Source organism: Thermoflexus sp., from assembly GCF_034432235.1.
Taxonomy (GTDB): domain Bacteria; phylum Chloroflexota; class Anaerolineae; order Thermoflexales; family Thermoflexaceae; genus Thermoflexus.
This window is the reverse complement of the sequence record NZ_DAOUCJ010000087.1, coordinates 1-51,597: the sequence shown is the minus strand read 5'-3', so window position 1 is coordinate 51,597 and position 51,597 is coordinate 1. Positions and strand designations below refer to the sequence as shown.

Sequence of the window (51,597 nt, the reverse complement as noted above, 5' to 3'; positions counted from 1 at the left end):
CCCTGAACCCCCGTCAGCAAGAGTTCGTGGAAAAGGTGGAACGGGCAATGCAGACTATCGTGGAGCTATTGAACAACCTGCTGGATCTCTCCCGGCTGGAGTCCGGGTATGCCCTCTCCATGGAGATCTGCTCGCTGGCCAGGATCCTGGATGGAGCTGTCCAGATCATCCGTCCTCAGGCCGAAGGAAAGCAGCACACCCTGATCCTGGATCTCCCGGCCGATCTCCCGCCCATTCAGGGGGACCCCCGGCGTCTGGAGCAGGTGTTCCTCAACCTGCTGAGCAATGCGGTGAAATATACGCCTCCGGGCGGACGGATCACCGTGCGGGCTCGGGAACAGGAGGGCCACATCACGGTGCAGGTCAGCGACACTGGAGTAGGGATCCCGCCGGCCGATCTCCCCCATATTTTCAGCAAGTTCTACCGTGTCCGACGCGAGGGCGAAGCCGCGGAAGGGACGGGCCTGGGCCTGGCCATTGTGAAATCGATCGTGGAGCGCCATGGCGGGCGGGTATGGGCGGAAAGCGAAGTCGGGAAAGGGAGCACGTTCACCGTTCTACTCCCCTGCCGCTCGACCCGTCCCACGCTTCCTGCCATGCCGCGCCTTCGAGAGGATTCAACGCAGGATCCCCAGCCATCGCCATATGAGCAACATCCCCAGCCAGACCCCATATCCTCCCAGCAGGCTCCATCCAAAGGGAACGCGACGGGCGAGCAGTAGCCAGGTGGCAAGGACGAACCCCAGCGAGGGGATCAGGGCCAGAAAGACGGACCGGGTGAACTGGGCGGTCTGTCCCAGATCCCGGGTTTCCGCATAGACGATCCACATGGCCAGGGGGATGCTCAACGGCATAGCCGCCAGGATCCCTGCCAGAACCCGGGAGCGCTCCTGGATAAGGGCCACCGCCGCGATGATCAACCACGCGATGCCGATGTTTATCCAGCGCTCCATCTACAGCCTCCGATAGCGGATCGGCGCCTCGGGATCCCGCTCCAGCTGGTCCAGATTCGCCACCTGCAGATAACCCCGGTCGTAGAGATACTCCACATGCGCCCCTGCCTCCAGGAGGGCCAGGAGCACTCCATAGCCATACTGTCGGCCGAAGAGCGCCTTGGAGATCTCCAGAATGGTGCGGGGCTCTTGACAGATCTCCAGAACTCGCTCCAGGCGCTGGCGATGAAACGCCTCGATCGCCGCAATCCGCTCATAGAGATCCAGGATGGGGTCCTCATGCCCACCGAACGCCAGAGCGATGTCCGGGATCGCCGCCACTCGACGCAGGGACTCCAGGTAATGCCCCAGGCCCGTATAACGGGTGATGCGCTCCGGGGCCTGGTGAGGGGTGGTATGCGCCAGGATATGGTCGGAGGTCAGCAACACCTCATCGATCTGGAGGCAGACCTGGCCCGGGCAATGCCCGGGGGTGTGATACACCCGGAGGATCCCGAAGAGCAGCTCGCCATCCGTCAACCAGCCCTCTACGGAGGTGGACTGGAACATCGTTTTCATGCTGAGATAGAGGTCAAGAAGAGCGGTCCGTCGTTCCGCCGAGACACCGGCCTGGCTCAGGAAATGCCGCAGCTCCCGCGCCACAGTGATCAGCCGTTCGGGATAGTTTACCAGCACCCGACGATCCAGCTCATGCACAAACACCGGCGCTGCGCTCTGCTGGCGAACGAAGGTCACCCCCCCGAAATGGTCGATATGGCCGTGGGTGATCAGGATCGCGGTCAGGTCAGGAAGATCCACCGGGCATCCATAGCGGGCCCGCACGATTTCCAGGCCTCGCTGAAGATCCTCCCGACTTTCCGGCAACCCCGAGCCTGCATCCACCAGAATGCGATGGCGGTCGGTCAGAATGAGATAAACATACCCATCCAGCTCCGGGAAAAGACGCGTCGGGAGGCGATAGAGCTCCGCCCCGCTTCGCGTCCGGTAGCGCAATACCCCGTCCCGCTCTTCCCACGGTCCTCGCATCCATGACCTCCATTCCTCACGACTTCGCGGCATCGCGGAGACGTTTCATGGTATGGGGCTCGGCGCCTTCCCCGCAACCCCCCGAGACGGCCTCGCCTCCGGCTATGGCAACAAATCCCGGATCACCCGCAGGATCCCCTGATCCCACGCCACCCGATGGGTGACGCCCACCTTGCCCGCCAGCTCCGTTTTGTGGGCCAGATACCATTCGTAAGTTCGGATCAGGGATTCCGCATTGCTGTAGCGAGGGCGCCATCCCAGCTTCGCTTTCGCCCGCTCAATGCTCACAAAAGAATCTTTATCGGCTGTCCCATAAACCCATCGATACAGCGGAGAGAGGCGCAACATCTCAAAGAGAGCAAGGGCCGCCTTCACCGGCCGGGCGGGCAGCGGCCAGACCCGCGCCCCGGTGCCCGCGTGATCGCAAAGGGCCTGCACGTCCTCTCGAACCGTTCCGAATCGCTCGGCGCCGATATTGAACGTGTCATTTGCCTGACCGGCATCCACGGTAAGGGCCAGCACAATGGCGTCGGTCAGATCATCCACATCCAGCAGCTGGTAGCGGTTTCTGCCGCTGCCGATGATCGGGATCGGCTTCCCACGCTCCACCCAGTCAAACAGGATCTGGAACACACCCAGTCGGCCGGGCCCGATGAAGGTCTTGGGGCGGATGATGGTCACCACCAGCCCGCGTTCCCGGAAAGACTGACAGACCCGCTCGGCCAGGATCTTGCTCTGGCCGTAAGGCCCAACGCCATGGAGCGGATCGTCCTCCACGATCGGATGTTTCCTGGGGATGCCATAGACAGCGGTGGAGGAGATAAACACCACGCGCCGGACGCCGTGGGCCAGGGCGCTCTCCAGCACCGTTCGAGTGCCCTCCACATTCACCGAGAAGATCTCCCGGCGGGGCCACAAGGGCAAGGCCGCCGCGGCGTGGATCACCGCATCCACGCCGCGCATGACCCGATCCACCGTTTCGCGGTCGCGCACATCCCCCTTATGGAACGAAACCGGCCCAATGTAATCCTCCTCAATGTAATCCGCGATATCCAGCAGGATCACTTCATGGCCATGCTGGAGCAGCTTGTTGGCCATATGGAAGCCAAAGAACCCCGCTCCGCCTGTGATCAGAACCCGCATAGCACCTCCTCCGGACACGGGAGCCTGGGGCTGAGCTGGCCGGCCCAGCCCCAGCCCTGAAGGATGGAAGGACCTTTCAAGCCCCAGCGCAGGCCACGATCTGGCCAAGAATGAACCCCGGGAGCGAGAAGCCATTCGCCCTCTCCGGGATCCGGGCCGGCCTGCGCCATGAGTTCGCGACGGGGCAGAGCAAAACCCAGAACAGGAATCAGTAAACCTTCAGTTTCACGAGCCGGCAACTGAGGATCGGGGATCTCCTCCAGGAGATTTCCGGGCCTGGGGCCCCTCGGATTTCTCCACGCCCCACTCCCCAAGAGATCGAGAGGAAGCCCTCCCTCCTATGGGTTTGAGCAGTTTGAGCCCAGCCGCGTAAGCTTGGAAGGGAAAAGGCAAGCAGCGGCCACCCGGGCGGATGCAAAGTCCTATGGAGGACGACCGAAGACGCATGGCTTTCCCTCCTCGATCGCATCCGGGCAAGCTGAGCTAAAATGTAGAGCGCATTCGAGGCCGGAGGCCACCATATGGGAGGGATCGGCCAGCGAAAACCGCATGAAGAACAGGTTCGGCTTCACGCCATTGTGCATGGGATCGTCCAGGGCGTGAATTTCCGATACTACACCCGGCTGCGAGCGGAGGCCCTCGGTCTAACGGGCTGGGTGGCCAATCGCTCGGATGGCACGGTGGAGGTGGTGGCGGAAGGGCCACGATCGGCGGTGGAAGCCCTCCTCGCCTTCCTTCAGCAGGGCCCGCCAGCGGCCCGCGTGGATTACGTGGAAACCTACTGGGAGAAGCCGAGCGGTGAATTCCGGGGATTTCGCATCCGCTACGAGGTGGACTGAGGCGCAGGTGCAGCGCCTGGCCTGGATCACCCTCCTGCTGTCCTTCGCCATCTGTATCGGGCTCAGCGTCCTGATCCCGTGGCGGATCATGACTTATTTTCGCACTGCCTATATCGGCACGCCCGCTCGGGTATCCGCCCTGTCCGGGATCCTCCGCCTGGAGCATCCAGAGAGAGAGCCCGTGGCGATCACCCCTGGCGCTGCCTATTCCCGGCTGACGGAAGGCGATCTTCTGATCACAGATGCCCAATCCCAGGGCCTGGTGATCTTCTCCGAACCATTGCTTCCCACGCCTCCAGACCTGGCAGCGATCCAGATCTATCCGAACACCCAGGTGGAAGTGCGATACGCCCGTTACCCGCGGTTCGGGATCAGCCCGGAACCGGCGCGCCTCACCCTCTACGTCCGCGCCGGCCGGATCCGGGTCATCCGCCTCGAAGGCCGGCGGGCCCTCGAGCTGGTCATCCAGACCCCCTATGGACAGGCAGAAGTGCTATCCGGGGCCCTGGCCGTGGAAGTCCAGAATGACCGGACGGATTTCACCGTGCGTTCTGGGGAGGCCCGGGTGGGAAACTCGACCGGGATCCGGATCGTGCGGAGCGATCAACGGGCACGCATTGGACTGGACGGCCGGGTGGAGGGACCGTTGGGAGCGGGGCGGAATCTGCTGCCGAGCCTTTTCCAGGCCCCCCTGCCGGAGCGAAGTGTGGAGGATCCGGTTCCCCCCGGCCAATGGGCGATCTTCCGGTTTGTCAAGCAACCCGGCGAAAGCCTGGGGGCAGTGGCCCAAATTTCGGAGGCTGGCCGTCGCGTGCTGGCGATCTCACGCTTCGGGTTCGATCACGCCCAAACCGGAGTTTTCCTTGTCCTCAACCAGGATGTGCGGGATTTCCGCTCGCTCCAGTTGCACATCAGTCTGAAGATCCTCTCCCAGGATGTCGCAGTATGTGGGGTCGTGGGGACCGAATGTCCGCTGATGATCCGCCTGGAATATAAAGACATCAACGGCAGCGATCGCCAGTGGCTACAAGGCTTCTATGCCATCGGCGAAGTGAGTCCTCAAACGCCGGAAAGCTGCCTCCCCCAGGTTTGCCCGCCCCCTTATAACGTTCATATTCGAGTCCCCCTGGGGGAATGGTATACCTTCGACTCGGGGAACCTGATGGAATCGCTGCGGGCCATCGGGGCGCCCCCCGCTACCCTCACCCGTCTGCGGATTTATGCCTCCGGCCACAGTTATTCGGTGATGTTCTCGGAATTGGAGCTGATCGGGGAGGAGTGACGCCATGCCGGATGTCGACCGTGGAACCGAAGCGGCAATGGCGCTCAGGCTCCATCCACGCCCTCCGCCCGGATGATGCCCCGGCGCGCCAGGTCCTCCAGGTCAGCGGCTTCCACTCCTATGCCCCTCAGGATCTCCACCGTGTGTTCCCCCAGACGAGGAGGAGGGCCCATCGCCGCAAGCCGTTTCCCATCCAGGGTGAACGGCAGGCATGGGTGCTCATCCTGGAATGCAGGGGCAAGATCCCTCAGCAACTGGATGGCTTCCGCCGGCTCCAGCACCGGTTCCAGGCAGGCATCGAGGGTCTCCCGGAGGGCTTCCCATTCCCTCCGGGCCCGGCTCCGAAACAGCGCGGCCACCTCCGGGATGAGCGCCGGATCGAAGGCGCGGGGGATCCACTCCGGATGTCCCACCGCTTCGCAGAAAGAACGCCAAAAGGCCGGCTCCAGGGCCGCCAGCGCCATCGCCCCCCCATCCGCCGTGACATACACCCGGTAACATGGAAGAGCCCCGTTGAGGGGCATCCCCTCCCGGGCTGCCGGGAGCCCTGCCCGATGGGCCCGCCAGAAGGGTTGCATCCAGGTCACCACGACCTCAAAGATCGACGCGTCCAGGACGACCCCCCGGCCGGTCCGCTCGCGATAGAAGAGGCCGGCCAGCACCGCGATCACCAACGCCATCGCCCCGCCGAAATCGGCGACCGGCACAGCCGGCGGCATCGGAGGTCCCTCCCGCGGCCCGTTGAGCCCCAGAAAGCCGGCCAGGGCAAGGTAGTTCAGATCATGCCCGGCCCGTTCCCGCCAGCGGCTGCCGGCCCCATAGCCGGTGAGGGAGGCATAAATCAGACGGGGTTGCTGGCGGAGGAGGAGCTCAGGGGCCAGGCCCAGCCGGGCCATCACGCCCGGCCGAAAGCCCTCCACCACCCCATCGGCCGATCGAACCAGGCGGAGGAAGAGCTCCCGCCCCTCAGGCTGTTTGAGGTCGATGGCCACGCTCTTCTTGCCCCGATTCGCCGCGGTAAACCATGCGCCCATCCCCTCTACAAAGGGGGGCATCTCGCGAAGCCAGTCACCCCCGTTCGGCGGCTCCACGCGGATGACCTCCGCGCCCATCGCCACCAGCCACTGCGTGGCGAAAGGTCCCGGCAGCAATCGGGTGAGATCCAGAATGCGGATCCCCGACAGGATCATCGCCTTCGCTCCTTTGGGGATCAGGCTTTGCCTGCTGGTCAGCGGAACAGATCATCCGCTCGCCCCCGTACCAGCTCGCGGGCGGAGCTCTCCCGGGGGGTGAAGGGAACGCCTCGGATCAGAACGGCGGGGATGCCCTCGGCCGCCTGGCCCAGCAACAGGGTCGCCGCCGAGGCCAGCAGATCCCCCAGCGCGACCTCCGTGTGCTGCAGGACGTAGCCGAAGAGATCCGGACGCCCTCGCCAGTCTTCCAGCGCCGGGAGGCCGCTGACCCCGATGGCCACACCGATCACCCCCTTTCGGTGCGCCCGGCCATGGCTATCCGCGATCACCACGCCGATATCCACGCCGAACCGGCGCTGGATCCCCTCCCGGATCCGCCGGGCGGAGCCGTCCGGATCCTCCGGCAGGCGGAGGACGATCTCTTCCCCCTCGGGGGCCACATTCGAGCGATCCACGCCGGCGTTGGCGCAGATGAACCCCAGGCGGTGCTCGACGATGATCAATCCCGGCCGCGCCCGGAGCACCTCAGCGGTGTCCCAGAGGATGACTTCCAGCAGGCGGGGATCCTTGCCCGTGATCCGGGCCAGCTCCAGCGCGCGCGGAGAGGGGGTCACTTCGGAGAGGCGAACGAACCGGCCTTCCGCTTTCGAAACGATTTTCTGCGCCACCACCAGCACATCTCCCGCCTGCGGCCCTCCCCAGCGGCGCAACGCCTCTGCCAGCAGAGCGACCAGATCATCGCCAGGACGGATGATGGGCAGTCCTTCCAGGGGAAACAGGGTAATCGGTTTCCCTTCGGACGAAATCATCCGCTCTTCCTCGAAATCCCTGTGATCCGGATCCCTGCGCCCTTCCCTTTATAGCGGATGTTGAGCCCGATCAGCACGGCGGTGAGCCCTTCGATGATGGGCGCGTTCGCCAGGGGACCTGCGTCGTAGGCGGTGAGCCCGATGGCTTCGGCGAGGGCGATGGCCCGGGCTTTGGCCTCCCGATGATCCCCCACCACCAGCACATCGCATTCCGGGACCTCATCCAGATCGTGCAGGTGGAAATGAGAAATATTATGAAAGGCCCCTACCACGGGGGTTTCAGGGCCCAGGATCCGCTGGGCTTCGGCGGTGGCCGAGCCATCCGGCGGTGGAGCATAACGGCGAGGATTGCCGGGATCCAGCGGGACCACCACATCGATGATCAGCTTGCGGGCCAGGATATCCCGAAGAGCCTGGAGGATCGACGCGTGGCCTTCATAAGGGACGGCGATCACCACGACCTCGCCCCAGGCCGCCGCATCCGCGTTCGCGAGGCCGATCAGTTCCGCGAGCGGAACGATCGCCCGCAGGCGCTCCGCGGCGTGACGGGCCCGTTCGGGATCCCGGGAGCCGATGGCCACCGGGAAACCCGCCCGGGCCCAGCGGAGCGCCAATCCGGAGCCCTCCTTGCCCGTCCCCCCCAAGACCGCAATGCGTGGACGGAAATCCATTCGATAGCCCTCCCGCGTCGTGAGCTGGAAGCTGCACCGCTGGTCTCCCTGTGGGGAGCGAAGCGTCGAAGATGGCCCGCCCGGCTCCCCAAGCTCGTTGTATATTATAGAGGCGCGCGCTTTCCCATAGAGGCGAGGAGCATCGCCTCGCTCGAAGCCGAGCGGGACGGCATCGCTCTGGATATCATGTATATAGAACCCGAACCGGAGGTGCCCGCATGGCACAGGACAAAGACCTGGAAGATCTGGAAGCCTTCTTCCGTCGTCTGGAATCTGATCCGGAATCGATCGATGCGGAAACCCTGATCGGGGCCTTTCGAGCGATCCGCCGCTGGATGCTGGTCTCCTCCATGCGCCTCCAGGTGCTGGAAGAACGGATGGCGGAGCTGGAGGCGGCACGCCGTCGGCTGGAGGAACGGATGGCGCAGCTGGAGGCGGCGATGGAAGCTTTACAGCGACGCCACGAGGAGAGCGAGGCGCTCCTTCGACAGATCCTGACCCATAACCTCTGGTGGGACCTCGCGCGGGGGGCCATGCCCCTGTTTTCCCCGAACTGATAGCACCACGCCATGGCGTGGGAAGATAGGAGGATCGCTTTGAGGGATGGGCGGGCACGCTGAACCCGCGCCCGCCCACCTGAATCGATGGAGGCTTCGCCGGATGCCGGCGAGGAAGAGGCTGAAAACTTTCCCCGCTCCCCCGGCCTCAACCTGGCATCCCCTGCTCTGGATCCGGCGCGAGGGCGGCCTGGGCCTCCAGCACGGCGGCTCGGAAGTCCGCGAAGCGTTCCTCTATGATCGCCTGGCGCATTTCCTCCATGAACCGGAACATCGTATACAAGTTATGCAGCGTGGTCAGATACATCGCCAGGGGCTCCCCCACGTTGAACAGGTGCCGCAGGTAGGCGCGGGAGAACCGCCTGCAGGTCGGGCATCCGCATGCCTCATCGATCGGACGAGGATCCTCCGCATAGATGGCGTTCCGCAGGTTCAGACGCCCATCCCGCGTGATCGCTGTCCCATGCCGGGCCACCCGGGTGGGCATCACGCAATCGAAGAGATCCACCCCCCGCGCTACCGCTTCGACAAAATCCACCAGGGTCCCCACGCCCATGAGATACCGGGGCTTCTCCTCCGGCAGCAGGGCGTCCATGAGCTCCAGCGTGCGGTAGGTGAAAGGCTTGGGCTCGCCCACCGACAACCCTCCGATGGCGTAGCCGGGGAAATCCAGGCCGATCAGGAAGCGCGCGCTCCGGGTCCGCAGATCTTCGAAGACCCCGCCCTGCACAATGCCGAAGAGGGCCTGGTCCCTTCGCGTGTGGGCAGCCCGGCAGCGTTCCGCCCAGCGATGGGTCCGCTCCAGGGCCTTCACGTTGTAATCGTAATCCATCGGTGGGGGGCATTCATCGAGACACATGATCAGATCCGCCCCCAGGTTCTCCTGGATGCGGATGGCCTTCTCCGGGGTGAACCGATGGAGGGATCCATCCAGGTGGGAGCGGAAGGTGACGCCCTCATCGTCCACTTCCCGCAGCCCCTGCAGGCTGAAGATCTGGAAGCCACCGCTGTCGGTGAGGATGGGCCCGTTCCAGCCCATAAAGCGGTGGAGCCCGCCCAGGCGGGCGATCCGCTCATCGCCGGGCCGCAGATACAGATGGTAGGTGTTCGCCAGGATCAGGCGGGCGCCCAGGGCTTCGAGGTCCCATGCGGGCACGGTCTTCACGGCCCCCTGAGTGCCCACCGGGGCGAAACACGGCGTGGGAATGCGCCCATGGGGCGTATCCAGAAACCCCGCCCGCGCCCGTCCGTCGCGGGCCAGCACCACGAACCGAAAGCCCTCCTGCGGCATGCCCCGCTTCCTCCAGCCTGGCGATCTCCATCGAAGCCCATGGGGGTCCAGGAAGCCCCCGCCGCCTTACTCCTCCTCTTCCATCCACTCCCGAAAGCGGCGCGTCGCCATCTCATACAACCGGACCAGGGTTTCAACGGCCCAGTTCCGCACTTCCTCCGGGGCCTTCCAGGCGCTGCCGCCTGTATCCCGCACCGCCTCCATGTAGAAGTGCTTTGGGGTTTCGCGGAGCTCCCATGGTTCGCCCGTTTCCTGTTCGATGTCGCGCACAAACCCTTGCAGTTTCCCCGCCCGCCATGTTCTTCCTTAGAAACGATCAGCACGACCCGCAACCGGGATCGCCCAATCCTCCAGGATACCCGTAGACCTCTTATCCCGGTATTAAAATCAAAATCCCCTGCGGTCGTCGGATTCCGACGATGAGGGATCCGATCCCCCAACCGCCGCAGCATATCCGCCCAGAAGATTCGCCGATGGTCAGCGCCCGGTTGGACGCCCTGCGGCCTGGTCTCCTCTTCCCCCGTTTCCACGGGCATCAAATTCCACGACATAAAGACCTCGAGATCCTGCCAGCGAAAGTAGCTGAACGCGTAACAGTCTATCCGCACGCCGTGTCGCTGAAGCCATCGAGCGATCCGCAGGGCATCATCGCTCTCCCACAGTTCCTCCACAGGCATCTCCGCCAGCTGAGCCGCATAGTCCAGGATCTGCCCGACGGTCTTGCGGGTGATGTCGCCCCTTTTCAATTCGCACAGGGTGAACATCCCCTCGCTGTCGAGCAACAGCAAATCCGCCTCATCGCCGCTGGGGAGCCTGAGCTTGCTGGCCACGACAACCGTCGGCCGCGGTCCGCCCTCCTGCTCCACCGCGATGAATCGGGGCTCCCTCTCGAGGACGTCGTGCAGCTTTTCCTCCGCCCACTCCTGCGGGAAGGCGCTTTCCGGGATGATGTGGAGGTCTCCACCGCGCTGAGGAACGATAAATCCCATGGGATGCCCCCTTCCTTAACAGGCGGTAACGCGATCAGGCTACTTCCGCTCCGGCCCCAAATAGGCCATCGCCTCTTCGTGATCGCCGTCCATCACCAGGTGGAGGTATCGGCCGCCCGTTGCCCCGGGGACATCGATGACCCTCACGCAGGAGGCGTAAGGGGCTTCCTCCGGCAACAGGGCGGTCAGGCAGTTGGGCGCCTGGAGGAAGAAATCGGCCCGGAAGATGGCCCGCTCATCGTCCGGGATGATGGCCAGCGGGTAGATCTGGGCCTCGATCAGATCGCGGAAGAAATGGGTTCCGTAGGACAGCTCAGGGGATCCCTGGGCGCCCCGCAGCCCGATCTCCACCAGGGCGCGGGCGTTGTAGATGTCGGCGTAGCCGACTTTCACCCCCAGGTAAGGGTTCACGCTGCCCCACCGGCCCGGCCCGATCAGGATGAAACGCTCCCCCGCCAGACGCCGGTTCAGCCGCCCGATGACCCGGGCGATCTCCAGCCGCGCGCTCAGCTCCGGGATGCGGGTGTAAGCGATGGGATCCACGTAGATGATATACCGGATGTTATACACCGCCCCATGGGGCACCATATGGTGAGAGGTGAACAGGATGTCCTCTGCCGGGATATCCTGTGGGATCCGCGGGCTGGCGGCCTGCTCGCGATCGGTCTGCGGCCGGCACTGCAGGAGCCGGAGCATGGGCCGGGGCGGCCGCCCGCCCTCCAGGAGGACCGCGAACTCCACATCGATGGGCCGGCCGTAGTAGCGTTCCAGCTTGCGCAACACCGCCCGCATCAGGGGCACGAAATCCGTTTCCTGGAGGAGGCGATCGAAGGTGATGACCAGGGAGCGGGGATCGACATTGCGGCCGATCATGGGCTGGAGGTAATCCCCTTTATGGACCAGGGCCAGGTAGGCCAGGCCAGGGTAATCCGCCTCCAGCACCTCGTGGATCGGCATGGTGCGGAAGGCGTTCTCCTCCAGGTCGATGACATCGATGAAGTGCTGGGCGTAGCGGGCGATCGTCTGAGGATCCTTCTCCGGGCGCAGGCCGGGATGGCTAAGGGCGACCATACGGGGGTAATCGTGGGCCACGCGCTCCACCGCACGGGTGCCCAGCCCGATCACCATCCGCACGAAACCGTCCTCCCGCCGGATCCGCGGGCTCCAGCGGAAGGGGTTCCGGGAGTAAGCCACCCCGGCGATCGGCGGGAAGAAGTAGCGGCCGTAGCGAACGCCCTCCACCTTCTGGAGCAGGACCGCCATCCGCTCATCGTAATCCACCAGCCCGACGTGCCGCCGGTAGATCAGGGGATCGGGATGGAAGACGCTGGCGTAGACCCGCTTGATGGCCGTCAACAGCGTCTCCAGGTTCTCCTCCAGGGAGCCCTGGTTGGGACAGAAATGGCTCTCGTATTTGCCGGCGAAGGAAGCCCCGAAGTTGTCCTCCAGGAGGCTGGAGGAGCGCACGATGAGGGGATGCCGGCCGACCTCCCGGAGCAGCTCCCGCAGCCGCTGAATGAACCAGGCCGGGAATCGCCCTTCCAGGAAGGCGTGCTGCACCTCCGGGAACTCCGCGCGGATCTCTTCCTCGGATTTGTATTTCTGGTTCAGATAAGGGAGCAATCCATTCCGTTCCATGAACTCGTAGAAGACATCAGCCCCGATGAACCAGGATTCGGGGATGCCCACCCGCTCCACCAGCGGGAAGGGATCCTCCGGGTCCGGCGTCTGGAGGATCCGCCAGGCCAGCATCATCCCCGCCGCCTTGCCGCCGATCTTCCCCTGCCCGATCCGCCGCTCGTAGATCCCCCGCAGGTCCGATGAGGTAAAGTGTTCGCGAGCGATCCCCACGAAGGCCAGCTGGTCGCTGATGATGCTCTTGATGAGGACGACGCGGATCTCCTTGAGATGGGGGAGCACCGCTTTGCGTTGCTCCGGGGGGGCGGCCTCGTAAGCCTCCGCCTGGGCGAAGAGGGCCTCCACCGGGGCCAGCTCCGGGTTGAACGTGAGCACCGGACGATGCCCCGGCGCCCGCTCCTCGAGCACCGAGCGGACGATTTCCACGAACAGGCTGTGGGGGAGGTTGTAGGCGAAATAGAACTCCGTCAGCTGGTCCCGGATCTGGGCCAGCCGTTCCTCCCACTCCTCCGCCGATTCCTGGCCGAAAGGATCCGTGAGCCCTTCGAGGCGCTGGGAGATCAGCGCCTTCTCCCGGACCTCCGCCTCGAAGGCCTCGGGGGTGATGATGCCGCGGGCGAACAGCTCCTGACGCATCCGCTCCCGAATCCGGCGGGCCAGGATCGGGTAACGGAGGATCTCCAGGTGCAGGGCCAGCGCCGGCGGCAGATGCCAGGGGTATCCGTGCTCGCCATCCATCCGCCTTCGCCCATCCGTGGAATCCTGGATGCTGAGCATACTGCAAGCCCATGCCGCGGTCAAAATTCCCGGCTCCCCGGGATTTTCCGCGACGCCGCCATCCGGCCCCCTGATCGATTCCTCTGTCGCCCATTCGTATCATATTCACAGGCATCCCTCCTCCTGAACGATCGCGCTAAAATCACAGCAGGAGGATCCCGATGGGCGAACCATGGGTTTTCTGTGACGAAGTGATCATTGAAGTGAAGGCCGGCGACGGCGGAGATGGCTGCGTCTCGTTCCGGCGAGAGAAATATGTGCCCATGGGCGGGCCGGATGGTGGGGATGGGGGCAAAGGGGGGGACGTGATCCTGCGGGTGAACCCCCATTTGAACACCCTGGCATATTATTATCGCCATCGCCACTTCCGGGCGGAGAACGGCCGTCACGGTCGCGGAGGCCGGAAGACCGGGGCCAGCGGAAAGGACCTGATTCTGGAAGTGCCGCCCGGCACCGTCGTCCGGGATGCGGAGACCGGGGAGATCCTGGCGGATCTCACGGAACCGGGACAGACGGTGATCGTCGCCCGGGGAGGACGGGGCGGGCGGGGGAACGCCGCTTTCGTCAGCCCGACGAATCAGGCCCCCCGGATCGCAGAGCGCGGGGAGCCCGGGGAATTCCGCCGCCTCCACCTGGAGCTGCGCCTTCTGGCGGATGTTGGATTGATCGGCAAGCCGAACGCCGGGAAATCTACCCTGCTGGCCGCTGTCACCGCCGCTCGACCGAAGATCGCGGATTATCCCTTCACCACCCTCCATCCGCATCTGGGCGTCGTGGTGCTGGATGATACGGCTTCCTTCGTGCTGGCGGACCTGCCCGGTCTGATCGAGGGGGCTCATCGGGGGGTTGGCCTTGGACTGGCCTTCCTGCGTCACGTCGAGCGCACCCGCGTCCTGATCCATCTGCTGGATGGCCTCTCCCCGGACCCGATCGCGGATTACGAGGCGATCCGGGCGGAGCTCGGCTATTACAATCCGGAATTGCTGAAGCGGCCGGAGATCATCGCGTTCAACAAGATGGATCTGCCGGAAGTTCAGGCCCGATGGCCGGAAGTGGAAGCGGCTTTCGCTGCGCGGGGCCTTGTGGTTCATCCGATCTCCGCCGCGGCGAAACAGGGCACCCGGAACCTGATGTGGGAAGCCTGGAAGCGATTGCAGGAAGCGCCGCCTCCGCCCCCGCTGCAGCCCACCGCGCCCCCCCTTGTCCGGCGCGAGACCCCGATCCAGGTGGTCCGCGAGCGGGATGGATGGCGGGTTCTGGGAACAGCGGCGGAGAAAGCCGTGCGGATGGCCCGCCTGGATTCCGAGGAAGGCCTGTTGCATCTCCACCGCCAGCTGGAACGATTGGGCGTCATCGAGGCCCTGGAGCAGGCCGGGGTCCGGCCAGGGGACACCGTTTATATCGGCGAGGTGGAGCTGGAGTGGGTGGACTGGGCCGATGTGGGAAAGCGGGCATAAGGCTCCATCGGATCTCATGGCGGAATCCGGAGCGTTTCGAATGAACCGCCTCGGCCTTCTGGGAGGAACCTTCGATCCGCCCCATTACGGCCATCTGGTGCTGGCCGAACAGGCCCGGATCCAGCTGGGTCTGGATCGGGTGCTGTTCATCCCGGCAGCGCAACCACCGCACAAGCCGGCCGCGGAGGTCACGCCGATTGAGCATCGTTTGAACATGCTGGCGCTGGCCATCGCGGGTAATCCGTTTTTCGAGATCTCCCGGGCCGACATCGATCGCCCGGGCCCTCATTACACCGTCGACCTGCTGTCCCATCTGCGAACGGCCTATCCGGAAGCCGAGTTCTTTTTTCTGATGGGATCCGATTCGCTGGTGGATCTCCCCCGGTGGCGGGAGCCTCACCGCCTGATCCAGATGACCTGGCTGGCGGTGATGCCCCGACCCGGATATGTGGTGCACATGCCGCTTCTGGAACAGGCGTTGCCGGGGATCAGCAAGCGGCTGATCTGGCTGGACGCGCCCTTCCTGGACATCGCTTCCCATGATCTGCGGCGGCGCGTGAAAAGCGGCGGCTCGATCCGGTATCTGGTCCCCCCGGAGGTGGAGACCTATATCTACACCCACGGTCTGTATCGCAACGCCGCGGCCTTTTCCTCAGGGAAACCCTGATCCCACTCCGGATCCAGATGATGATCCAGCTGATCGCCATCCAGATGCGCTGGTCTCCTCAGGATGGATCTTCCCCTGGGGCTTTTATTGCCCGCATGGATGGGCTGATGGCCCGGGCCGCCGAGCGGCTGGATCCGCGGAAGCCGGCGCTGGTGGCCTTCCCGGAGGATGTGGGGCTGCTGGCCGCGCTGGCGGTTCTCCCTCCAGGGCTGCGAAATCAGCCCACGATGGCGAAGGCCATGGCCTTTGCCCTGCGCCAGCAGTTCCTCCCTGCCCTCTACCATCGTCTCCGCTATCGGGTGAGCTGGGCCCGCGCCCTGCTGCTGGCCATCCAGCCGCGACTTGTTCCGCTTTATCTGAGCGCCTTCTCCACCCTCGCCCGAAAATATCGCGTGGTTCTGGTGGCGGGCTCCGCCCCGCTGGCCGCCCTCCCCCACGCCTCCGGATCCCGCCTGGAGGCCCTGCGCCCTCGGGGGCCTGCTGTCTACAACACCGCCGCGCTCTTCGGGCCGGATGGATCCCTGATCGGCCTTCAGCGGAAAGTCGCGCGGATCGATCTGGAAGGCCCCCAGGGCCTGGATCTCAGCCCGGGATCCCTGGAAGACATCCAGGTGTTCCCGACGGAAGTCGGTCGGGTGGGGATCGCGATCTGCCTGGACGCCTTCGCGCCGGAATCCCCGGTGCGGGAACGGCTGGCCCGCCTGGGGGCGGAGATCCTGGTCCAGCCCTCCGCCAACCCGGGGCCCTGGACGCCGGAGCAGCAGGCGGACTGGCTTCGAGGGGCCTGGGCGGCAACGGTTCAGGAGGGATGTTTCGTTTATGCGGTCAATCCCATGATGACGGGCGCCCTCTTCGATCTGGCCTTTTACGGACAATCCGCCCTCATCGCCCGCGATGCGGATCGGACGCCCGGGGATCAGGGTTACCGGGATATCGGCCCGATGCCCGGCTTCCTCGCCGTCGCCCAAAGGGACGATTCGGAAGAGATCCTGACCGCCCGGGTGCCGCATCCGGAGGAGCGTCTATAGGGGCTGCTGCACCAGCTGGAGCCAGTGGCAATCGCTTTGCCGAAGGCCATATTCTCGAGGACACTCTGGCCGTGCTCAAAGCCATGCTTTGCTGGGCCGGGGAGATCTGGTCTATCTTTCGGACTTTGCGGAAATCCAGGGCATGCCTTATCGAGCCCAGGCGGAGGCGCTGGGGATCCGGCCGCTCGCCCCGGCGAAGCGCCAAGCGCAGGCCGAAGCCATCCGCGCCGGTCTACGGCGCACAGAAGGAGAAAGCCTCTGGGCTGCTCCTTACGCCCTGGAAGCCTTCCTGCCCTTATTAGCCTTCGGGGCAATCCGACCCATAGGCCTTAGGTCTGGGGGCTACCCTCCACGCCCCCAGGCCCCAAACCTCCCCGGACTTCCTCAAGGAGGAGCAGCCGTCTCAATCTCGCTCCTCCGGGGCGCGGGGTTCCCCGCGCAGGCCCCGGTTGACCAGGCCGTGGACCTTCAGGGGCAGCCCGAACAGCCGGATGAAGCCCGCCGCATCCTTGTGATCGTAAGCCCCTACCGTGTCGAAGGAGACGATATCCTCCCGATAAAGGCTGTAAGGCGAGCGCCGGCCCACCACGAAGACGTTCCCCTTATACAGCTTGAGGCGCACCTCTCCCGTGACATGGCGCATGACCGTCCTCACGAAGGCATCCATGGCCTCCCGCAGAGGGCTGAACCACCAGCCGTAATAGACCAGCTCCGCATACCGCAGCGCCAGGCCCTGCTTGAAATGCATGGTCTCGCGATCCAGACACAGCGTCTCCAGCGCCCGCAGGGCCTCCACCAGGATGGTTCCCCCTGGCGTCTCGTAAACCCCGCGGGACTTCATTCCCACCAGCCGGTTCTCCACCAAATCCACCCGCCCGATGCCGTGCTTCGCGCCCAGCGCATTGAGGGCCTCCATTAAGGGAACCAGCCCCATCGGCTGGCCGTTCAGCGCCACGGGAACCCCCTGCTCGAAGGCCAGGGTGATGGTCTCCGGGGCATCCGGGGCCTTCGTGGGATCCACCGTCCACAGATAGACATCATCCTCAGGCTCCCAATCGGGATCCTCCAGTGGTCCGCCCTCGTGGGAGACGTGCCAGAGGTTGCGGTCACGGCTGTAGCGGCTGCTGCTCCACTCGACAGGGACGCCGTGGGCGCGGGCGTATTCATAAGCCTCGCGGCGGGAGGTGATCGACCACTCCCGCCATGGGGCGATCACCCGCAGATGGGGCGCCAGGGCCTGATAGGCCAGCTCGAAGCGGACCTGGTCATTGCCTTTCCCGGTCGCCCCATGGGCCACCGCGTCAGCCCCCTCCTGGAGGGCGATCTCCACCTGATGCCTGGCGATCAGGGGACGCGCCATGGCGGTCCCCAGCAGGTATTTGCCCTCGTAGACCGCGCCGGCCTGCACGGTGGGCAGCACATAATCCCGCAGGAACTCCTCCCGCAGGTCGCGGATGATCACCTTGGAAGCCCCGCCGGCGTAGGCCCGCTCCTCGATCCCCTTCATCTCCTCCGCCCCCTGGCCGATATCCGCACAGAAGGCGATCACCTCGCACCCATAGGTCTCCCGCAGCCACGGGATGATGGTGGAGGTGTCCAGACCGCCGGAATAGGCCAGGACCACCTTGCGAACCATATTCACCTCCTCCTGAAATAAGGGCTTCGAATTCGGGTATGATATCGAGGCGGCGTGATCCCCCCTCATTCCAGCTGAAGCATCACCGCAACCTCATCACACCGTTCCCGGAGCGGACAACGCATGCAATCCCGCCACACCTTCTCCGGGAAGCGGTCGCGCTCGGCAACGGCAAAGCCCAGGCGCTCAAAAAAAGGAACCGCCCGGGTGAGGGCGAACACCGTGCGCGCCCCGGCGGATCGCGCCTGCTCCACCAGCGCCTGCACAATGGCTCCCCCCACCCCGTTGCCCTGATAGGCTTCATCCACGGCCAGAGAGCGAATCTCCACCAGGGTGGGGGACATCCACACCAGCGAACCGCAGCCCACGATCCGGCCCCCCGCTTCCGCCACCACCCAGTCCGGGAGCGTGGCCGCGATCTCCTCCGCGCTCCGTGGGAGAAGCCATCCCCGCCGGGCATAGTCGTTCACCAGAGCGTAGAGGATGGGGATGTCTTCCAGACGGGCAGGCCGGATCCGCATCGGGTTCCCCCTCCTTTCATGGCTTTCGTTCTGTGGCTGGAACAGGCTTCGAAAGCGCCTCGACGCTGTGAACATCATCGGTTCCTGCTCTCTTTTCATGGCTCCCCCGGAGAGCGGAGAGGAAAAACCTGAAGATCCGCTATCCCATGCCCGCCGCCATCGCCTCCTGGAGGATCGCGACAGCCTCATCGATGTGGGATCGCTCGACGATCAGCGGAGGAACCATCCGCACGACATGGTCGCCGGCCGTCGTGAGGAGCAACCCCCGCTCCAGCGCGGCCATCGTGACGGCCCGCGCGTCCCCTTCGATCTCGATCCCCACCAGCAGGCCCCGTCCCCGGATCTCCCGAACACCCGGGAGCTCCGCCGCATGCAGGCGCTCCATCAGATAAGCTCCGGTCTCCCGTACATGGGCCAGGAAGGTCGGGTCCCGAAGGCGCTGGAAGACATGCAAGGCCACCGCGCTCACCAGCGGCCCGCCGGCGAAGGTGCTGCCGTGGTCCCCCGGCTGCAGGACGGCCGCCACCTTCTCCCGCATCAGCACCGCGCCGATGGGCAGCCCGTTGGCCAGGGGCTTGGCCACCGTCAGCAAATCCGGCTCCACCCCATACGCTTCGTAGGCCCACAGCGTCCCCGTGCGCCCCAGGCCGCACTGCACCTCATCGAAAATCAACAGCGCACCCGTCTCATCGCACCGGGCCCGCAGGGTTCGCAGGAACTCCGGCGAGGCGATGTGCACGCCCCCTTCCCCCTGGATCGGCTCCACGATCACGGCGCAGGTTTCCGCCGTGATCGCCGCCCCGGCGGCCTCCCCATCGTTAAAAGGGGCAAAGGTCACGCCGGGGATCAGAGGGGCGAAGGGTTCGCGGTAGGCGGGCTTCTCGGTGACCGAGAGGGCGCCCATCGTGCGGCCGTGGAAGCTGTGGGTGAAGGCGACAAATCCGATCTTGCGGTCATCGTAGTGCGTTCGGGCGAACTTGCGGGCGAACTTGAGGGCCGCCTCGACCGCCTCAGCGCCGGAGTTGCAGAAGAAGACCCGGTCGGCGAAGCTGTGGGCGACCAGGGCCTCCGCCAGGCGGAGATGGGGCTCGGTGTGGTAGAGATTGCTCACATGGATCAGCCGTCGGGCTTGCTCCGCGATCACCTGCGCGACTCCGGGATCCGCATGGCCCAGGGCGCAGACAGCAATCCCGGCCACGAAATCCAGATACCGCCGGCCAGCCGCGTCGTAGACATACACGCCCTCGCCGTGGGTGAAGACGATAGGCGGCCGCCGATAGGTCGGCGCCAGCACCCGCTCCGCAAGCGCCACCAGCGCCCCTGTATCCATGCGCTCATCCCTCCTGGATGATCTCTGTGCCTCCCTCTCGAAGGCCCGCCAGATTGGTGATCCGCGCGCGACGCACCCCGGCCGCCAGGGCCCCCAGCGCGGAGCGCACTTTGGGGATCATGCCGCCGCGGATGACCCCGGCTGCGATGAGGGCCTCGACCTCCCCGGCATGGAGCGAAGATCGGATCGAGTCGCCCACTTGAACCCCCGGCACATCGGTGAGGAGAACGAGCTCATCGGCGGGAAGGGCCGCGGCGACCGCGGCGGCCATCTGGTCGGCGTTCACGTTGTAGAGGCCCTCCGGCCCCAGCCCGATCGGGGCGATCACCGGAAGGAGCCCCTCCGCGACCCAGCGCCGGAGGCGCCCGGCATCCACCTCCACCGGCATTCCCACCCGTCCCAGATGGGGCACCGGGCGCACGCGCACCAGGCCCAGATCGGCCCCGCACAGCCCCAGAGCCGGCAGACCCGCCCGCGCGAGGGCCGCCACCAGGGTTTTGTTGGTCAGCCCCGCCAGGATCATTACGGCCAGCTCCAGGGTCTCCTCATCGGTTACCCGCAATCCCTCGACATACCGGGGGGTGAGGCCGATCCGCTGCTGCCATGCGCTCACCGCCTTCCCGCCGCCATGGACCAGGATGGGCATCGGTGAGAGCTCCTTCAGAGCCGCGATCAAACCCTCCAGGAACGCCGGTTGATCCAGCTCATGGCCTCCGATCTTGATCACCCGCATGGCATCTTTTCACCGCGGAGAGTTCCGTAAATCCGGGAAGGTGTTCCATCATTGCAATCCGGCCGTCTCCTCCAGACCGAACATCACATTGAGGTTCTGCACCGCCTGCCCGGCGGCGCCTTTGATCAGGTTGTCAATGGAAGCGGTGAGAATAACCAGGCCCGCCTCCGGCACGCCCGTCACAGAGAGCACACAGAGATTGGTGCCCACGCTATGGCGCAGCGTCGCCAGAGCCCCCGGCGGCAACACCTTTACAAAGGGCTCCCCGCTGTAGGACTCCACCAGCAGATCCCGAACCATCTCCGCGGTCCATCCCGGGGCCAGGGGAACGTAAATCGTAGCCAGGATCCCCCGGGCCACCGGAAGCAATTGAGGGGAAAACACCAGCGGGCCCAGCGCGCCATTAACGGTGTGAAGCGCCTGCTCGATCTCCGGCAGGTGCCGGTGAGCCCGGCCGATGTTGTAAGGGGAAAGATTCTCGTCCACTTCCACGAAATGGGTCGTCAGGGAGGGTTTGCGCCCCGCCCCGGAGACCCCCGATTTCGCATCCACGATGATCGGGCCCGGGCCGATGGCACCCATCCGGGCCAGCGGGAGCAAGGCCAGCAGGGTCGCCGTGGGGTAGCAGCCGGGGTTAGCGATCAGACGGGCAGAACGAATCGCGGGGCGGTTCCACTCCGTTAGGCCGTAAACGGCCTCCTCCAGGAGATCCGGAGCCGGATGCTCCTCCTTATACCATCGGGCATAGATCGCTGGATCCTTCAGCCGGAAGTCCGCCGAGAGGTCAATCACGCGGATCCCCGCGGCGAGGGCCCGACGGGCGACCGGGGCGGAGACGCCGTGGGGCAGCGCCAGAAACACCGCATCCACCCGATCCAGGGGGGCTTCGGCAAAGCTGACGATCGGGAAGTCCTCGGTCAGGGGGAACAGCTGGGCCAGGGACCCCCCCGCCCCGCTCTCGGAAGCCGCGAAGACGATCTCCACCGCCGGGTGCCGCCGCAGCAGCCGGAAGATCTCAAACCCGGCATATCCGCTCACCCCATAAATCCCGACGCGAATCATCACCACCCCTCCAGAGAAAACGAGCAGGACTTACGCCCTTGCGGATGGGGCGCAGGCCGCCAGGCCTGCACCATTCTCCTTTTGACTCGCCTTGTGGCCTGCATGGACCCCTGGCCGCTTCCGTGGTCCTAAATCGGACATCGCCGCGGATGGGTTCCCGGGAGCGGCACCACCCCCCTTCGAGGCCCTATGGCGCAAAGCTTCATGAAAACAAAACCCCCCGGGCATCGGAGCCCGGGGGGTAGAACATACCGCGGAACTGCCAGAAATCAACGGCCAATCACCCGCCTCCCCGCACCGGACCCGATGCCCGGCAGGGCCTCTGGACGACGGATACGTGGGAAGCGGGCGATGCCGTTCAACATCCTCACCTGATCCCCCATGGTTTGGGATCAATCATAAGCGACTTCCAGAAACTTGTCAAGCAGCGCCGTCGGGGCGAAAGCCCCCACCCCATGGATTGCCGATCGCGTCCCCCAGGGCGTTTCACCGTCCTATCGCGGTCGCTCATAGACCTCCGGGTTCACACAATGGGGAAGCCGCTCGCCCCGCAGGCCGGCCAGGACGTTGAGAGCCGCCAGCTCCGCCATGCGGTTCCGGGTGGTCACCGTCGCGCTGCCGATGTGAGGGACCACGATACAATTCGGCAACTGGAGGAGCGGATGATCGGCAGGGAGGGGCTCCGGATCCGTGACATCCAGAGCGGCGGCGAAGATGCGTCCATCCTTCAGGGCCTCGTAGAGGGCCTCCGTGTCCACAATGGGGCCGCGGGCGGCGTTGATCAGGACAGCGGTGGGCTTCATTTTGGCGAAGGCTTCCCGGTTGATCAGACGGTAGGTCGTGGGGTTGAGATCCGTATGGATCGTGATGAAATCGCTTTCACGAAAAAGAGTATCCAGATCGACGAACGTCGCGCCCAGCTCCGATTCCGCGGCCTCGTTCCGGCGCACGTCGTGATACAGGATGCGCATGTTGAATCCTTTCGCCCGGCGGGCCACCGCCGTCCCGATCCGCCCCATGCCGATGATCCCGATCGTGGCCCCGTAGACATCCTGCCCCAGCAGCAGCAGCGGGCCCCAGGTCACCCACCGCCCCTCCCGCACGTAGTCGACGGCCTCCTTGATCCGTCGGGCGGCGGCCAGCAGCAGGGCCCATGTGAGATCCGCGGTGGCCTCCGTCAGGACCCCCGGCGTGTTCCCCACGGGGATGCCCCGTCGGGTGCATTCCGCCACATCGATGTTATCGAAACCGACGGCCATGTTGCTGACGACCTTCAGACGGGGTGCTGCATCCAGCAGCTCGGCGTTCACCTTCTCCGTCAGCAAGCAGAGCAGGCCGTCCGCATCTGCCACTTCCCGCAGCAGGACCTCCCGGGGAACCGGCAGGTCGCTGTCCCATACCTTCAGCTCCGCGTGCTCCCGCAGGATCTCGAAGGCCCGCTCCGGGATCCGCCGGGTGATGTAGACTTTGGGCTTCGCCATGGGAGGCCTCCGTATTCTGAAGGCTTGTCTGATCCCTCACCCCGTTGTGCAGCAAAGCGGCGCAACGGGATGGAAGAAACAGGGACGACCGCAGCCCCACCGCCCTCATTTATCCGAGACCGCCGCTCTCCAGCGCGTCCACCGCCTGGTCCACCAGCTCCACCAGCTCCTCCCATTCCTCCTCGGTCAGGTGGATCGAGACATTGCCCAGCTCGAGGTGGAAAAGGGACTGGCCGTCATCCCCGGTGCTGCGCCAGAGCGTGAAGTGCTCTGTCTCCGCCAGGGTCTCCATCGTGAACTCGTCTTCCGGATCGTTCGAGAACATGACGTGCTCCTTTCACAAAGATGGTGAGGTTCGAGGCGTGGAGGATCCCTCCTCCTTACGCCAGGCCGCCAGATCCAGGGTGAGGCGGGCGAAGAAGCTGTTCGGTGGCAGCGCTCCGGTGCCGTATTCCATCTCAACTACCCGGGCCTGCAGCCGCAGATCCCGCGTCTCGACTTCGATGATCGCGCCGGGGGTGGCCAGCACCAGATCCCCCTTCTGACGCAGCCGCGCCTGGAGTCCGCTATCCCGGTATGCATATTCGCTGGCCAGCACTTTGGTCACCGTTTTGATATCGTTCTTGTCAAACAGCCAGACCTCGAAGGCCGTGACCTTCACTGGATCCCCGACCCCGATGGTCTCCGAGATGCCCACCCCATATTCCCCGAGGAACTCCCCATTGGGCAGCTCGATGGGGAAGGAGAGATCGAAATGGTCATCCCCCAGCTTATAGGTCACCTGATGCTGGGAAAGGGGCGGCTCCCAGGTTTCCGGATAGGCTTCCCCAGGGGCAGTTCGCTCCAAGGCCGTGGGGGCAACCGATGGGCCGGCGGGGGCCGTTGCGGGGGCTGGGCGTCGGGGAGCGGCCCTCAGAGCAGGGCGACGTCGGAGCCAGAAAGCGCCGATCCCCAACAGCGCCAGTCCGGCCAGTCCGATCAGACAGGGAGCCGGAACACCCCCTCCCCGGGCGGGCGCGGGCGGCGCGGGGACCTGTTCCCAGACATCCGCCAGCCGCTCCATCGTGCTTCGACGGGAGAGATCAGCCTCCTGTTGCGCCAGGCGCCGGATCTCCCTCGCAGCATCCCGGGGAGGCCATCGCTGGCCCAGCCAGCTCACGCTGTCCTCCGGGCGCAGGAATCCGGCCCGGACAGCGTCGGCCAGCAGGCGCAGGTAGTTCGCCCGGTAATCGACCCGCAGATCCACCGGCGCGGCGTCCGTCCACTCCACCGGAGCGATATACCAGCCGTAAATCAGGCCGCTGGCCAGCCCGACCAGGAAGGCCACCGCTCCGATCTGCAGGGCCTGACGGTACGGTCTGAGCAGGATCCCGAGGGCTTGCAGGATGGTTTTCACGGCAGACCTCCTTACCGGATTCTCGAGGACCTCTCTCGCCCGATGATGCGGGCGCGCTTTCGCCCGCCTGCCCCTTTCTGCATTCCATCGGCTGGAGCCCAGGCCATCTGGCTGTCTCCCTATCCTTCAGATGGGAACCTGGTTGCGCCCATCCAGACCACGACAGACCGGGTTCATCGCACCGGGATCAGCGGATCCCGCGAAGCGTGGGTCAGGACTTCGCGCACACCATCGGTATCGATCACCACCATATCCTCGATGCGAATACCCCCCCATCCACTGATGTAGATCCCGGGCTCCACCGTCAGGACCGCGCCGGCCGGGACGGGATCCTCGGCGATGGGGCCGGCGGAAGGCTTCTCGTGGATCTCCAGGCCAACCCCATGGCCCAGGCCATGACCGAAGGCGTCCTTGTAGCCCGCCTCCTCAATCACCGCGCGGGCCAGCGCATCGATCTCCTTGCCGGGCATCCCGGCCCGCATATTCCGGATCGCCGTCTCCTGGGCGCGCAGGACGATCGTGTAGAGCTCCCGGAAACGCCGGGGCATGCGGCCCAGGACGAAAGTGCGGGTGATATCGGAATGATAGCTATCCACCCGCGCCCCCAGGTCCACGATGATCGGCTCCCCGATCTTCAACCGGCGATCGCCCGGATGATGGTGGGCCATGGCCGCGTTCGGGCCGGAGGCAACGATCACATCGAAGGCCACATCGTCCCCGCCATGGGTGCGCAGATACTGCTCGGCCAGCCATGCAGCCTCCCGTTCCGTCATCCCCGGCCGCAGCCGGCGCCGGAGATACGCCATGGTGGCATCGGCGACGCGCGCGGCCTCCCGCATGCGGGCCAGTTCCTCTTCGTCCTTAACGGCCCGCATCGCCTCGATCCAGTCCTTGATGGGAACCCATTCCACATCCGGGGTAGCTTCCTTCCAGGACATCCACTGGTCTACGGTGAGATGAGCGCTCTCGAAGCCCACCCGGCGGGGCGAGCCGATCTCCTTCAAGAATTCTGGAAGAACCTCCACGAAACGGCGGCTGGGAAGGCGATAAAGGGTGAAATCCGGCGACTGGCGAGCGGCCTGTTCCCAGTAGCGGAAATCCGTCAGGATCCAGGCCTGGCGCGGTGTGATGCAGAGAACGGCAGCGGAGCCCGTGAAACCGGAAAGGTAACGAACATTCGGAAGGTAGGTGATGAAGACAGCCTCGAGGTTCTCTTCGACCATTCGCCGGCGCACTCCTTCCACTCGCTCACGATGCCGGGTGCCCATTCTGAGCGCTCCAGGGAAGGGAAATCCCCCTAATAGGGGGCCGTTTGGGTTCCTATCGTAATGGATTTCGCTGACCTGAGCAAGGGCCTCGCCCAGGACGGCATGGCTTTCGGATTCTCGTGAAGAACGAGCGCTGCGTTGAGGCTTCTCCTCAATAGACCGGGTGGTCCTTCTATTCGGCTGCCTTCAGCGGTTGGCCCATCTCCAAAATCCCCCCCATTGATGAAAAAGCGATAGAATGAGCTATAGGCGGACGGTTCGGCCTCTATCATCGCGCGATCTGCTTTCCAGGGCTTTCCGCGAGGAGAGGGAAAGGAACGCCCATGCGTCGGCTTCTGGTGTTGGGCTGGATTATATGGTTGGCGGCATGGGGAGGTGGGGCTCAGGAGCCATCAGCCCGACGGGTGCTGTGGTTGCGAGTCGAAGGGGCCCTGACTCCGGTCGTGGCCGATTACCTGCGACGGGGGATCCAGACCGCTCAGGATCAGGAGGCCGAGGCCCTCATCCTGCAACTGAACACGCCGGGTGGGGAGGTCAATCTCACTCTGCGGCTGGTCTCGATGATCCGCGAAAGCCCGGTCCCCGTGATCGTCTACGTAGCCCCGCGCGGGGCGATCGCGGGATCCGCCGGAACGCTGGTGACACTGGCCGGGCATCTGGCCTGGATGGCGCCGGAGACGGCCATCGGGGCCGCCTCTCCGGTAGGAGGTCAGGGAGAGGATCTTCCGGAGACCCTCAGCCAGAAAGTCAAAGAGATCCTCAAGGCCCAGGTCCGCAGTCTGGCCGAACGACGGGGGCCCGAGGCCGTACAGCTGGCCGAAGCGGCGGTGGAATCCGCAAAGGCAGTAAGCGCCCGGGAAGCGGTGAAGGCGGGCCTGGTCGATGGAATCGCGGAGAACCCGGAGGACCTGCTCCGCCAGCTGGATGGTCGGACGGTCCCGGTCCAGGGCCAGCCGCGCACGCTCCGCACCCTGGGCGCCGTCATCGTTCCGCTTCCGATGAACATCGTGGAGGAAATCCTCCATCGTCTGGTGAACCCGAACATCGCGTTGATCCTCCTGGCCATCGGCGTCCAGGCTATTCTGATCGAGCTCTCCAACCCGGGCGGCTGGGTGGCCGGGTTCATCGGCGTGGTGTGTCTGCTGCTGGCAGCGTATGGGATCGGTGTGCTGCCCGTCAACTGGCTGGGGTTGCTTCTGATCGCGGTCGCGATCGTCCTGTTTATACTGGATGTCAAAGCCCCAACCCATGGGGCCTTAACGGCCGTGGGGACTGCCACCTTCATCGCTGGCGCGCTGGTGTTGTTCGCCCCGGTCGCCCGTTCGCCTTTCCCACCCCTTTCTCCGTGGGTCGCAGGCGGCACCGGGCTGGCGATGGCCGGCTTCTTCGGATTCATCGTGGCGAAGGCGCTTCAGGCACAACGGCGGCCCAGCGTGATGGGCGTGGAGGCCCTGATCGGTCGTCTGGGAGAGGCCCGGACGGACCTCAATCCCACGGGGATGGTGCATGTAGCCGGTGAATTGTGGACAGCGGAGAGCGAAGCCGGTATGATAGCGGCTGGCACCCCCGTTCAGGTTGTGGGGGTGGAAGGCCTTCGCTTGCGAGTGCGGAAGTGGATGCCATCCGCCGGTTCGCCAACCTCTGCGCCCTCGCCCGAGCATCCAGGGATTGTATCCTGATGCGGATGGCTTTCAGTGGCCCAGACCGGAGGTAGAGATACCCACGATGATCCGTCTCGGAAACGGAACCGATCGCCTGCGAATGCTGATCATCCATCCCGATCTGGAGACCGGAGAGCGACTGGTCCGGAGCGCCGTGCAGGCCGGGCACGCCGCTCACTATGCTCACGATCTGCGCGGGGTTCTGGCGCTGATCGCTCGGGCCATCCCCGATATCATTGTGGCGGATCGGGAGTGGCTGGAACGTAACGGCCGCGGATTGTTCAGCGCCCTTCGAGGCTGCTCCCCCCTCCCCCTAATCTGCCCGGTGGAAAGCATAGATCGGGATCCGATCTGGGATCGGCTGGCCCGAGCCGTGCAGGCATTCCAGACATGGACCGGTGGGGAGGTCATCCGGGTGGGATCTTTGATCATTGATCATGGCCGCAAACAGGTGATCTGGCGTGGCCAGCCTGTGCAGCTTCCCCCACTTCAGTTCAAAATCCTGACCGTCCTGGCCCGACGGGCGGGCCAGGTGGTCTCGCACACGGACCTGGTGCGGGAGGTCTGGGGGATCGAAGCCGACGATCCGGAAGCCCGCGAGCTGTTAAAGGTTCATATCCGGCAGATCCGCAAGCGCCTGGGGCTGGATCCAGAGCGGGGAGAGGTTCTGGTTTCCGTGCGCGGCTTCGGCTATATGCTGACCTCGCCGGAGGAGGAAGGATGAGGGAGCAGCCGGACCGACGGCGGGGGTTGTGGATCGGCTACACGTTGCTTGGCGTGTTTGGCTTGATCGCGATCGCCGGAGGCCTGATCACCGCAACCCGTCCGCCCTCGCCATGGATTGCGCTGGCCTCCACCGTGGCCGCCCTGGCGCTGATGGGTGCTCTCGTCGTCGGCTACGCCCTGCGGGGGCTGCGATCCGCCCAGTATTACCTGGATCGCAACGGGCTGACGATCACGTGGTGGCCGGCTGTCCATGTAATCCCGATCCACGCCATCCGCGAGCTGCGCCCGGGCCCGGCCAGCCGGAAGGCGATCCAGAGGTGGCGGGGCATGCGCTGGCCGGGCCTGTATGCGGGCCATGCGTGGGCTGTAGAGGAGAACCGGCCCGTCCTCTTCTTCGCCACCGAGGATCTCCCCCGACAGCTCTGGGTGATCACGGAAGCCGCCATCTACGCGATCTCCCCCCTCCATCCCCAGCGCTTTCTGGAGGCTTTCGCCGAGCGAGCGGCGATGGGACCTACCCAGCGTCTCCCCCAGACGACCCTCTTCCCGGGATGGCGTCAGCGGGCGCTTTGGGAAGACCGATGGGCATGGTCGTTGATGCTCATAGGAGGCATTGCCATGTGGGGAATGTGGCTCTGGTTCTGCGGGCAATTCCCCCGCCTGCCCCCATGGGTGCAAATCACGGAATCCGCGGAAACGCTGTTCAGCCCAGCCGCTCATCTGACCCGCTTGCCGCTGCTGGGCGCGCTGACCTGGATCGTGAACGCGGCTCTGGGAAGCATGCTCCACGAGCGGGAGCGGCCAGCGGCCTACGGCCTGTGGCTGGTAGGGCTCCTGGTTCAGATCCTCCTCTTCGGTGCCCTGCTTCAAATCCCGCGATAACGCGATCCGGGGATCGGCGTCATCCCACCCCATGTTTCAGTCCCCGCATCCCACCTGGAGGTGAAGAAGAAAATGGGTCTGAAATCCGACCGCTGGATCCGCGAGATGGCCCTCAACCATCGGATGATCGAGCCTTTCGAAGAATCCCAGGTGCGGCCCGGCGTGATCTCCTACGGCCTTTCCTCCTATGGCTACGACATCCGGGTCGCGGATGAGTTCAAGGTTTTCACGGATGTTTACAGCACCATCGTGGATCCGAAGAATTTCGATCCTCGCTCTTTTGTGGATGTGCGGGGAGAGGTCTGTGTGATCCCGCCGAATTCCTTCGCCCTGGCCCGCAGTGTGGAATACTTCCGGATCCCTCGAAACGTCCTGGTTGTCTGCGTGGGGAAGTCCACCTACGCCCGGTGCGGGATCATCGTGAACGTCACCCCCCTGGAGCCGGAATGGGAGGGGTATCTCACCCTGGAGATCAGCAACACCACACCGCTGCCTGCAAAGATCTACGCTTACGAAGGGATCGCCCAGGTTCTTTTCTTCGAAGCCGATGAGATATGCGAGCGATCGTATAAAGATAAAGGCGGCCGGTATCAGAACCAGCAAGGCATCACGATCCCCCGGGTTCGTTAGAAAGGGTTTCGCCGGGCTTGGGGAGGAAAGCCAACTTCCTCCTGAGGACGTTCGGGCCGGCTCTGGGGCGAGCTGCTGCAAATGAGATGCCGGAAAACCCAAAAGAGTAGAACCGGGTTGCGCTTCTGGGTTCCGCTGCATAAAATAAAAGGCAAGATCCCCACTGCGGGAGGAGAAGATGGTTCCTCATCGGTATCGCTGGGTCGTCGCAAGCCTCTTCCTGAGCATCGCCCTGACCCTGGCGGCGTGCGCCCAGCCGGCCACGCCTGCTCCAACGCCTGCCCCTGCGACCGCGACCGCCCCTGCCGCTCCACAACCCACCCCTACGCCCGCTCCAGCCCGGCCCACCCCCACCGCTGCGCCGAAGGAGATCATCTTCGGAATGCTGCTGGTGGGCCCGTATAACGATCGGGGCTGGAGCCAGGCCCACTTTGAAGCGGGCAAGTATGTGGAGAAAAAGCTTCCCGGCGCGAAAATGCTTTATATCGATAAGGTGAATCCCGCCGACCGTCCGGGGACCACCGCCTCTCAGCTGGCGGAGGAGCTGGTGGCGAAAGGCGCGAAGGTGATCATCTTCAACTCCGATGACCACAAGGACGAGGCCATCAAGTTTGCTAAGGCGCATCCGGATATCGTGGTGATCCATGCCTCGGGGGACGACGCCTGGAAGGAAGGGAAGAACTACAAGGGCATCCCCAACCTGGCCAACGTGATGGGCCAGATGGAGTATGGAAAGATGATCGCCGGTTGCGCGGCGGCTCTCACAACCCAGACGGGCAAGATCGGCTATCTGGGGCCGCTGATCAACGATGAGACCCGACGTCTGGCCGCCTCCGCCTACCTGGGGGCGAAATATTGCTGGGAGAAGTATTGGGGCAAGCGGGCGGCCGATCTGAAATTCAAGGTGACCTGGATCGGCTTCTGGTTCCATATCCCCGGCGTGACCGCTGATCCCACCCAGGTGGCCCAGGATTTCATCAACTCCGGCTACGATGTGATCATCTCCGGCATCGACACCACGGAGGCCCTGCGGGAAGCCGCCAAGGCCACGCAGGCAGGCAAGAAGGTGTGGGCGATCCCCTATGATTACATCGGCGCTTGCGAGGAAGCCCCCGATGTCTGCCTGGGAGTGCCTTACTTCAACTGGGGTCCGTCCTATCTGGCCCACATCAAGGCCGTCCTGGAAGGCAATTGGAAACCGTCCTGGGACTGGGTAGGGCCAGACTGGAAGGACATCAACAACCCGGATACGAGCCACGTCGGCTTCGTGAAGGAGAAGGCATTAAGCCCGGAGGCATCCGCCAAGCTGGATGAGTTCATCAAGGGCCTGGGGGATGGCTCCATCCAGCTCTGGAAGGGGCCGATCCGGCTCCAGGATGGCACGCTTTATGTGGAGGAAGGAAAGGTCGCCACTCCGCAGCAGATCTGGTATCTCCCGCAACTGCTGGAGGGGATGGAAGGCCAGAGCGTGCCGACCAAGTAGAGGGGGCTATACTCTAATTCAGGCTGGAAGGGGGCGGCGGGGGACCGCCCCCTTTTTCTCATCCTCGCCACCGCTTCGCGAATGGGTAACGCCCTGCTGTTCCCCTCTCCCTCGAATGGGAGGGTGGCAGGAGATGAAATTATTCGATTCGCCTGTATTGCGACATCCCTGGATCCGGTGGCCATGAAAGTCGAGATGCGTCATATCTATAAATCCTTCGGCCCGGTGCGGGCCCTTCAGGATGTCAGCCTCACGGTGGAGGCGGGCACCATCCACGGTCTCCTCGGGGAGAACGGAGCGGGCAAGACGACCTTGATGAAGATCCTCTCCGGTTACCTTCGGCCCGATCGCGGGGAGATTTTCCTGGATGGAAAGCCCGTTCGTTTCGCCTCCCCGGCGGAAGGCCTTCGGCATGGGATCGGGATGCTCCACCAGGATCCTATGGACTTCCCAGCCATGTCCGTTCTGGACAACTTCATGATGGGCCATGAAGGCGGATTCTGGCTGGATCGCCGGGGGGCCCGTCGGGCGTTGCAGGAACTAGCCAGCCAGTTCGGTTTCGATCTGGATCCGGATGCCCGGGTGGATCGCCTGACGGTGGGTGAACGACAGCAGCTGGAGTTGCTCCGCCTCCTCTGGCGAGGGGTCCGGGTCCTGATCCTGGATGAGCCGACCACAGGGATCAGCGCCCCGCAGAAAGTCCGGCTTTTTGACACCCTCCGCCGTCTGGCGGGAGAGGGGAAGACCGTTATTTTTGTGACCCATAAGCTGGAGGAGGTGGAGGAGCTCTGCCATCGAGTCACCGTGTTGCGCCAGGGTCGCCTGGCTGGGGAAGCCACGCCGCCTTATTCCCCCCAGCGTCTGATTGAGATGATGTTCGGCCGCCCCCTTCCGATGCCGGAACGACAGCCCGTCCCTCCCGGCGAACCGGTTCTGGAGATCCGAAACCTGGTGGTGGGCGATCACCGGCTCCGGCTAAGCCGGGTGAGCCTCACCGTGCGGTCCGGGGAAGTTATCGGGCTGGCCGGCATGGAAGGAAGCGGCCAGCAATTGTTCATGCGCGCCTGCGCCGGCCTCGTCCGCCCATGGGAGGGCTCCATCCGGGTGCGGGGGAAGGATCTCACCGGAAAGCCTTACCACGCCTTCCTCGAAGCCGGGGTGCTCTTCGTGCCCGCCAACCGTCTGGAGGAAGGCCTGATCCCCGGCCTTACGTTGACCGAGCACTTCCAGCTGGTATATCCAAACGGCCGTTATCTGATCGATTGGGAGCAGGCGCGCGTGGAGGCCCAGCGACGGATTCGGGACTTCAACATCCGGGGGAAGCCTGAGACGGTGGTGGAAGCCCTATCCGGAGGGAACCAGCAGCGGACACTTCTGGCGCTGATCCGAACGCCTGCCCATCTGCTGCTGCTGGAACATCCCACCCGCGGGCTGGATGTGGAATCCAGCATGTGGGTCTGGCGACGGTTGAAGGAGCGGGCCCAGGAAGGCGCGGCCCTGATGGTGATCTCCTCCGATCTTCAAGAACTTCTACAGTATTGCGATCGGATCATCGTTTTCTTCAGCGGCCGGATCTCAGAACCGATCGCCACCGAAGAGCTGACGCTGGATCGGCTTGGCCATATGATCGCCGGGCGCGGATGGTGACGCATAACAAATCCATCAACCGATGGGGTAAGCGAACGCGATGAAAGAAGTCCTTCTCCCCCGTGCTCGTCCTTCTCGATGGGTGGAGTTTGGCTTCCAAGGCCTCTCCATCCTGATGGCCTTGCTGTTCACCACGTTGGTGCTGGTGATAGCAGGCGCCCCTCCGATTGAAGCCTATCGGCAGGTGCTGGAGGGCGCCTTCGGCTCGCTGAAGCGCGCCGCCGATATCCTGGTGGCCTGGGTGCCGCTGATGCTGGTGACCTCCGGCCTGCTGCTCACTTTCACGGCCGGGCTGTGGAACATCGGCGTGGAGGGACAGATCGTGCTGGGGGCGATCGCCGCCACCGGGCTGATGCGCGCCCTGCAGGAGACCAGCCTCCCGCCCCCGCTGATCCTGATCCTCGCCCTGGCCGCCGGGATGGCCGGAGGCGCTGCCTGGGCCAGCCTCGCAGGTCTGCTGAAGATCTATGGGGGCGTCCATGAGATCTTCGGCGGATTGGGATTGAACTTTGTGGCCACCACGATGATCCTGTGGCTGATCTTCGGCCCCTGGAAGCGGCCCGGGATCGGCTCCATGAGCGGCACGGAGCCTTTCCCGGAACGCCTGTGGCTGCCAGTGCTTCCCGGCCTCCGGTTAAGCCCATGGGCGTTGCTGCTGGCCCTCCTGAGCATCGCGCTGGTTTATGTGCTGCTGCGCAACACCTACTTCGGGCTCCGGTTGAAAGCGATCGGAAAGAACATCCGGGCGGCACATCTGCTGGGGGTGCCGACCGCCCGCTATCTGTTCTTGGCCCTGCTGGGATGCGGCGCGATGGCCGGGCTGGCCGGCGCCATCCAGGTCACCGCTGTTTATCATCGGCTGATCCCCCCGATCTCCAGCGGCTACGGCTACCTGGGGCTGCTGGTGGCCATGCTGGCCAATTACCGCGTTTCCTGGTCCATCCCGGTCGCCTTCTTTTTCGCCGCCCTGAACATCGGCAGCATCCAGCTCCCGATCACCCTGAAGCTGGATTCCACCCTTTCCGGGGTGATGCAGGGCGCGCTGGTGCTTTTCGTGCTGCTGATGCAGGGGGCACGAGCTCGCTGGCGATCCAAACTTGCAGCGGAGCAAGGAGATGACGCTTGAGTGGATCTTCGGTCTGGCGGGGGTTCTGGCCGCCGCCGCGCCCCTCCTGATCGCGGTGATCGGTGAGACGTTCTCGGAACGGGCCGGGGTGGTGAATCTCTCGGTCAACGGGGCAATGCTGCTGGCCGCCATGGCCGGCTTCGCAGTTGCCGTGCGAACCGGGAGCCTGGAGCTGGGATTCCTGGCCGGCACCGTCATCGGGGCCTTGATGGCCCTGGTGGTCGCCTTTGCCAGCCTGACCCTTCGTCAATCCCAGGTGGCGGTCGGGCTGGTGCTGGCCCTGCTGGGTCGGGATCTGGCGTATTTCCTGGGGAACCCCTTCATGGGCATGCCCGGTCCCCGCGTGGGCGCGCTCCCGATCCCCGTTTTGAAGGATCTCCCGGTTCTCGGGCCTCTGCTGTTCCAGCAAAGCCCGGTGGTTTACATCAGCCTGGCCACTGTGGCGCTGGCCTGGGTGTGGATTTTCCGGACCCGACCCGGGCTGGTGCTCCGCTGCGTGGGCGAACGCCCTCCCGCCGCGTTCGTACGGGGGGTCCCGGTGACCCGGGTGCGCTATGGATACGCCGTCCTGGGCGGAGCGCTGGTGGGGTTCGCCGGGGCCGCTTACACCCTGGATCTTAAGGGTGGATGGCAGGGGCCGATCTCCGGCATCGATGGGATCGGATGGATCGTGCTGGCCATTACGATCTTCGGAGGATGGCACCCGGTGCGCGGAGCCTTTGGAGCGCTGATCTTTGCCCTGCTCCAGTGGCTCAGCCTGGTTCTTCAACCCCGCCTCCCCGGAATCCCCTCCCAGGTCCTCAATGTGGCACCCTTCCCTCTGATGATCTTTGCCCTGTTGCTGACCAACCTGGGCAACACGGAGTGGGTCCAGACCGCGCTCTCCCGCCTGCCGGAATCCAGCCGCCGCCTTGCCCTCCGGGTTCTCCGCAGCCTCCAGGTTTCCCCACCCGCCGCGCTGGGGACCGTCTTCGAGGAAGAATAGAGGCGAGGCTCCTCTCAATGGGCTTGCTGAGCGGCGCCTCCGGCGCCCGGCCCACTGGGAAACTGTCTATCATCCTTATGGACGGAGACCGCAGAGTTGGCATCCGCCCCCACAGGCCGATTCATGGAGCTTTTCCCGGAAGCCATCGTGCTCATTGCGGTGGTGCGCCATCCGCGAGACTGGCAATGGATCCAGGAGACCCGGGCGTATCGCATCCCGCTTCGTCACGCCCCGCCGCTGGCCCCTTTCGTGGATTTCGTTGCCTTCTACTACACGGCCGCCTTCGGGCCCGAGCGCTGGTCCATCCGTCACTATGCGCCCTTAAGAGGCTACGAGCTGGTCCGACGCCGCGATCTGTTCCCGGAGGAGCCGGATCACCCCCGCGCGGAGGCGCTGTATTATCTCCTGCAACTGGGCCCCATGCAGCCGCTCCCCCAGCCGGTGGCCAGCCGCCGCTGGCATCGGTTCACTTTCCTTCTCACCACGGGCGAGCGTCTGCTTCAAGCATCGGATCTGTCGGAGCTCCCGCTGGAGGGGATCGAGCGGCAACTGCTGCGGGGGGCATTGCGAGAGGAAATCCAGACTTTCAACCGCCGAGGCGATTCCTCCACCCGATCGTGAAATCGCTTCGAAGGAAGCACTCGTGGGGCGCAGGCCGCCTTCAGCGGCCCACACCCCACGAAAACCCATCCCCCCTTCCAGGGACCCCCCAAACGATGGAAAGCCGGGGCAGCGTCCCACAAAGGGAGACCTTACACCTTCAACCGGTAAACCCCCCGTCGGACCCGCTGGAACAGATCCTGGTTCTTGCGGAAGATCAGGGTCAAGCGGGCCCGCTGCATCTGGGGATCCCTTCCCGGAACCTGAAGCCCCCGATCCAACAGCGCCCGGCGGATCTCCTCGAGCTCCATGCCCTGGGGCGCCGCTTTCAGCACCTCCACAATGGTATTCACCAGCTCCCGGGTGCGGCGACGCCGAGGCATCGCGGTCTGTCGGAACAAACCGATCAGCCCCTCGCCCAGCGCTGGATACTTCTCGATGAGCTCCGCGATGTCCTCCAGCAACCGCAACTGGGCCTGGATATACTCTCGCCGCTGCTCTACATCGGCCAGCTGAGAACGCAGCAGGCTGATTCGGCCCTCTAAAATCTCTTTCATGGGAGACCTCCTATTGCAAATGAGATGATCACTGGAATTTTTAGCGCCTCAGAGGCCCGATCCAGCCCCCAACGGATTTTCCCCTCCCCGTATCCCTTGCATCCCGCGAAGAGAAGGGAGGCAGATGGTATACCAGCGGGCACCCCCGAGAGCGCGCCCATCCGCATCCCTATGCGCAGGGATCCTTCGGCCCTCCCGGCCCCTACAAGACCCCCCATCGTCCGACGATCGCTACGATGATCGTCACCGGAAAGGGAGCAAAGCACCGTTCTATTTTGTTCAAAGCCGCGTAGATAAACTGTATCGCAAAATTCAAAGGAAGTCAAATCCCATTGTGAGCATATCACGATCTCCGAACCGACGGTGGATCTCTTCCCTTTGCTCACCCTGGCTTTAGCCGATCGGACAGCTCATTGGAAGATCATCGGACGAAACGAATGGATAAAACCGGTGGAAGAAAGGAGGGAACCGTCGCTTCCCAAGATCCCAAACCTTATTCGCTCATCAACGTTTGCGCCTTCCTCGCCCGGTTGACTTCATCGCCCGTTCGGACGGAATAGATACCGGCTTATCGATGAGAAGGAGCGAGAAGGGGAACCTTAAGACCCTGTCTGTACACGCATCGTCGAAAACAAACCCCTAAGATGGCTGGGTATTATGTTTTAAGGGAATCAATCTGGCGCTCGAGCGATCCGCAGCGGCTGTTCTTATTCCGCTTCCGCCATGGAGCTCTCCGATCGGCGCGCCGCGTGTTCGGACACCTGCTGCCCTTTGGGGCGATCCCCATGGCGGGCGGAGGCCCGGCCTTTGGGGTGTAGACATGGTCGAAGCGATGGGCTGGCCACCTCAAACGGCCCGGGGCCGGTCTGCGAGCGCGGATCAAGGGCAGGAGCGGTGAATGGGGGAGGCGTTGCGGGGGAGGAAGGGAAGAGGGTGGGGCGCTGCGGGAACAGGGCGAGCCGGATCGCCACCGCCCCACCCTCCAGAAACGCGACAGGCGATCAGGGGCACCTTCCCGCTCACGGGCGGAGCAGATAACGCCGTCGAATCCAGGCGCTCAGCGCATCCATGCCGATCACCAGGAGGAGCACCGCGAGGAGCACGGTGGTCAGGCGGGCATACGCCATGGTGCCCAGATACGCCTGCATGTAAAACCCAATGCCCCCAGCGCCCACCAGGCCCAGGAGGGTGGAGGCCCGCACGTTGTATTCCAGCATGAACAGCAGCTGGCTGAGGATGGCGTTGGCGCTCTCCGGCCAGAGGACGAAGCGGATCAGATGGCGGCGCTTCGCCCCCACCCCCCGCATGGCCTCGAGGATCTCCGGATCGATCGCTTCGAAAAGCTCCGCGTAGAGCTTGGCCAGATAGCCCACGGTGTAAAAGGCCAGAGCCAGGGTTCCGGCCAGAGGCCCCAGCCCCACCAGGATGACCATCAACACGGCCCACAGCAGCGAAGGCACTGTTCGAAGGGCGGCGACCACGAGGCGAACCACGGCCACCACACCCGCCGGGAACAGGGTCCGGGATCCCAGCACGCCCAGGGGGAACGAAAGGAGAAACCCCAGCAGAGTCCCCGCGAACGCCATCTGAAGGGTCTCCAGGAGGGCGCCGGCAATGGTGGGCAGGACCCGGACATCGGGGGGGAACATCTCCTGAGCGAAGCGGACCAGATTGACCCCTCCCCGCATCCAACGCTCCGCCTCGAAAAACCCCATCCCATTCAGCAGCCAGGCCAGCAGCGCCACCAGCCCCAGGCTGAACCCCAGCTCCCGCCACCGACGCCATTCCAAACCTGACCACGTTCCATGAACGGCCCCATGCTTCAGGCTCATTTCACTCCTTCCCTTCCATGATCTCCCGGAACAACCCCCAGCTCAGATCCAGAGCCGGGCTTTCGAAAACCACCTGCCCCTCTTTCAGGATCACCACGTGATCTGCGAACTCCTGAACCAGCTGGATTTCATGGAGGTTCAGGATCACCGTCAAGCCCCTTTCCCGGGCCAGGCGGTGCACAAAGGCCAGCACCTGAGCCGCCCGGGGAAGGTCCAGGTCGGAGACGAACTCATCCGCCAGGATCAGCTGGGGATCCTGCATCAGGGCGCGGGCGATGGCGACCCGCTGGCGCTCCCCTCCGCTGAGGCGGAACACTTTCTCTTCCGCTTTATCCGCCAGATCCAGCATCTCGAGCAACGCCATCGCCCGCTCGATCTCGGCGCGAGGGAAAAAGCCCAGGGCCGTCCGCCACCCCGGATGACGGGCCAGGGATCCGAGAAGCACATTCTCCAGCGCCGTCAGGCCCCGCACCAGCCCCAGCTGCTGCGGGATATAACCGATGAGCCGACGCAGCGCGGGCTCCAGCTCCCCCTGCAACGGATGCCCCAGGAGGAAAACCCGGCCCTTTGGGAACGGAAGGAGCCCGGCCATGATCCGCATGAGGGTGGTCTTGCCCGCGCCGGAGGGCCCCATGATTGTCCAGAACCCTCCGGCGGGGACCTGGAGATGCACCCCCTGGAGGATCCACTTCCCCTCCCGGTAAGCAAACCAGAGATCCTCCACAGCGACCGCGATCTCCTCCCGGGCCAAGCGCACAGCCCGGCGCAGGGATGGAACAGCTTGGGTCATCGGCGTCCCCTCGTTTCGATTCTCCATCGTATGCCATCCTCACGGTCGAGGCGTCCGCTCCTCTTCCTCCTCTTCGCCGCCCCCACCCTTACCGATCTCGACGCGCTCTGAGAAGGCGATGTGAGTGCGCCGCAGATATGCCTGCAGCGCGCCCAGATGGGTCTGAGCGTCCGTCTTCTGGAAGCCCACGAAGATCCCGGAGATGAACTGGCGCATCAGGCTCCGGTATTCCGGCGCGCCCAGGCCCATGAGGGCCTCGATCACCTTCGAACGCAGCGGCTCCTGAAGGGCCGGGCTCACCACCACCACATGAGAAGGCAGTGGCCCCTGTCGCTCGAGCACGCGGGTGTTCGCCAGAACCTCCCGATAGAGGGTTTCCGGCACATCGCCGGCGATCACCGTAACATCCACCTGGCCGGCCTTCAGGGCCTCCCAGCACGGGCCGTAGCCGCCCGCGAAAAGCACCTGTCCGAAGAAGGCCTTGGGATCCACTTCCTGCCCTTCCGGAGGCTCCGGCAGCAACCCCAGCTCGATCAGCCGGGCCATCGGCCCGATATAGCCGGAGGTGGAGATCGGGCTGGGGAAGCAGGCCCGCTTGCCTTTCAAATCCGCCAGGGCCGTATACGGGCTATCCTTCGGAACCACCCAATAGGAGTAATAATACGTGGCCTCTGTCTTCTGGGCGTCATGGAGCACCTCCCGGACTTCGGCCAAGACGAGCTGGGCGTTCGCCCGTTCCACGGCCAGAAGCCCCGCGAAGGGCCCCATGAACGCCACGTGGGCTTGGCCAAAGCGGAGCGCCTCCACCACCCCGGCCTGGCTGAGGGGGACATAAATCTCCACATCCACCCCCGGCCCCAGGCGCTGCTCCAGATACCGCTCCAGCGGCCGGGCTTTCTCCTGAACCTCGGCCGCCGTCAGAGTGGGCTGCACCGCGACCACCAGCCGCGTGGAGGGCGCCCGCTGCGGCGCACACGCGGCGCTGAGCCCCAGCAACGCCCCGATCGCCAGTAACCGATAAAGGGAAAGATGCATCGGATTCCTCCCGCGCTAAGATGTCACATCGATCACTGTAGCGATCGGCCGGCTCGCTGTCAATAGAAAAGAGTTAATCGAGAAATTTTCAAGAGAGTTTCTAAATTAAGTAACCGGGTTTAACCGCGGGATGCTCTCCAGGGATGTCCCGGCGGGGGCGCAACGACCGACCGCCCTTATCGAATGGGGGAGGGAAATCCCGGTGGGAGTTTCCCGGAGAGACCGGCAAAGCTCGGAGGTCAACTCCTTGGGGTCGCTGATTCCGGAAGCCAGCGAGAAGAAGGAAGCCCGATCACGCCAGCTCCCATTCCATCTTCACCTCCCAGGTCTCCCCCGGATCCAGGCGGAGGAGCCAGTGAGCCGTCAGGCTGGTTCCTTCGTAGACCCGCTCGAATCCCGCCTCCGAGTTCGCGATCGCCTCCACTGGAAATTGCCACCAGGCGGCCGGCCGGCTGAGACGGATCACCACCCGTCCCCACCATTCGTGGACAATGGCCAGCTGATCGGATTCGGGGAGCTCCTCCAGGGTGGCAAAGGGGCGAAGCTCACCGTCGGGCCACACCGTATAGGCTTTCTCGCTGTCGCCTCCGGACATGCCCCAGTTCACCTCGACGCCGAACCGGGCGTGGAGGGGGGAGAGCCCCATGGGGGTCACCCGATAGACGACCCGGAGGATCGGTTGATCCGAGAGCACCTCGATGGTCTTTTCCAGGCGCACGGGCTTCGGGCCTTCGGGATCCCATAGATGGCCATCGCGGCGGAGGACCAGGCATGGATGGGGCTCGGTCTCTAAGGCGATCAGGGCATAGGGCTGGTGGATGAAATCACCCCATTCGGCATACTGGGCCCGGTAGAAGGCCTCCAGCGCGGTGTCCGGAGCCATCAGATGATCGATCAGTCCCGTCCGCCGATACCAATCCACGATCAGCCGGTGTTCCAGGCCCATCTCCTTCACCCGCACCCGATGGGTGTGAATGCTCTCCAGGCGGCCCTCCTGGCCGGCCAGCACGATCTCCCCTCGGGCCGCAGCCTCCTGGAGGACCCGATGGTAACCTTCCCGATGCCGGGTCATCCCGTTCAGCAGGTTCAGCGCGGCGTCCCGACGATCCCACTCCAGGATCTGCCCTCCCAGGGCCGGGCTGATCAGAAGCCATTGATCCGGCGTCCCGATCACGATCTCCTCCCGGGCATCCCCATCGAAATCCAGTCGTTCCACATACGCCCACGGCCTTTCCCCATAGCGCGTTTCATCGGCGATGGCCTCGGCCGTGATCAGGTGCTGGTAATTCGCCTCACGGATATGGAAGAGATAGATACCTCCGAACACCCCATGCCAGTAGGGACAATTGCACTGGCCCGCCCACACATGCTCAAGGGCTTCCGCCCGCCGGATCGGATCCGGGAGGGCGTGGACCTTCCGGCTGACCCAGAGCATCTTTTTGTGCATCTGGTTGACCTCCGGGTATTTCGCCAGGAAGACCCGCCAGAACCCTCCCCGGATGAACCGGAGGATATCCCACCGGCCTTCCGTCTGCAGCCGATGCTTGAGGTCCGTCAGCTCCGCCGAGACTTCCGGGGGCAGCGCCCACTCGGTCATCTCATCGTAGGAGGCGGTTGGAAGATACAACCGGCCGAGCGGGGGGAAGCGCGCCGCATATTCGCCCGGTGGGATCGAGATCAGCCAGTCCGCGTTTTCCTCGATGGCCGCGAAAAATTCCTCCATCCACCCTCGATCCCAGCAATGGACATCCGTCCCGGGCCACAGGCCGAACTTCTCCCCATCGTCCCCCATCACGGCCACCCGGGGCGGGGCACCAGGAGGCAGCGGCCGCTCCGCTTGCTCCCGCAGCCAGCCGATCACCTCCGGGACGGAGGCCCAGGGGATCGTGTAGCGCAAATGCTTGGAGGTGCCAAAGATCTTCAGGGGATATCCCAGCTCCTCGGTCACGTAATAGCCGAAGAGATCCGCATCCGTTAACCCGATCCACTTGAAGTGGGTATCATCCACAATCGTATACTGAAGGCCCGCGCGCGCCAGGGGAAGGGGCAGGTGCGGCTCCCACACCCGCTCGGCGAGCCAGAAGCCCACCGGCGATACCCCGAAGTCCTCCCGCACCGCCTCGATGTGCTTGCGGATCTGACCCTCTTTATCCTCATCCGGGATCACCGCCAGGATCGGCTCGTAATAGGCCCCGGCCATGATCTCCACCTGGCCCCGCTCCACCAGGCGACGGATCCGGGGGAAGAACTCCGGGCGATGTTCCCGCAGCCAGTCCCGCAACGGCCCAGTGTAATGAAGCGCTACCCGAACCCCAGGATGGCGCTCCAGCGCGGCGATCATCGGCTCGTAAGCCCGGCGATACGCCTCTTCGAAAACCCAGTCGAAGTTCCCCACCGGCTGGTGGTTGTGGAAGGCCAGCGATAGATAGATCTTCCCCATTGGAATCCCCTCAACGAGTTTGATAAAGCGCTTTACTTAAATAGCGTAAAGCGAAACAGGAAGTCTGTCAATCCCACCCAACGCTGCGGGATCCCGGGCACGGGGAGGATGAACCCGGGGGAGGGTCTTTCCGGCCATCGGAGCGCAAGCGCCGCCTCACTCCCTGAGGGGGCGGAGCGTGGCGGGCTCGCTCGCTACAGGAGCGATCCCGCCCACGAAAGCGTCCTCCGAAGGGAGCTCCCAACGGAATAGCGGCGCGCCCCCGGAGGGGGCAAGGCCAGCCCCTTCGTTCCCCATCCCCTTTACGGTCGGGGATCCTCCAGGTAGCGCACCAGCAGGCGCACGCCGTATCCGGTCCCCCCTTTCGGCACGTAGCCCCGCGCCTTCTCCGCCATATCCATCGGCGCGATGTCCAGATGGGCCCAGGGGGCACCCTCCGGAACGAACTGCTTGAGGAACATGGCGGAGGTTCCCAGCCCGCCATAGCGGCCGCCGCTGTTTTTCACATCGGCCACATCGCTCCGGATCCGCTCCAGGTAATCTTCCCATAGGGGCATGCGCCACAGGCGCTCGCCGGTTGCCTCCGCGGCCCGCAGCAACGCCGCCGCCAGCTCATCGTGATCCGAGAAGAGGGCGGCCGCCACATCCTGCCCCAGGGCGATGATGGCGGCCCCCGTCAGGGTCGCCACATCGATGACCGCGCGGGGGTTGTAGCGCGCCGCATACGCCAGGGCATCCGCCAGGATCAGACGGCCCTCCGCATCGGTGTTCACGATCTCGATCGTCTTGCCGTTGAGGGCGCGCAGGATATCCCCGGGCTTATACGCCTTCCCGGAGGGCATGTTCTCGCAGGCGGGCGCCAGGGCCACCACCGGGACGGGGAGCTGAAGGGCGGCGGCGGCCAGGGTGGCGCCCAGCACCGCCGCGGCGCCGGCCATATCCCCCTTCATGGTCAGCATCCCTTCCTCGCTTTTCAGGTTCAGCCCCCCGCTATCGAAGGTGATCCCCTTCCCCACCAGGACGACCGGCCGTTCGAGGCGGCCCTCCGGGGCGTATTCCAGGATGATGAAGCGAGGCGGCTCCTCACTCCCCCGGGAAACCGCGGTCAGCGCGCCCATCCCCAGCGCCGCGATCTGCCGCTCGTCCAGGATCTGGGCACGGACGCCGACCTCGTGGGCCAGGCCGCTCGCCTCCTCGGCCAGACGTCGGGGGGTCATATCCGAGGCAGGCTCGTTCACCCAATCCCGAACCCGGTTCACGAAGCGGGCGAGGATCTCCGCCCGGCGGGCTCCGGCGGCGATGGCTGCCTGCTTGGCCGCATCGAATTCCACCAAGAGAAGGACCTCCGGCCCTTGGCGATCAGCGCTTTCCTTTTTACGCTGGTAGGTGTAAAGGCCCAACAAAGTCCCCTCCACGGTGGCCTGGGCTGCTTCCTCGGGGGAGAGACCGCCGCGGCCGGCCCCGTGGACGACGGTAGCGAGCCGTCGCACCTTCAGCTCGCGGGCCCGCTGAGCGGCGGCCGCCGCGGCATGGCGAACCTTCTCCGCGTTCAAAGATGCCTCCGGTCCCAGCCCCACCAGGATGACCCGGGGGGCGGGGATCCGGCCATCCGTATAGAGCACCAGGGTCTCGCCCAGGCGGCCCCGGAAATCCCCGGCGGCCAGTACCCGGGAGATCCGTCCCTCCAGCGCTCGATCCACCGCCGCGGTGGCCCCGCCAGGGGTGGTGATCCCCTCCAGCAGGTTCACCACCACCGCATCCGCCTCGACCTCCTGGATCGCACCGGTTCGGGTTTCGATCTGCATAGAGACCTCCCGCCGAGAGCGTCTCTGGGAACCTATCGTTGGGGTTATAGCACAACCGGTCCTCCCCGTCCACCCAGGCCATGGCGCCTGCTCCTCCCCAGGATCCAGGAAACCGGAAGCCCGAAGGACGCATCCCCCCTTCCGCCGTGGAAGCGAGCGCCCGCGAGAGGATCCCGCGGCCGGAAGCCATCGGCATAAGCATTCCCCATTGTTCGAAATATCACCAGCTTGTTATTTGTTTCCCAAATCGAGCGAAAACGATGTTTTCTTCATACTCATAGCACGGCTTGGAGGGGAAGTCTTGACAGGAATTCAGGCTGGTGGGTATAATCGAAGTGCCTTCAGTGAATATCCTCTGAGCGAGCGCCCCAATGCGGCTGAAGGGATCCTATCGGTTTAAGGCGGCCGTGGATCGCGTTTGGGGGGCCTTGATGAATCCCCAGGTGATCGCCCGTCTGCTCCCGGGAGTGGAGCGTCTGGAGCCGGTGGGGGATAACATTTATGAGGCCGAAATGCGTCTGGGCATCGGGCCCATCAGCGGCCGCTATAAAGCCCGCATCACCCTCTCGGAGATCGACCCCCCAAACCATTACCGCATCCGGATCCAGGCGCAAGGGCCTCAAGGCACGGTGGATGCCAGTGGCACGATCGATCTCACGGCAGACGACGGGGAGACGATTTTGCATTATGAAGGGGAGGCTGCGGTGACGGGGCTGCTCATGAGCATAGGCGCCCGGCTCCTGGAACCGACGGCCCAGATGCTGGTGAATCAAGGATTGAAGAACCTGGAAGCCCAACTGACCTCCTCGTGAAAGCCTGTATGTATCCCCCCGCCCGGATAGGCGCTGGCCCATCGGGAGAGGCTCACGGGCAGGAACCTTCATTTCAATGAGGAGGGGCCCATGAAAGTTCCGGTGACAGTCACGGTGAACGGCCAGGTTTACCAGCGGGAGGTCGAGCCCCGGATGCTCCTGGTCCACTTCCTCCGGGAGGTCCTGGGGCTGACCGGGACCCACGTGGGGTGTGACACCAGTCAATGCGGCGCCTGCGTGGTCCTGATGGATGGGAAGGCTGTGAAGTCGTGCACGGTGTTCGCGGTCCAGGCAGACGGAGCCCAGATCACCACCATCGAGGGCCTGGCGCGGGACGGCCAGCTCCATCCGCTCCAGGAAGGCTTCTGGGAGATGCACGGCCTCCAGTGCGGTTTCTGCACCCCCGGGATGATCCTCGCTGCTTACGACCTCCTGCAGCGTAACCCCAACCCGACGGATGAGGAGATCCGCCACGCCCTGGAGGGCAACTACTGTCGCTGCACCGGTTATCACAACATCGTCCGGGCGGTGCGCTACGCAGCGGAGAAGCTCCGCGTGCAGGCCTGAGCCCCACAAGGTGTTCCTCGACTTCAAACGCCGGAAAGCCGGAAAGGAGGCGGCGATGGCGACGCGCTATTTCGGTGTGGCGATGAAACGGCGGGAGGATCCGCGCTTCATCACGGGGCGCGGCACCTATGTGGATGACCTTACCCTTCCCGGCCTGGTCTACGCGGCGATGGTGCGCAGCCCGTATGCCCATGCCCGGATCAAAACCATCCATACAGAGAAAGCGCTCCGGCATCCGGGGGTGATCGCCGTGTTCACCGGGAAGGATATGGTGGACAGCGGGGTGAAGTCCCTCCCATGCGGCTGGCTGCTCCCCGGGATGAAGCTGCCCCCGCATTACCCGATGGCCGTGGACAAGGTCCGCCACGTGGGGGAGATCGTGGCGGTGGTGATCGCCCAGGATCGCTACACGGCGGAGGACGCAGCCGAGCTGGTGGAGGTGGAGTATGAGGTGCTCCCGGCGGTGGCCGACGGGGCCAAGGCCCTGCAACCGGGCGCCCCCGCTGTCCATGATGAGGCCCCCGATAACGTCTGCTTCCGCTGGTCCATCGGCGATCGGGAGAAGACCGACGAGGCCTTCCGTCGGGCCCATCGGACAGTGAAGGTGGAGCTGGTCAACCAGCGCCTGATCCCCAACGCCATCGAGCCCCGGGCGGCGATGGCCCAGTATAACCCGGCCACCGATGAATACACCCTCTGGGTCACCAGCCAGAACCCTCATGTCCACCGGCTGCTCATGGCCGCCTTCGTCCTGGGCATTCCAGAACACAAACTCCGGGTGATCTCCCCCGATGTGGGCGGCGGCTTCGGCAGCAAGATCTTCGTCTACCCGGAGGAGACCATCGTCACCTGGGCGGCCAAACAAGTGGGCCGGCCGGTGAAATGGACGGCGCGGCGACGGGAGAGTTTCGTGAGCGACGCCCATGGCCGCGACCACATCACCGAGGCGGAGCTGGCGGTGGATGAGCGGGGGAAGATCCTGGGGATGCGGGTGAAGACCATCGCCAACCTGGGCGCCTATCTTTCCACCTTCGCCCCGGCGATCCCCACTTACCTCTACGGCACCCTGCTCTCCGGCCAGTATGAGATCCCCACCATTTACTGTGAGGTGACCGGGGTCTTCACCCACACCACCCCGGTGGACGCCTACCGAGGGGCCGGGCGGCCGGAGGCCACCTACGTGGTGGAGCGGCTGATGGATCTGATGGCCCGGGAGCTGGGGGAGGACCCCGCGGAGTTCCGGCGGAAGAATTTCATCCCGCCGGACAAATTCCCTTATCAAACCCCGGTGGCCCTCCAGTATGACAGCGGCAACTACGAGGGCGCCCTGAACAAGGCGCTGGAGGCCATCAACTATAAGGAACTGCGCCGGCAGCAGGAGGAGCTCCGCAAGCAGGGCCGCTATATCGGCATCGGCTTCTCCTGCTACATCGAGGCCTGCGGCATCGCCCCCTCTCAGGTCGTGGGTTCCCTGGGCGCCCAGGCCGGCCTCTGGGAGAGCGCCCTGGTCCGGGTGCACCCCACCGGGAAGGTGACCGTTTACACCGGCTCCCACGCCCACGGCCAGGGTCACGAGACCGCCTTCGCGCAGATCGTGGCCGACGAGCTGGGCATCCCCATCGAGGACGTGGAGATCGTCCACGGGGATACGGGGAGCGTTCCCTTCGGGATGGGCACCTACGGCAGCCGCAGCGCCCCGGTGGGGGGCAGCGCCATCGTCCTGAGCCTCCAGAAAATCAAGGAGAAGGCCCGCAAGATCGCCGCGCACCTCCTGGAGGCCGCCGAGGAGGACGTGGTCTTCGAGGACGGGAAGTTCTACGTGAAGGGCGTGCCCGACCGCTTCAAGACCTTCCAGGAGGTGGCCCTCCAGGCCTATCTCGCCCACAACTATCCGCCGGGCCTGGAGCCGGGGCTGGAGGCCTCTTCCTTCTACGATCCCAAGAACTTCACCTTCCCCTTCGGCACCCATATCTGCGTGGTGGAGGTGGATCCGGAGACCGGGAAGGTGAAGATCCTGCGCTACGTGGCGGTGGACGACGCCGGGCGGATCATCAACCCGCTGATCGCCGAGGGGCAGGTCCACGGGGGCATCGCCCAGGGGATCGGCCAGGCGCTGCTGGAGGGGGCGATCTACGATGAGAACGCGCAGCTCCTTTCGGCGTCCCTGCTGGACTACGCCCTCCCGCGGGCCGATGACCTGCCCGCCTTTGAGATCGACCACACCGTGACGCCGTGCCCGCACAACCCGCTGGGGGTGAAGGGCATCGGCGAGACCGGCACCATCGCAGCGACCGCAGCCGCGGTCAATGCGGTGATGGACGCCCTGGCGCCCTTCGGGATCCGCCACATCGACATGCCGCTCACCCCGGAGAAGATCTGGCGGGCGATCCAGGCCGCCCGCGCCGCCTGAACGACACCGGGGGAGGGGCTTTCAGGCCCCTCCCCACCCGCTGACCTGAACCGGAGAGGAGGGGACGATGTATCCGGCGTCCTTTGAATACTACCGGGCGAGCACCCTGCAGGAGGCCCTGAACCTCCTGCGACAACATCCGGAGGCGAAGGTGCTGGCCGGGGGGCACTCCCTGATCCCCTTGATGAAGCTGCGTCTGGCGAGCCCGCCGGCGCTGGTGGACATCGGGCGCGTGGCCGAGCTGAAAGGGATCCGGCGGACCGACGGCACGGTGGTCATCGGGGCATTGACTACCCATCGGGAAGTGGAATTCTCGGAGGAGCTGAAGCAGTGGTGTCCGCTCCTTCCAGAGGTGGCCGCCCACATCGGGGATCCGGCCGTGCGCAATATGGGCACCATCGGCGGGAGCCTCGCCCATGCGGACCCAGCGGCGGATTACCCGGCGGCGATGCTGGCCCTGGGGGCGACGATCAAGGCCGTCGGCCCGAACGGGGAGCGAACGATCGCGGCCGATGATTTCTTCGTGGGGATGCTGACCACGGCCCTCCAGCCCGGCGAGATCCTCACCGAGGTCCACGTGCCGGTTCTGGGCAAAGGCACCGGTTGGGCTTATGAGAAGTTCCCCCACCCGGCCTCCCGATACGCGGTGGTCGGGGTCGCGGCGGTGGTCCGGGTGGAAAACGGCGTCTGCCGGGAGGCCCGGATCGGGATCACCGGCGCGGCCCCCAAAGCCTTCCGGGCCACGAACGTAGAGCAGGCGCTGGTCGGCCGGCGGCTGGACGAGGCAACAGTGCGCGCGGCGACCGAGAACATGGTGAGCCCGGAGGGCCTGCTGAGCGATCCCTTCGCCTCGGCCGCCTATCGGGCCCATCTGTGCGCCGTCCTCACCCGGCGGGCCCTGCTCCGGGCCGCCGGGCGCGCAGCGTAAAGCCCCCGGTCCTCCACCCATCATCGCGGATGGATTCTCCCCGGGGGATGGGGACGCCGATGGTGCCCCCCATCCCCCGGGTTGTTTTCTTTGAGCGGGAAGCCTCACGCCAGGTTCCCCCGGGGCTCTTGGGGCTGGATGGACCACTTATCCTCTGGAAGCCACCAGGGGATCTCGTTCATCCGTGTTAAAATTATTTTGCTTTTGAAAGAGACCATCTGGAGCCGACCCTCCGGATCCCATCCCGGGAGCGCTGAGGGAGAGGCAAGCGATCCCTGCCATCTGTGGAGGCATCGGTGTTCCCCCGCTCCATCGATGAAGTGATGGAGGCCTTGAAGGCGCATCGTTATATCGCCGATCGCGGGCTGGCCACGGCCATCTTCCTGGCCCTGCGCCTGGGCCGCCCCCTCTTCCTGGAGGGCGAGCCCGGCGTCGGCAAAACGGAAGTCGCCAAGGTCCTGGCGGATCTGCTGCAGACCGATCTGATCCGCCTCCAGTGCTACGAAGGGCTGGATGTCCACAGCGCGGTCTACGAGTGGGATTACGCCCGCCAGATCCTCCAGATCCGGATGCTGGAGGCCTCCGGGGAGCGGGATGAGATCCGCATCCGCCAGCAGATCTTCAGCCCGGCCTTCCTGATCAAACGCCCGCTCCTTCAGGCCCTGGAGGCCAAAAACGGCCGCCCCCCGGTGCTCCTCATCGATGAGCTGGATCGGGCTGACGAGGAGTTCGAGGCCTTCCTCCTGGAGCTCCTCTCCGACTGGCAGATCACCATCCCCGAGATCGGGACGGTGCGGGCGGAGCAGCCGCCTGTGGTGGTGATCACCTCCAACCGGACGCGGGAGATCCACGACGCCCTCAAACGGCGCTGCCTCTATTTCTGGATCGATTATCCATCCTTCGAGAAGGAAATCCAGATCGTGCGGGCCCGGATCCCGGACGCCCCCGAGCGCCTGACCCGGCAGATCGTGGCCTTCGTGCAGGAGCTCCGACGCCTGGACCTCTATAAGCTGCCCGGAGTGGCGGAGACCCTGGACTGGACGGCGGCCCTGCTGGCCCTGGATCAGACGGAGCTGGACGCGGCCGTGATCGATGAGACGCTGGGGGTGCTGCTGAAATACCAGGACGATGTGCTCAAGGTGCGCGGGGAGATCGCTCAAGACCTCCTGACGAAGGCCCTCCTGCGAGCCGAAATGCCCTCGGGGGATCATTGAAAGGGATCTTCCTGCGACAGGGATAGAGATGCCAGGCCATTTGCTGGATCATCTGGTCCGCTTCGGGCGCACACTGCGAGCGGCCGGGGTCCCCATCACCCCTGGCCAGATCATGGCCCTGGTGCGGGCGCTGGAATGGATCCCCCTGGGCGATCGGGAGGCCTTTTATCACGCGGCCCGCTGCACCCTGATCTGCCGCCGCGAGGACCTGGAGATCTTCGACCGGATCTTTGAATGGTTCTGGCGCAACCCCCTGATGGGGGGGCAGCTGCCGCCCGGCCTCCTCCCCACGGCCCCCGGGCCGATCCGGCGGCGGGAGAACCGGCCCCGCCCCGCGGAGGTAGGCCACCCCCCATCCGGAGAGCCTCCCGCTGGCAACCCCGAGGCCCCGCCGGTGATCCTGACCGATCGGGCGATGACCTACAGCCCGGTTGAGCTCCTGCGTCGCAAACAATTCGAGCGCTTCTCGGAAGAGGAAATCCAGCTGGCCCGCCGCCTGATGGCCCGCCTGCGCTGGCGGATCTCCGAGCGGGAGACCCGGCGGCTGCGCCCGGGCCCGAAGGGGGAGCGGCTGGATCTCCGGCGGACGGTGCGGCGGAGCATGCGCCACCACGGGGAGTGGGTTCGACTGCTCTGGCGCGCCCGCAAGCACAAGCCCCGACCGCTGGTGGTGCTGTGCGATATCAGCGGCTCCATGGAGCGCTACGCCCGGATGCTTCTCCATTTCCTCCACGCCCTGAGCCACACCCGACGCCACGTGGAGACGTTCGTCTTCGGTACCCGCCTCACCCGCATCACCCGCTGTTTGCGCCATCGGGATCTGGATGAGGCCCTGCGGGAAGTCGGCAAAACCGTGATGGACTGGTCCGGGGGAACCCGCATCGGGGAATGCCTGCACGTGTTCAATCGGGACTGGGCGCGGCGGGTGCTGGGCCGTGGGGCCGTGGTGATGATCATCAGCGACGGGTGGGATCGGGGGGATGTGGAGCTCCTGCAGCGGGAAATGGAAAGGCTCCAGAAATCGTGCTATCGTTTGATCTGGCTGAACCCGCTGCTCGGGATCCCCGGATATCAGCCCCTGACCCGGGGGATGCAGGCCGCCCTACCTTACATTGATGATTTCCTGCCGGTACATAACCTGGCCAGCCTGGAGCAGCTGGCTGCCCATCTGGAACGGCTCCCCGCTCGCCGCTCCGCCCGCCGCTCCGGGCTGGCCCGCTGGATCCCACCGGGGGGACCAGACTGACCCTGATCCCGGGAGGCAGCGATGGCCATTCCACGGGAAACGGAACGCCGGTGGACCGCTGAGGAGCTGCTCGCTCTGGGGGAAGAGGCGCGCTACGAGCTCATCGAGGGGAGGCTGGTCCCCATGAGCCCTACTGGTTCCCTTCACGGCGACCTGGTTGCAGAGCTCACCACGGTCCTGCGGTCGTTCGTCAGGACCCATCGGCTGGGGAGGATCCTGACCGGCGAGGTGGGGTTTGTGTTGCGGCGGGATCCGGACACGGTGCGGGCGGCGGATGTGGCCTTCATCCGCGCCGAACGCCTCCCCCCCGAAGGCCTCCCTACCGGCTTCTTCGAGGGAGCCCCCGACCTGGCCGTGGAGATCCTCTCGCCGTCCGATCGATATACCGAGGTTCTGCGCAAGGTGAGCGAGTGGCTGGAAGCGGGAGTGGCGATGGTGTGGGTGGTGGATCCAGAACGCCGCAAGGTAGCGGTC

At 64.9% G+C, this 51,597-nt stretch carries 48 protein-coding genes; 23 read left to right on the top strand and 25 right to left on the bottom strand.

Annotated features, from left to right (window positions below; all coding sequences use genetic code 11):
• Positions 1–722 (top strand): HAMP domain-containing sensor histidine kinase (locus tag VAE54_RS11060; protein WP_322802023.1); only part of this gene is annotated, 722 nt, incomplete at its 5' end.
• On the opposite strand, the gene VAE54_RS11055 is transcribed toward VAE54_RS11060, so the two are convergent.
• The 3 genes from VAE54_RS11055 to VAE54_RS11045 all read right to left on the bottom strand — a co-directional run bounded on the left by VAE54_RS11055 (position 618) and on the right by VAE54_RS11045 (position 3,122).
• The gene (locus VAE54_RS11055; RefSeq protein ID WP_322802022.1) at positions 618–953 is read right to left on the bottom strand and encodes a hypothetical protein; all 336 of its coding nucleotides are present in this window, start codon (positions 951–953) and stop codon (positions 618–620) included. The two genes, VAE54_RS11060 and VAE54_RS11055, sit on opposite strands and share 105 nt — an antisense overlap.
• Positions 954–1,979 (bottom strand): MBL fold metallo-hydrolase, encoded by a 1,026-nt coding sequence (locus VAE54_RS11050; protein WP_322802021.1) that lies wholly within the window; start codon positions 1,977–1,979, stop codon positions 954–956. It abuts the gene before it with no gap.
• A gap of 102 nt (positions 1,980–2,081) precedes the next feature.
• Positions 2,082–3,122 carry an NAD(P)-dependent oxidoreductase gene (locus VAE54_RS11045; protein ID WP_322802020.1) on the bottom strand — a complete coding sequence of 347 codons (1,041 nt, stop codon included), beginning with the start codon at positions 3,120–3,122 and terminating at the stop codon, positions 2,082–2,084.
• Positions 3,123–3,643: 521 nt separating this feature from the next.
• Here VAE54_RS11045 and VAE54_RS11040 point away from each other — a divergent pair.
• Together VAE54_RS11040 and VAE54_RS11035 are read left to right on the top strand one after the other, a co-directional pair.
• Positions 3,644–3,961, top strand: coding sequence for an acylphosphatase (locus tag VAE54_RS11040; protein WP_322802019.1), 318 nt, complete (start codon positions 3,644–3,646; stop codon positions 3,959–3,961).
• Positions 3,962–3,968: 7 nt separating this feature from the next.
• Positions 3,969–5,243, top strand: coding sequence for a hypothetical protein (locus VAE54_RS11035; RefSeq protein WP_322802018.1), 1,275 nt, complete (start codon positions 3,969–3,971; stop codon positions 5,241–5,243).
• Between the two features lie 44 nt (positions 5,244–5,287).
• On the opposite strand, the gene VAE54_RS11030 is transcribed toward VAE54_RS11035, so the two are convergent.
• The 3 genes from VAE54_RS11030 to npdG are packed head-to-tail and all read right to left on the bottom strand — an operon-like array spanning position 5,288 to position 7,916.
• The gene (locus tag VAE54_RS11030; protein ID WP_322802017.1) at positions 5,288–6,433 is read right to left on the bottom strand and encodes a CaiB/BaiF CoA-transferase family protein; all 1,146 of its coding nucleotides are present in this window, start codon (positions 6,431–6,433) and stop codon (positions 5,288–5,290) included.
• 38 nt (positions 6,434–6,471) lie between these two features.
• Positions 6,472–7,245 (bottom strand): coenzyme F420-0:L-glutamate ligase, encoded by a 774-nt coding sequence (cofE, locus tag VAE54_RS11025; protein ID WP_322802016.1) that lies wholly within the window; start codon positions 7,243–7,245, stop codon positions 6,472–6,474.
• Positions 7,242–7,916: an NADPH-dependent F420 reductase gene (gene npdG / locus VAE54_RS11020; RefSeq protein WP_322802015.1), complete on the bottom strand. Its 675-nt coding sequence runs from the start codon at positions 7,914–7,916 to the stop codon at positions 7,242–7,244. Before npdG ends, cofE begins: the two co-directional genes overlap by 4 nt.
• A 218-nt stretch (positions 7,917–8,134) precedes the next feature.
• Here npdG and VAE54_RS11015 point away from each other — a divergent pair, with 218 nt between their 5' ends.
• Positions 8,135–8,473: a hypothetical protein gene (locus VAE54_RS11015; RefSeq protein ID WP_322802014.1), complete on the top strand. Its 339-nt coding sequence runs from the start codon at positions 8,135–8,137 to the stop codon at positions 8,471–8,473.
• Positions 8,474–8,621: 148 nt separating this feature from the next.
• On the opposite strand, the gene tgt is transcribed toward VAE54_RS11015, so the two are convergent.
• The 3 genes from tgt to VAE54_RS11000 all read right to left on the bottom strand — a co-directional run bounded on the left by tgt (position 8,622) and on the right by VAE54_RS11000 (position 13,129).
• Positions 8,622–9,764, bottom strand: a complete 1,143-nt coding sequence (gene tgt / locus VAE54_RS11010) for a tRNA guanosine(34) transglycosylase Tgt (protein WP_322802013.1) — start codon at positions 9,762–9,764, stop codon at positions 8,622–8,624.
• 66 nt (positions 9,765–9,830) lie between these two features.
• The gene (locus VAE54_RS11005; protein ID WP_322802012.1) at positions 9,831–10,034 is read right to left on the bottom strand and encodes a hypothetical protein; all 204 of its coding nucleotides are present in this window, start codon (positions 10,032–10,034) and stop codon (positions 9,831–9,833) included.
• A gap of 758 nt (positions 10,035–10,792) precedes the next feature.
• Positions 10,793–13,129: a PEP/pyruvate-binding domain-containing protein gene (locus tag VAE54_RS11000; RefSeq protein ID WP_322802011.1), complete on the bottom strand. Its 2,337-nt coding sequence runs from the start codon at positions 13,127–13,129 to the stop codon at positions 10,793–10,795.
• Positions 13,130–13,329: 200 nt separating this feature from the next.
• Here VAE54_RS11000 and obgE point away from each other — a divergent pair, with 200 nt between their 5' ends.
• Genes obgE through VAE54_RS10985 form a run of 3 tightly spaced genes read left to right on the top strand, consistent with a single transcriptional unit; the run spans position 13,330 to position 16,320 of the window.
• The gene (gene obgE, locus VAE54_RS10995; RefSeq protein WP_322802010.1) at positions 13,330–14,625 is read left to right on the top strand and encodes a GTPase ObgE; all 1,296 of its coding nucleotides are present in this window, start codon (positions 13,330–13,332) and stop codon (positions 14,623–14,625) included.
• A gap of 40 nt (positions 14,626–14,665) precedes the next feature.
• Positions 14,666–15,292 carry a nicotinate-nucleotide adenylyltransferase gene (nadD, locus tag VAE54_RS10990; protein WP_322802009.1) on the top strand — a complete coding sequence of 209 codons (627 nt, stop codon included), beginning with the start codon at positions 14,666–14,668 and terminating at the stop codon, positions 15,290–15,292.
• A 20-nt stretch (positions 15,293–15,312) separates the two neighbouring features.
• The gene (locus VAE54_RS10985; protein WP_322802008.1) at positions 15,313–16,320 is read left to right on the top strand and encodes a carbon-nitrogen hydrolase family protein; all 1,008 of its coding nucleotides are present in this window, start codon (positions 15,313–15,315) and stop codon (positions 16,318–16,320) included.
• 403 nt (positions 16,321–16,723) lie between these two features.
• Here VAE54_RS10985 and VAE54_RS10980 read toward each other — a convergent pair whose 3' ends face one another.
• From VAE54_RS10980 to VAE54_RS10940, 9 genes are all read right to left on the bottom strand, one after another.
• A complete protein-coding gene (locus tag VAE54_RS10980; protein ID WP_322802007.1) occupies positions 16,724–17,956 on the bottom strand; it encodes an argininosuccinate synthase in 1,233 nt (410 codons plus the stop codon).
• 65 nt (positions 17,957–18,021) lie between these two features.
• Positions 18,022–18,477: an N-acetyltransferase gene (locus VAE54_RS10975; RefSeq protein ID WP_322802006.1), complete on the bottom strand. Its 456-nt coding sequence runs from the start codon at positions 18,475–18,477 to the stop codon at positions 18,022–18,024.
• A gap of 139 nt (positions 18,478–18,616) precedes the next feature.
• Positions 18,617–19,807, bottom strand: a complete 1,191-nt coding sequence (locus tag VAE54_RS10970; RefSeq protein ID WP_322802005.1) for an aspartate aminotransferase family protein — start codon at positions 19,805–19,807, stop codon at positions 18,617–18,619.
• Positions 19,808–19,811: 4 nt separating this feature from the next.
• Complete coding sequence (gene argB / locus VAE54_RS10965) at positions 19,812–20,540, bottom strand: acetylglutamate kinase (RefSeq protein WP_322802004.1); 729 nt, start codon at positions 20,538–20,540, stop codon at positions 19,812–19,814.
• Between the two features lie 48 nt (positions 20,541–20,588).
• A complete protein-coding gene (gene argC / locus VAE54_RS10960; RefSeq protein ID WP_322802003.1) occupies positions 20,589–21,602 on the bottom strand; it encodes an N-acetyl-gamma-glutamyl-phosphate reductase in 1,014 nt (337 codons plus the stop codon).
• 494 nt (positions 21,603–22,096) lie between these two features.
• Positions 22,097–23,083, bottom strand: a complete 987-nt coding sequence (locus VAE54_RS10955; RefSeq protein ID WP_322802002.1) for a D-glycerate dehydrogenase — start codon at positions 23,081–23,083, stop codon at positions 22,097–22,099.
• Between the two features lie 109 nt (positions 23,084–23,192).
• Positions 23,193–23,408: a hypothetical protein gene (locus VAE54_RS10950; RefSeq protein ID WP_322802001.1), complete on the bottom strand. Its 216-nt coding sequence runs from the start codon at positions 23,406–23,408 to the stop codon at positions 23,193–23,195.
• Between the two features lie 12 nt (positions 23,409–23,420).
• Positions 23,421–24,479: a hypothetical protein gene (locus tag VAE54_RS10945; RefSeq protein WP_322802000.1), complete on the bottom strand. Its 1,059-nt coding sequence runs from the start codon at positions 24,477–24,479 to the stop codon at positions 23,421–23,423.
• A 173-nt stretch (positions 24,480–24,652) separates the two neighbouring features.
• Positions 24,653–25,747 (bottom strand): Xaa-Pro peptidase family protein, encoded by a 1,095-nt coding sequence (locus VAE54_RS10940; RefSeq protein WP_322801999.1) that lies wholly within the window; start codon positions 25,745–25,747, stop codon positions 24,653–24,655.
• 323 nt (positions 25,748–26,070) lie between these two features.
• Between VAE54_RS10940 and VAE54_RS10935 the strand changes: the two genes are divergently transcribed.
• The 9 genes from VAE54_RS10935 (at position 26,071) to VAE54_RS10895 (ending at position 35,508) form a co-directional block, all read left to right on the top strand.
• A complete protein-coding gene (locus VAE54_RS10935; RefSeq protein WP_322801998.1) occupies positions 26,071–27,426 on the top strand; it encodes a nodulation protein NfeD in 1,356 nt (451 codons plus the stop codon).
• Positions 27,427–27,472: 46 nt separating this feature from the next.
• On the top strand, positions 27,473–28,132 hold the full coding sequence (locus VAE54_RS10930; RefSeq protein WP_322801997.1) for a response regulator transcription factor: 660 nt from the start codon (positions 27,473–27,475) through the stop codon (positions 28,130–28,132).
• The gene (locus VAE54_RS10925) at positions 28,129–29,016 is read left to right on the top strand and encodes a PH domain-containing protein (protein WP_322801996.1); all 888 of its coding nucleotides are present in this window, start codon (positions 28,129–28,131) and stop codon (positions 29,014–29,016) included. The genes VAE54_RS10930 and VAE54_RS10925 overlap by 4 nt, the downstream gene beginning before the upstream one ends.
• A gap of 72 nt (positions 29,017–29,088) precedes the next feature.
• Positions 29,089–29,646: a dCTP deaminase gene (gene dcd, locus VAE54_RS10920; protein ID WP_322801995.1), complete on the top strand. Its 558-nt coding sequence runs from the start codon at positions 29,089–29,091 to the stop codon at positions 29,644–29,646.
• Between the two features lie 178 nt (positions 29,647–29,824).
• Positions 29,825–31,129 (top strand): BMP family lipoprotein, encoded by a 1,305-nt coding sequence (locus VAE54_RS10915; RefSeq protein ID WP_322801994.1) that lies wholly within the window; start codon positions 29,825–29,827, stop codon positions 31,127–31,129.
• Between the two features lie 183 nt (positions 31,130–31,312).
• Entirely contained in the window at positions 31,313–32,776 is a 1,464-nt protein-coding gene (locus VAE54_RS10910; protein WP_322801993.1) for an ABC transporter ATP-binding protein, read from the top strand.
• Positions 32,777–32,816: 40 nt separating this feature from the next.
• Positions 32,817–33,902 carry an ABC transporter permease gene (locus VAE54_RS10905; RefSeq protein WP_322801992.1) on the top strand — a complete coding sequence of 362 codons (1,086 nt, stop codon included), beginning with the start codon at positions 32,817–32,819 and terminating at the stop codon, positions 33,900–33,902.
• Positions 33,892–34,887 carry an ABC transporter permease gene (locus tag VAE54_RS10900; protein WP_322801991.1) on the top strand — a complete coding sequence of 332 codons (996 nt, stop codon included), beginning with the start codon at positions 33,892–33,894 and terminating at the stop codon, positions 34,885–34,887. The genes VAE54_RS10905 and VAE54_RS10900 overlap by 11 nt, the downstream gene beginning before the upstream one ends.
• Positions 34,888–35,010: 123 nt before the next feature.
• Positions 35,011–35,508 (top strand): hypothetical protein, encoded by a 498-nt coding sequence (locus tag VAE54_RS10895; protein ID WP_322801990.1) that lies wholly within the window; start codon positions 35,011–35,013, stop codon positions 35,506–35,508.
• Between the two features lie 131 nt (positions 35,509–35,639).
• On the opposite strand, the gene VAE54_RS10890 is transcribed toward VAE54_RS10895, so the two are convergent.
• The 7 genes from VAE54_RS10890 to VAE54_RS10860 all read right to left on the bottom strand — a co-directional run bounded on the left by VAE54_RS10890 (position 35,640) and on the right by VAE54_RS10860 (position 43,946).
• A complete protein-coding gene (locus VAE54_RS10890; RefSeq protein WP_322801989.1) occupies positions 35,640–36,044 on the bottom strand; it encodes a hypothetical protein in 405 nt (134 codons plus the stop codon).
• Between the two features lie 707 nt (positions 36,045–36,751).
• Complete coding sequence (locus VAE54_RS10885; protein ID WP_322801988.1) at positions 36,752–37,015, bottom strand: hypothetical protein; 264 nt, start codon at positions 37,013–37,015, stop codon at positions 36,752–36,754.
• 48 nt (positions 37,016–37,063) lie between these two features.
• Positions 37,064–37,876 (bottom strand): phosphonate ABC transporter, permease protein PhnE, encoded by an 813-nt coding sequence (gene phnE, locus VAE54_RS10880; protein WP_322801987.1) that lies wholly within the window; start codon positions 37,874–37,876, stop codon positions 37,064–37,066.
• A gap of 1 nt (position 37,877) precedes the next feature.
• Complete coding sequence (locus VAE54_RS10875; RefSeq protein ID WP_322801986.1) at positions 37,878–38,693, bottom strand: phosphonate ABC transporter ATP-binding protein; 816 nt, start codon at positions 38,691–38,693, stop codon at positions 37,878–37,880.
• Positions 38,694–38,705: 12 nt separating this feature from the next.
• On the bottom strand, positions 38,706–39,701 hold the full coding sequence (locus tag VAE54_RS10870) for a phosphate/phosphite/phosphonate ABC transporter substrate-binding protein (protein WP_322801985.1): 996 nt from the start codon (positions 39,699–39,701) through the stop codon (positions 38,706–38,708).
• 292 nt (positions 39,702–39,993) lie between these two features.
• A complete protein-coding gene (locus VAE54_RS10865) occupies positions 39,994–42,141 on the bottom strand; it encodes an alpha-amylase/4-alpha-glucanotransferase domain-containing protein (protein ID WP_322801984.1) in 2,148 nt (715 codons plus the stop codon).
• Between the two features lie 302 nt (positions 42,142–42,443).
• Positions 42,444–43,946 carry a leucyl aminopeptidase gene (locus VAE54_RS10860; protein ID WP_322801983.1) on the bottom strand — a complete coding sequence of 501 codons (1,503 nt, stop codon included), beginning with the start codon at positions 43,944–43,946 and terminating at the stop codon, positions 42,444–42,446.
• Positions 43,947–44,317: 371 nt separating this feature from the next.
• On the opposite strand from VAE54_RS10860, the gene VAE54_RS10855 reads away from it, so the two are divergent.
• From VAE54_RS10855 to VAE54_RS10825, 7 genes are all read left to right on the top strand, one after another.
• Positions 44,318–44,758, top strand: a complete 441-nt coding sequence (locus VAE54_RS10855; protein ID WP_322801982.1) for a carbon monoxide dehydrogenase subunit G — start codon at positions 44,318–44,320, stop codon at positions 44,756–44,758.
• Between the two features lie 90 nt (positions 44,759–44,848).
• Positions 44,849–45,325 (top strand): (2Fe-2S)-binding protein, encoded by a 477-nt coding sequence (locus tag VAE54_RS10850; RefSeq protein ID WP_322801981.1) that lies wholly within the window; start codon positions 44,849–44,851, stop codon positions 45,323–45,325.
• 55 nt (positions 45,326–45,380) lie between these two features.
• The gene (locus VAE54_RS10845) at positions 45,381–47,735 is read left to right on the top strand and encodes a xanthine dehydrogenase family protein molybdopterin-binding subunit (protein ID WP_322801980.1); all 2,355 of its coding nucleotides are present in this window, start codon (positions 45,381–45,383) and stop codon (positions 47,733–47,735) included.
• 67 nt (positions 47,736–47,802) lie between these two features.
• Positions 47,803–48,663 (top strand): xanthine dehydrogenase family protein subunit M, encoded by an 861-nt coding sequence (locus VAE54_RS10840; RefSeq protein ID WP_322801979.1) that lies wholly within the window; start codon positions 47,803–47,805, stop codon positions 48,661–48,663.
• A 323-nt stretch (positions 48,664–48,986) separates the two neighbouring features.
• Positions 48,987–49,877 carry an AAA family ATPase gene (locus VAE54_RS10835; protein WP_416223798.1) on the top strand — a complete coding sequence of 297 codons (891 nt, stop codon included), beginning with the start codon at positions 48,987–48,989 and terminating at the stop codon, positions 49,875–49,877.
• Between the two features lie 28 nt (positions 49,878–49,905).
• Positions 49,906–51,123, top strand: a complete 1,218-nt coding sequence (locus VAE54_RS10830) for a VWA domain-containing protein (protein ID WP_322801977.1) — start codon at positions 49,906–49,908, stop codon at positions 51,121–51,123.
• A gap of 21 nt (positions 51,124–51,144) precedes the next feature.
• The coding region (locus VAE54_RS10825) for a Uma2 family endonuclease (RefSeq protein ID WP_322801976.1) at positions 51,145–51,597 on the top strand (453 nt) is incomplete at its 3' end.

What these genes read in the sequence shown, in the direction of transcription:
- VAE54_RS10925 (WP_322801996.1), top strand. Translation starts at nt 28,129, where the DNA reads ATGAGGGAGCAGCCGGACCGACGGCGGGGGTTGTGGATCGGCTACACG.
- VAE54_RS10860 (WP_322801983.1), bottom strand. Translation starts at nt 43,946, where the DNA reads ATGCAGATCGAAACCCGAACCGGTGCGATCCAGGAGGTCGAGGCGGAT.
- obgE (WP_322802010.1), top strand. Translation starts at nt 13,330, where the DNA reads ATGGGCGAACCATGGGTTTTCTGTGACGAAGTGATCATTGAAGTGAAG.
- VAE54_RS10975 (WP_322802006.1), bottom strand. Translation starts at nt 18,477, where the DNA reads ATGCGGATCCGGCCTGCCCGTCTGGAAGACATCCCCATCCTCTACGCT.
- VAE54_RS10865 (WP_322801984.1), bottom strand. Translation starts at nt 42,141, where the DNA reads ATGGGGAAGATCTATCTATCGCTGGCCTTCCACAACCACCAGCCGGTG.
- VAE54_RS10900 (WP_322801991.1), top strand. Translation starts at nt 33,892, where the DNA reads ATGACGCTTGAGTGGATCTTCGGTCTGGCGGGGGTTCTGGCCGCCGCC.
- VAE54_RS10905 (WP_322801992.1), top strand. Translation starts at nt 32,817, where the DNA reads ATGAAAGAAGTCCTTCTCCCCCGTGCTCGTCCTTCTCGATGGGTGGAG.
- VAE54_RS10830 (WP_322801977.1), top strand. Translation starts at nt 49,906, where the DNA reads ATGCCAGGCCATTTGCTGGATCATCTGGTCCGCTTCGGGCGCACACTG.
- VAE54_RS10935 (WP_322801998.1), top strand. Translation starts at nt 26,071, where the DNA reads ATGCGTCGGCTTCTGGTGTTGGGCTGGATTATATGGTTGGCGGCATGG.
- tgt (WP_322802013.1), bottom strand. Translation starts at nt 9,764, where the DNA reads ATGCCGCAGGAGGGCTTTCGGTTCGTGGTGCTGGCCCGCGACGGACGG.
- VAE54_RS10970 (WP_322802005.1), bottom strand. Translation starts at nt 19,807, where the DNA reads ATGGATACAGGGGCGCTGGTGGCGCTTGCGGAGCGGGTGCTGGCGCCG.
- VAE54_RS11015 (WP_322802014.1), top strand. Translation starts at nt 8,135, where the DNA reads ATGGCACAGGACAAAGACCTGGAAGATCTGGAAGCCTTCTTCCGTCGT.
- VAE54_RS10875 (WP_322801986.1), bottom strand. Translation starts at nt 38,693, where the DNA reads ATGGAGAATCGAAACGAGGGGACGCCGATGACCCAAGCTGTTCCATCC.
- VAE54_RS11045 (WP_322802020.1), bottom strand. Translation starts at nt 3,122, where the DNA reads ATGCGGGTTCTGATCACAGGCGGAGCGGGGTTCTTTGGCTTCCATATG.
- VAE54_RS10940 (WP_322801999.1), bottom strand. Translation starts at nt 25,747, where the DNA reads ATGGGCACCCGGCATCGTGAGCGAGTGGAAGGAGTGCGCCGGCGAATG.
- VAE54_RS10910 (WP_322801993.1), top strand. Translation starts at nt 31,313, where the DNA reads ATGAAAGTCGAGATGCGTCATATCTATAAATCCTTCGGCCCGGTGCGG.
- npdG (WP_322802015.1), bottom strand. Translation starts at nt 7,916, where the DNA reads ATGGATTTCCGTCCACGCATTGCGGTCTTGGGGGGGACGGGCAAGGAG.
- VAE54_RS10840 (WP_322801979.1), top strand. Translation starts at nt 47,803, where the DNA reads ATGTATCCGGCGTCCTTTGAATACTACCGGGCGAGCACCCTGCAGGAG.
- cofE (WP_322802016.1), bottom strand. Translation starts at nt 7,245, where the DNA reads ATGATTTCGTCCGAAGGGAAACCGATTACCCTGTTTCCCCTGGAAGGA.
- VAE54_RS10890 (WP_322801989.1), bottom strand. Translation starts at nt 36,044, where the DNA reads ATGAAAGAGATTTTAGAGGGCCGAATCAGCCTGCTGCGTTCTCAGCTG.
- VAE54_RS11000 (WP_322802011.1), bottom strand. Translation starts at nt 13,129, where the DNA reads ATGGATGGCGAGCACGGATACCCCTGGCATCTGCCGCCGGCGCTGGCC.
- VAE54_RS10980 (WP_322802007.1), bottom strand. Translation starts at nt 17,956, where the DNA reads ATGGTTCGCAAGGTGGTCCTGGCCTATTCCGGCGGTCTGGACACCTCC.
- VAE54_RS10845 (WP_322801980.1), top strand. Translation starts at nt 45,381, where the DNA reads ATGGCGACGCGCTATTTCGGTGTGGCGATGAAACGGCGGGAGGATCCG.
- VAE54_RS11055 (WP_322802022.1), bottom strand. Translation starts at nt 953, where the DNA reads ATGGAGCGCTGGATAAACATCGGCATCGCGTGGTTGATCATCGCGGCG.
- VAE54_RS10955 (WP_322802002.1), bottom strand. Translation starts at nt 23,083, where the DNA reads ATGGCGAAGCCCAAAGTCTACATCACCCGGCGGATCCCGGAGCGGGCC.
- argB (WP_322802004.1), bottom strand. Translation starts at nt 20,540, where the DNA reads ATGCGGGTGATCAAGATCGGAGGCCATGAGCTGGATCAACCGGCGTTC.
- VAE54_RS10985 (WP_322802008.1), top strand. Translation starts at nt 15,313, where the DNA reads ATGATCCAGCTGATCGCCATCCAGATGCGCTGGTCTCCTCAGGATGGA.
- argC (WP_322802003.1), bottom strand. Translation starts at nt 21,602, where the DNA reads ATGATTCGCGTCGGGATTTATGGGGTGAGCGGATATGCCGGGTTTGAG.
- VAE54_RS10850 (WP_322801981.1), top strand. Translation starts at nt 44,849, where the DNA reads ATGAAAGTTCCGGTGACAGTCACGGTGAACGGCCAGGTTTACCAGCGG.
- VAE54_RS10855 (WP_322801982.1), top strand. Translation starts at nt 44,318, where the DNA reads ATGCGGCTGAAGGGATCCTATCGGTTTAAGGCGGCCGTGGATCGCGTT.
- VAE54_RS10930 (WP_322801997.1), top strand. Translation starts at nt 27,473, where the DNA reads ATGATCCGTCTCGGAAACGGAACCGATCGCCTGCGAATGCTGATCATC.
- nadD (WP_322802009.1), top strand. Translation starts at nt 14,666, where the DNA reads ATGAACCGCCTCGGCCTTCTGGGAGGAACCTTCGATCCGCCCCATTAC.
- VAE54_RS10915 (WP_322801994.1), top strand. Translation starts at nt 29,825, where the DNA reads ATGGTTCCTCATCGGTATCGCTGGGTCGTCGCAAGCCTCTTCCTGAGC.
- VAE54_RS10895 (WP_322801990.1), top strand. Translation starts at nt 35,011, where the DNA reads ATGGAGCTTTTCCCGGAAGCCATCGTGCTCATTGCGGTGGTGCGCCAT.
- dcd (WP_322801995.1), top strand. Translation starts at nt 29,089, where the DNA reads ATGGGTCTGAAATCCGACCGCTGGATCCGCGAGATGGCCCTCAACCAT.
- VAE54_RS11050 (WP_322802021.1), bottom strand. Translation starts at nt 1,979, where the DNA reads ATGCGAGGACCGTGGGAAGAGCGGGACGGGGTATTGCGCTACCGGACG.
- phnE (WP_322801987.1), bottom strand. Translation starts at nt 37,876, where the DNA reads ATGAGCCTGAAGCATGGGGCCGTTCATGGAACGTGGTCAGGTTTGGAA.
- VAE54_RS11040 (WP_322802019.1), top strand. Translation starts at nt 3,644, where the DNA reads ATGGGAGGGATCGGCCAGCGAAAACCGCATGAAGAACAGGTTCGGCTT.
- VAE54_RS10835 (WP_416223798.1), top strand. Translation starts at nt 48,987, where the DNA reads ATGGAGGCCTTGAAGGCGCATCGTTATATCGCCGATCGCGGGCTGGCC.
- VAE54_RS10950 (WP_322802001.1), bottom strand. Translation starts at nt 23,408, where the DNA reads ATGTTCTCGAACGATCCGGAAGACGAGTTCACGATGGAGACCCTGGCG.
- VAE54_RS10870 (WP_322801985.1), bottom strand. Translation starts at nt 39,701, where the DNA reads ATGCATCTTTCCCTTTATCGGTTACTGGCGATCGGGGCGTTGCTGGGG.
- VAE54_RS11030 (WP_322802017.1), bottom strand. Translation starts at nt 6,433, where the DNA reads ATGATCCTGTCGGGGATCCGCATTCTGGATCTCACCCGATTGCTGCCG.